The organism is Kitasatospora sp. NPDC089509 (assembly GCF_044749365.1).
Taxonomy (GTDB): Bacteria; Actinomycetota; Actinomycetes; order Streptomycetales; family Streptomycetaceae; genus Kitasatospora.
On the sequence record NZ_JBIVHS010000002.1, the window covers coordinates 677839 to 734652 of the forward strand.

The 56814-nt window shown below is 75.0% G+C and carries 47 protein-coding genes (1 of these 47 only partly in view); 23 read left to right on the plus strand and 24 right to left on the minus strand.

From position 1 onward, the window contains the following. Positions 1-243 precede the first annotated feature (243 nt). Positions 244-903 carry a zinc ribbon domain-containing protein gene (locus tag ACIP4P_RS06135; protein ID WP_400915240.1) on the plus strand — a complete coding sequence of 220 codons (660 nt, stop codon included), beginning with the start codon at positions 244-246 and terminating at the stop codon, positions 901-903. Between the two features lie 86 nt (positions 904-989). Here the strand turns inward: ACIP4P_RS06135 and ACIP4P_RS06140 are convergent, their stop codons facing one another. Next, a complete protein-coding gene (locus tag ACIP4P_RS06140; RefSeq protein WP_400915355.1) occupies positions 990-2537 on the minus strand; it encodes an LCP family protein in 1548 nt (515 codons plus the stop codon). 361 nt (positions 2538-2898) lie between these two features. On the opposite strand from ACIP4P_RS06140, the gene ACIP4P_RS06145 reads away from it, so the two are divergent. Both ACIP4P_RS06145 and ACIP4P_RS06150 read left to right on the plus strand, forming a co-directional pair. After that, a complete protein-coding gene (locus ACIP4P_RS06145; protein ID WP_400915242.1) occupies positions 2899-3258 on the plus strand; it encodes a hypothetical protein in 360 nt (119 codons plus the stop codon). Between the two features lie 109 nt (positions 3259-3367). Continuing rightward, the gene (locus ACIP4P_RS06150) at positions 3368-4603 is read left to right on the plus strand and encodes a trans-sulfuration enzyme family protein (RefSeq protein WP_400915243.1); all 1236 of its coding nucleotides are present in this window, start codon (positions 3368-3370) and stop codon (positions 4601-4603) included. Positions 4604-4644: 41 nt separating this feature from the next. Here the strand turns inward: ACIP4P_RS06150 and ACIP4P_RS06155 are convergent, their stop codons facing one another. Continuing rightward, a complete protein-coding gene (locus ACIP4P_RS06155; protein WP_400915244.1) occupies positions 4645-6444 on the minus strand; it encodes a SpoIIE family protein phosphatase in 1800 nt (599 codons plus the stop codon). Between the two features lie 184 nt (positions 6445-6628). Between ACIP4P_RS06155 and ACIP4P_RS06160 the strand changes: the two genes are divergently transcribed. Together ACIP4P_RS06160 and ACIP4P_RS06165 are read left to right on the plus strand one after the other, a co-directional pair. Next, positions 6629-7501 carry an SDR family NAD(P)-dependent oxidoreductase gene (locus ACIP4P_RS06160; RefSeq protein WP_350513619.1) on the plus strand — a complete coding sequence of 291 codons (873 nt, stop codon included), beginning with the start codon at positions 6629-6631 and terminating at the stop codon, positions 7499-7501. Between the two features lie 176 nt (positions 7502-7677). Further along, the gene (locus ACIP4P_RS06165; RefSeq protein WP_400915247.1) at positions 7678-8928 is read left to right on the plus strand and encodes an ROK family protein; all 1251 of its coding nucleotides are present in this window, start codon (positions 7678-7680) and stop codon (positions 8926-8928) included. Between the two features lie 77 nt (positions 8929-9005). Here the strand turns inward: ACIP4P_RS06165 and ACIP4P_RS06170 are convergent, their stop codons facing one another. Continuing rightward, positions 9006-10178, minus strand: coding sequence for a S1 family peptidase (locus ACIP4P_RS06170; protein WP_400915248.1), 1173 nt, complete (start codon positions 10176-10178; stop codon positions 9006-9008). Between the two features lie 248 nt (positions 10179-10426). Here ACIP4P_RS06170 and ACIP4P_RS06175 point away from each other — a divergent pair, with 248 nt between their 5' ends. Further along, a complete protein-coding gene (locus ACIP4P_RS06175; RefSeq protein ID WP_400915250.1) occupies positions 10427-10942 on the plus strand; it encodes a hypothetical protein in 516 nt (171 codons plus the stop codon). 209 nt (positions 10943-11151) lie between these two features. Beyond that, positions 11152-12543, plus strand: a complete 1392-nt coding sequence (locus tag ACIP4P_RS06180; RefSeq protein WP_400915252.1) for a serine hydrolase domain-containing protein — start codon at positions 11152-11154, stop codon at positions 12541-12543. A gap of 97 nt (positions 12544-12640) precedes the next feature. On the opposite strand, the gene ACIP4P_RS06185 is transcribed toward ACIP4P_RS06180, so the two are convergent. From ACIP4P_RS06185 to ACIP4P_RS06235, 11 genes are all read right to left on the minus strand, one after another. Continuing rightward, entirely contained in the window at positions 12641-14287 is a 1647-nt protein-coding gene (locus ACIP4P_RS06185; protein WP_400915254.1) for a PucR family transcriptional regulator, read from the minus strand. Between the two features lie 89 nt (positions 14288-14376). Then, positions 14377-15483: an o-succinylbenzoate synthase gene (gene menC / locus ACIP4P_RS06190; RefSeq protein WP_400915256.1), complete on the minus strand. Its 1107-nt coding sequence runs from the start codon at positions 15481-15483 to the stop codon at positions 14377-14379. Continuing rightward, complete coding sequence (locus ACIP4P_RS06195) at positions 15480-16373, minus strand: GNAT family N-acetyltransferase (RefSeq protein ID WP_400915258.1); 894 nt, start codon at positions 16371-16373, stop codon at positions 15480-15482. The genes menC and ACIP4P_RS06195 overlap by 4 nt, the downstream gene beginning before the upstream one ends. Further along, on the minus strand, positions 16370-17563 hold the full coding sequence (locus ACIP4P_RS06200) for a M20 family metallopeptidase (protein ID WP_400915260.1): 1194 nt from the start codon (positions 17561-17563) through the stop codon (positions 16370-16372). Before ACIP4P_RS06200 ends, ACIP4P_RS06195 begins: the two co-directional genes overlap by 4 nt. Then, a complete protein-coding gene (locus ACIP4P_RS06205; RefSeq protein ID WP_400915262.1) occupies positions 17560-19137 on the minus strand; it encodes an amidohydrolase family protein in 1578 nt (525 codons plus the stop codon). The genes ACIP4P_RS06200 and ACIP4P_RS06205 overlap by 4 nt, the downstream gene beginning before the upstream one ends. 180 nt (positions 19138-19317) lie before the next feature. Continuing rightward, positions 19318-20004, minus strand: coding sequence for a transcriptional regulator (locus ACIP4P_RS06210; RefSeq protein WP_400915264.1), 687 nt, complete (start codon positions 20002-20004; stop codon positions 19318-19320). 111 nt (positions 20005-20115) lie between these two features. Further along, positions 20116-20514, minus strand: coding sequence for a hypothetical protein (locus ACIP4P_RS06215; protein WP_400915266.1), 399 nt, complete (start codon positions 20512-20514; stop codon positions 20116-20118). A 109-nt stretch (positions 20515-20623) separates the two neighbouring features. Further along, positions 20624-21235 carry a DUF6817 domain-containing protein gene (locus tag ACIP4P_RS06220; protein ID WP_400915268.1) on the minus strand — a complete coding sequence of 204 codons (612 nt, stop codon included), beginning with the start codon at positions 21233-21235 and terminating at the stop codon, positions 20624-20626. 139 nt (positions 21236-21374) lie between these two features. Continuing rightward, a complete protein-coding gene (locus ACIP4P_RS06225) occupies positions 21375-22253 on the minus strand; it encodes a ketopantoate reductase family protein (protein WP_400915270.1) in 879 nt (292 codons plus the stop codon). Between the two features lie 73 nt (positions 22254-22326). Further along, on the minus strand, positions 22327-23103 hold the full coding sequence (locus ACIP4P_RS06230; RefSeq protein WP_400915272.1) for a hypothetical protein: 777 nt from the start codon (positions 23101-23103) through the stop codon (positions 22327-22329). Beyond that, positions 23100-23621, minus strand: a complete 522-nt coding sequence (locus ACIP4P_RS06235) for a hypothetical protein (protein ID WP_400915274.1) — start codon at positions 23619-23621, stop codon at positions 23100-23102. The genes ACIP4P_RS06230 and ACIP4P_RS06235 overlap by 4 nt, the downstream gene beginning before the upstream one ends. A gap of 320 nt (positions 23622-23941) precedes the next feature. Between ACIP4P_RS06235 and ACIP4P_RS06240 the strand changes: the two genes are divergently transcribed. The 3 genes from ACIP4P_RS06240 (at position 23942) to ACIP4P_RS06250 (ending at position 27527) form a co-directional block, all read left to right on the plus strand. Next, on the plus strand, positions 23942-24706 hold the full coding sequence (locus ACIP4P_RS06240) for an ABC transporter ATP-binding protein (protein WP_400915356.1): 765 nt from the start codon (positions 23942-23944) through the stop codon (positions 24704-24706). 5 nt (positions 24707-24711) lie between these two features. Beyond that, on the plus strand, positions 24712-26100 hold the full coding sequence (locus ACIP4P_RS06245; protein ID WP_400915275.1) for an FtsX-like permease family protein: 1389 nt from the start codon (positions 24712-24714) through the stop codon (positions 26098-26100). A 191-nt stretch (positions 26101-26291) separates the two neighbouring features. After that, positions 26292-27527, plus strand: coding sequence for a sensor histidine kinase (locus tag ACIP4P_RS06250; protein ID WP_400915277.1), 1236 nt, complete (start codon positions 26292-26294; stop codon positions 27525-27527). Between the two features lie 88 nt (positions 27528-27615). Here the strand turns inward: ACIP4P_RS06250 and ACIP4P_RS06255 are convergent, their stop codons facing one another. Then, positions 27616-28281: a response regulator transcription factor gene (locus tag ACIP4P_RS06255; protein WP_400915279.1), complete on the minus strand. Its 666-nt coding sequence runs from the start codon at positions 28279-28281 to the stop codon at positions 27616-27618. A 186-nt stretch (positions 28282-28467) separates the two neighbouring features. Here ACIP4P_RS06255 and ACIP4P_RS06260 point away from each other — a divergent pair, with 186 nt between their 5' ends. Together ACIP4P_RS06260 and ACIP4P_RS06265 are read left to right on the plus strand one after the other, a co-directional pair. Continuing rightward, positions 28468-28908, plus strand: a complete 441-nt coding sequence (locus ACIP4P_RS06260) for a MarR family winged helix-turn-helix transcriptional regulator (RefSeq protein ID WP_400915281.1) — start codon at positions 28468-28470, stop codon at positions 28906-28908. A 176-nt stretch (positions 28909-29084) separates the two neighbouring features. Further along, positions 29085-30410 carry an MFS transporter gene (locus tag ACIP4P_RS06265; protein ID WP_400915357.1) on the plus strand — a complete coding sequence of 442 codons (1326 nt, stop codon included), beginning with the start codon at positions 29085-29087 and terminating at the stop codon, positions 30408-30410. A 3-nt stretch (positions 30411-30413) separates the two neighbouring features. On the opposite strand, the gene ACIP4P_RS06270 is transcribed toward ACIP4P_RS06265, so the two are convergent. Both ACIP4P_RS06270 and ACIP4P_RS06275 read right to left on the minus strand, forming a co-directional pair. Further along, positions 30414-30923 carry a DUF5959 family protein gene (locus ACIP4P_RS06270; protein WP_400915283.1) on the minus strand — a complete coding sequence of 170 codons (510 nt, stop codon included), beginning with the start codon at positions 30921-30923 and terminating at the stop codon, positions 30414-30416. A gap of 271 nt (positions 30924-31194) precedes the next feature. Beyond that, positions 31195-32190, minus strand: a complete 996-nt coding sequence (locus tag ACIP4P_RS06275; protein ID WP_400915285.1) for a ScbA/BarX family gamma-butyrolactone biosynthesis protein — start codon at positions 32188-32190, stop codon at positions 31195-31197. Between the two features lie 461 nt (positions 32191-32651). On the opposite strand from ACIP4P_RS06275, the gene ACIP4P_RS06280 reads away from it, so the two are divergent. Both ACIP4P_RS06280 and ACIP4P_RS06285 read left to right on the plus strand, forming a co-directional pair. After that, positions 32652-33350, plus strand: coding sequence for a ScbR family autoregulator-binding transcription factor (locus ACIP4P_RS06280; RefSeq protein WP_400915287.1), 699 nt, complete (start codon positions 32652-32654; stop codon positions 33348-33350). Between the two features lie 217 nt (positions 33351-33567). Then, on the plus strand, positions 33568-34473 hold the full coding sequence (locus tag ACIP4P_RS06285; RefSeq protein WP_400915289.1) for a BTAD domain-containing putative transcriptional regulator: 906 nt from the start codon (positions 33568-33570) through the stop codon (positions 34471-34473). Positions 34474-34529: 56 nt separating this feature from the next. Here the strand turns inward: ACIP4P_RS06285 and ACIP4P_RS06290 are convergent, their stop codons facing one another. Next, positions 34530-35300 (minus strand): TioE family transcriptional regulator, encoded by a 771-nt coding sequence (locus ACIP4P_RS06290; RefSeq protein ID WP_400915290.1) that lies wholly within the window; start codon positions 35298-35300, stop codon positions 34530-34532. 93 nt (positions 35301-35393) lie between these two features. Here ACIP4P_RS06290 and ACIP4P_RS06295 point away from each other — a divergent pair, with 93 nt between their 5' ends. Then, positions 35394-36545, plus strand: coding sequence for an erythromycin esterase family protein (locus ACIP4P_RS06295; RefSeq protein WP_400915292.1), 1152 nt, complete (start codon positions 35394-35396; stop codon positions 36543-36545). A 70-nt stretch (positions 36546-36615) separates the two neighbouring features. On the opposite strand, the gene ACIP4P_RS06300 is transcribed toward ACIP4P_RS06295, so the two are convergent. Then, positions 36616-37557: a LysR family transcriptional regulator gene (locus tag ACIP4P_RS06300; RefSeq protein ID WP_400915294.1), complete on the minus strand. Its 942-nt coding sequence runs from the start codon at positions 37555-37557 to the stop codon at positions 36616-36618. A gap of 71 nt (positions 37558-37628) precedes the next feature. On the opposite strand from ACIP4P_RS06300, the gene ACIP4P_RS06305 reads away from it, so the two are divergent. Beyond that, positions 37629-38291, plus strand: a complete 663-nt coding sequence (locus ACIP4P_RS06305; RefSeq protein ID WP_400915296.1) for a maleylpyruvate isomerase family mycothiol-dependent enzyme — start codon at positions 37629-37631, stop codon at positions 38289-38291. Positions 38292-38504: 213 nt separating this feature from the next. Here ACIP4P_RS06305 and ACIP4P_RS06310 read toward each other — a convergent pair whose 3' ends face one another. Together ACIP4P_RS06310 and ACIP4P_RS06315 are read right to left on the minus strand one after the other, a co-directional pair. Next, entirely contained in the window at positions 38505-39116 is a 612-nt protein-coding gene (locus tag ACIP4P_RS06310; protein WP_400915298.1) for a GNAT family N-acetyltransferase, read from the minus strand. Between the two features lie 118 nt (positions 39117-39234). Continuing rightward, positions 39235-40077: an SDR family NAD(P)-dependent oxidoreductase gene (locus tag ACIP4P_RS06315; protein ID WP_400915301.1), complete on the minus strand. Its 843-nt coding sequence runs from the start codon at positions 40075-40077 to the stop codon at positions 39235-39237. Between the two features lie 353 nt (positions 40078-40430). Here ACIP4P_RS06315 and ACIP4P_RS06320 point away from each other — a divergent pair, with 353 nt between their 5' ends. From ACIP4P_RS06320 to ACIP4P_RS06350, 7 genes are all read left to right on the plus strand, one after another. Beyond that, positions 40431-41555: a PP2C family protein-serine/threonine phosphatase gene (locus ACIP4P_RS06320; protein WP_400915303.1), complete on the plus strand. Its 1125-nt coding sequence runs from the start codon at positions 40431-40433 to the stop codon at positions 41553-41555. Between the two features lie 372 nt (positions 41556-41927). Continuing rightward, positions 41928-43283, plus strand: a complete 1356-nt coding sequence (locus tag ACIP4P_RS06325) for an MFS transporter (protein ID WP_400915305.1) — start codon at positions 41928-41930, stop codon at positions 43281-43283. A gap of 165 nt (positions 43284-43448) precedes the next feature. After that, a complete protein-coding gene (locus tag ACIP4P_RS06330) occupies positions 43449-44705 on the plus strand; it encodes a non-ribosomal peptide synthetase (RefSeq protein WP_400915306.1) in 1257 nt (418 codons plus the stop codon). Positions 44706-44883: 178 nt separating this feature from the next. Continuing rightward, entirely contained in the window at positions 44884-47979 is a 3096-nt protein-coding gene (locus tag ACIP4P_RS06335; RefSeq protein WP_400915307.1) for an amino acid adenylation domain-containing protein, read from the plus strand. A gap of 148 nt (positions 47980-48127) precedes the next feature. Continuing rightward, positions 48128-49906 (plus strand): AMP-binding protein, encoded by a 1779-nt coding sequence (locus ACIP4P_RS06340; RefSeq protein ID WP_400915309.1) that lies wholly within the window; start codon positions 48128-48130, stop codon positions 49904-49906. 59 nt (positions 49907-49965) lie between these two features. Next, positions 49966-51747: a non-ribosomal peptide synthetase gene (locus tag ACIP4P_RS06345; protein ID WP_400915311.1), complete on the plus strand. Its 1782-nt coding sequence runs from the start codon at positions 49966-49968 to the stop codon at positions 51745-51747. Further along, a complete protein-coding gene (locus ACIP4P_RS06350; protein ID WP_400915312.1) occupies positions 51744-54566 on the plus strand; it encodes a condensation domain-containing protein in 2823 nt (940 codons plus the stop codon). The genes ACIP4P_RS06345 and ACIP4P_RS06350 overlap by 4 nt, the downstream gene beginning before the upstream one ends. 46 nt (positions 54567-54612) lie before the next feature. Here ACIP4P_RS06350 and ACIP4P_RS06355 read toward each other — a convergent pair whose 3' ends face one another. The 3 genes in view from ACIP4P_RS06355 to ACIP4P_RS06365 are tightly spaced (at most 40 nt apart) and all read right to left on the minus strand, a layout consistent with a single transcriptional unit that may run on beyond the window. Further along, on the minus strand, positions 54613-55116 hold the full coding sequence (locus tag ACIP4P_RS06355; protein ID WP_400915313.1) for a hypothetical protein: 504 nt from the start codon (positions 55114-55116) through the stop codon (positions 54613-54615). A 40-nt stretch (positions 55117-55156) separates the two neighbouring features. Then, positions 55157-56500, minus strand: a complete 1344-nt coding sequence (locus ACIP4P_RS06360) for a VWA-like domain-containing protein (protein WP_400915315.1) — start codon at positions 56498-56500, stop codon at positions 55157-55159. Next, a protein-coding gene (locus ACIP4P_RS06365; RefSeq protein WP_400915360.1) for an AAA family ATPase crosses the window boundary here: on the minus strand, positions 56500-56814 show its end. Its footprint extends 936 nt past the window's final position; the window shows 315 of its 1251 coding nt (coding positions 937-1251); its start codon lies off the right edge, out of view — the gene reads right to left on this strand; the stop codon is at positions 56500-56502. The genes ACIP4P_RS06360 and ACIP4P_RS06365 overlap by 1 nt, the downstream gene beginning before the upstream one ends.

Below are 56814 nucleotides of genomic sequence, written 5' to 3' on the forward strand. Positions count from 1 at the left end.
CCGGGGGGCGCGGGGCGGGGGCGGGGGGGGGGGGGGCGCCCCGCGCCCGGGGGGGCCCGGGCCCCGGGCCCGGGGCCCCGGGGCCCCTCGGGGCTGGGCGGGCCGGCCCGCGGGGGGGGCCGGCGCGCCCCGGCCCGGGGTTGTGAAGAGAGTGTCAGAAGTTCTTGGCGGAACCGTTCGCGGCGCCCTATCGTCCCTGGGAGCGAACGCCGACGAGGCCACTTTTCAGCAACCGGGGACGATGTGAGTTCCGAGATCAACTTCAGCAACAACTACCGCGACCTGTGCGAACAGCACGGCACCGGCGCGGGGTTCCAGTTCGAGTTCTCCTGCTACCGCTGCTTCGACACCTGGCGCTCGCCCTTCGAGCGCTTCACCACGGGTCAGGTGGCGGGCTGGATAGGCAAGGGCGTCAGCGCGGCCTGGAACCTGATCGGCGGCAACGCCAACACCATCAGCAACGCCGCGGACGGTCTGGCCGGCCAGACCTGGGGCACCGCCCGGGACGCCGCGTTCCGGCGCGCGATCGACAACGCCCAGTCCCACTTCAACCGTTGCGCCCGGTGCACCCACCCCGTCTGCGGCCGCTGCTTCAACCCGGAGCAGGGCCTGTGCTTCACCTGCGCCCCGGACACCGCGGCCGAGGCGGCGGCGGCCCAGCGGCGCGGCCTCAACGACATGGTGACGGACCGGGCCTACCAGGTCGGCCAGCAGTCCGGCGCGGAGTTCGACGTCCAGACCCCGCGCCAACTGGTCTGCCCGCAGTGCCGGACGGAGACCCACGGCACGCCGTTCTGCCCGGGCTGCGGGTTCAGGCTGGCGCAGCCGGTCCAGTGCGCGCAGTGCCACAAGGACGTGCCGGAGGGCTCGGCGTTCTGTCCGTCCTGCGGGACGAGGCGCTGAGCCCTCCGGCACGTCGGCCGGCCGAACGGGGCGGGGCGCCCGCGGACCCGAAGTCCGCAGGCGCCCCGCCCCGTTGTCGCTCCGGGTCAGCCGTACGACACGTTGGCGCACGGGTCGTCGTCCGCCGAGCGGGCGGTGCCGCTGACGCTGCTCGGCAGCGGGGCCGGGGTGCCGGGGGTACCGCCGGGTGCCGAGGAGGCCGCGGCGCTGCCCGGGTCGGCGGCGGCGAAGTCGCGGCCGACCACCACGCTCAGCCCCCGGACGCCGGGCTCGACGGTGGCCCCCGGGAAGAGCTTGGCGACCTCCTCGGCGGCGCTGCGCTCGCCGGTGCCGTACTCGACCACGGTGGTGCTGCGGGGCTTTCCCGTCGCGTTGCCGACCGTGGTGACGGTGTAGCCGGCGCCCTTGAGGGTGTCGGCCGCCTTGCCGCCGACGCCGTTCTCGCCGGTGCCGTTGAGCACGGCGACCTTGGTCCCGGTGCTCTTGGCGGCCGCGGTGGGGGAGGGCGTGGCCTCGGCGGGCGGGGTGCTGGGGGCGGGCGAGTCGGTGGCGGCCGGGCTCGCGGCGCTGGCGTCCTGGCCGTCGATGGTGCGGTCGGCCTTGAGCGCGGCCCAGAGCTGGTCCACGTCGGGGTGGACCAGGGCGACCCGGGGGCCGTCGTAACGCCAGGGCGCGGTCAGGAACTTGATGTTGTGGAGGTCGACGTCCTTGACCGACATGGCGAAGGACATCAGCTTGGCGGCCGAGCCGAGGCCGGGGTCGACGGTCAGCGACTTGGTGGCGGCGTCGGCGAGCGGCAGCAGGGTGGTCGGGTCCATGCCCTTGGACTTGACCGACTTGATGAGGGAGGACAGGAAGGCCTGCTGGCGCTTGGTGCGGCCGATGTCGGAGCCGTCGCCGATGCCGTGCCGGACCCGGACGTAGTCCAGCGCGGACTGGCCCTGGACCGTCTGCTTGCCCTTGGCGAAGATCAGCTTGCCCTTGTGGCCGAGGTTGGGGTTGAGGTCCCCCTCGTAGACGTTGTTCGGCAGGCAGACCTCGACGCCGCCGACCGCCGAGGTCATCGACGCGAAACCGCCGAAGTCCACCACGATGGTGTGGTCGACCCGCAGGTTGGTGAGCTTCTCGACGGCGTTCTGGGTGCAGGCCGGGTTGCCCTGCTCGGTGTTGCCCACGGCGAAGGCGCTGTTGAACATCACCTTGGTCTGCGCCTTGGTCCACTTGCCGTCGGGGAGCTTGCACGGCGGGATGTCGACCAGGGAGTCGCGGGGGATCGAGATGCCGACCGCGTGCTTGTGGTCGGCGTAGATGTGCAACAGGATCGCGGTGTCCGAGCGGGCGCCGTCGTCCCCGCCACCGCCCAGGTCGCTGTTGCCGTTGCCGCGGCTGTCCGAGCCGATCATCAGGACGTTCACCGGGGTGCGGCCCTGGGCGTCCGGCGCGGCCGCCTCCGGGCGGTCCTTGCTGAGGGCGTCGCCGTCGAAGGTGGTGATGTTGCTGTTCAGGCGGTAGTAGACGCCGCCGCCGGCGAGCACCAGCAGGGCGGTGCAACCGGCCGTCGCCCAGAGGACCTTCTGCTTGGTGCTGCGCTTGGGCTTCGGCTTGGCCCGGCCGGCGGTGCGGGCGCCGGATATCTCCTGGCCCGAACCTTCCCTGCTCGAACCGTCTTTGCCCGAACCGTCCTTGTCCGTTACGGACTTGCGGTTGGCGGCTCTGCGACCGCCGCCCGCCTGCGCCGAATTCCCGCTCTCGGTGGAACCCCTGCGACCCGACACGGCGTCATCCTCCACAGTTGCCACGGAACCCCCGTCGAAGCGGTGGCTTGCGTGGTCCTGGGTCGGATCCGGTCCGGGTCGGCCTATCGCTAAACTTTTACACCGCTGTAAAACTTTCAGAGGAGCATACTAAGCGTAGATGAGAAAAATACTGGTCAGACCATGAGAGAAGGTCAGCCGGGTCTCATCTCCGTCGCTCCGTACCCGCACGAGGAGCACGATGACTCACCGGATCGCACGTTCGATAGCCGGCGCCCTGGTGGCACTGCTGGCCGCCGTCGGCCTCAGCGCCGCGGCGTCGAGCGCGACGGCGGTGGCCGCACCCCGGACCGTCGCAGCCGCCCCCGCTGCCGCCGCCCCCGCCGCCCCGGCCGCCGACGCGCCCACCCGGGTGCGGCAGGCCGGGACCGCTGACACCGCCGTCCAGCAGCTCGCGAGCAAGCCGGAGAAGAAGAAGTCCGGCTTCTTCGCCAAGCTCGGCAAGTTCCTGCTGGTGGTGGTCATCCTGATCATCCTCTTCATCATCCTGGTGATCTGGGGCATCGTGCACCTGGTGCGGAAGCTGTTCCGCCGCCGCTGAGGCGTTGGGCCCGTCCCGGGTGCTTCGGTGTCGAACCACCGCCCGGGACGGGCCACTTGATCGCGATTGGCCCTGGCCGGGGCGCGCGGGCCCGGCCGAGCATGGGGACATGAGCGACCACCCCGAGCACCCCGCCGTCCCCGCCGAGCCCGTCCTCCCCGCGGACCCCGCTGCGCTGCGCCCCGAGAGCCGGCTCGTCCACCCGACCCCGGTCGACCCCGGCGGCCGCCCGATGGGCATCCCGCTGCACCAGAGCCACCTGTTCGCCTTCGAGAGCAGCGAGGCGCTCACGGCGGCCTTCGCCGGACCGGACGGGGCGTTCTTCTACAACCGCTTCGGCAACCCCACCGTCCGTGCGCTGGAGGACGCCGTCGCCGACCTGGAGGGCGGCGCCGCCGCGCTCGCCACCGCCTCCGGCATGGGGGCGATCAACACCGTACTGCTCGCCCTGCTGCGCTCCGGCGACCACGTGATCGCCCAACGGAGCCTGTACGGCGGGACGTTCGCGATGCTGGCCGACCTCGCCGAGCGGTGGGGCGTGGAGCTGACGCACGTCGGCGGGGACGACCCGGACGAGGTGGCGGCCGCGCTGCGGCCCAACACCCGGCTGCTGCACCTGGAGACGGTCTCCAACCCGACCACCCGGGTCACCGACCTGCCCGGGCTGATCGCCGTCGCGAAGCGGGCCGGGGTGCTCAGCGTGGTCGACAACACCTTCGCCACCCCGCTGCTGTGCCGGCCGATCGAGCACGGCGCGGACGTCGTGGTCCATTCGGCCACCAAGTACCTGGGCGGGCACTCCGACGTCCTCGCCGGGATCGCCGTCTTCGCCGACGCCGAACTGCACCGGACGGTGTGGCACTACGCGACCGAACTCGGCGCCAGCGCCGACCCCTTCGCCGCCTGGCTGACCCTGCGCGGCCTCCAGACCCTCGCCCTGCGGGTCCGCCGCCACTGCGACACCGCCCTCGACCTGGCCACCCGGCTGTCCGCCCACCCGGCCGTCACCGCCGTCCACTACCCGGGCCTGCCCTCCCACCCCGACCACGAGCTCGCCCGCCGCCTCCTGCCCGCGGGCCACGGCGGCGTGCTCGCCTTCGACCTGGCCGGCGGCCGCGAAGCGGCCCGGGCCTTCACCGGCGCCGTCCGCCTCGCCTCGCTGGCCCCCTCCCTCGGCGGCGTCCACACCCTGGTGCTCCACCCGGCCAGCACCTCCCACCGGCAGCTCTCCGACGAGGAGTTGGCGGCGGCGGGCATCGGCCCCGGAACGGTCCGGGTCTCGGTGGGCATCGAACACCCCGAGGACCTCTGGGTCGACCTGGAACAGGCCTTGGCGAAGCCGTGACCGCCGGCTCCCGGCAGTGCCGCGTCCCGCCGGAGGGCCCGTCAACGGGCCCGGGGGCGGGCGGCGAGCAGGGCGATGTCGTCCTCGGCGGCGGGGGCCGGGGGCGGCGCGAGGGAGTGCAGGACGGCGTCGAGGAGGTCGTCGAGGTCGCCGGTGGCGGGGAGCCGGAGCGCGGCGAGGCGGGCCAGGGAGGCGTCGATGTCCTCGTGGCGGCGTTCGACCAGGCCGTCGGTGTAGAGGAGCAGGGTCTGCCCCGGGCCGAGCGGGTGGGTGGTCTGCTCGTAGCCGCCGAGGCCGGTGCCGAGCGGTGGGCCGGTGGGGACGCGCAGCAGCTCGGTGGGGCGGTCCGGGGTGATCAGGGCGGGCGGCAGGTGGCCCGCGCTGGAGAGGGTCCAGCGGCCGCGGCCGGGGTCGGCGACGACCAGCAGACAGGTCGCCGGGCGGGCGGTGTCGTCGGCGGAGATGACGTGGTCGAGCTGGCGCAGGATGCGGTGCGGGGGCAGGTCGGTGGCGGCGATGTCGCGCAGCGCCGAGCGGTAGTGGCTCATGTCGACGGCGGCCTCGACGCCGTGCCCCATCACGTCGCCCATCACCAGCAGGGTGCGGCCGAACGGCAGCCGGACCGTCTCGTACCAGTCGCCGCCGACCACCGAGCTGCTGCCGGAGGGCAGGTAGCGGGAGGCGAGGGCGAGGTTCTGGTGCGGGTTGCCGGGTTCGCTCAGCAGGGCCCGCTGGAGTTCCAGGGCGATGCCCTGGGAGCGGGTGTAGCGGCGGGCGTTGTCGATGCCGGTGGCGGCGCGGGCGGCGAGGTCGCCGAACAGGGCGGCCTCGTCGGGGGTGAAGGCCGGGGTGGCGGCGGTGCGCCCGAGGGTGAGCAGGCCGACCAGCCGGTCGCGGGCGGCGAGCGGCAGGACGAGCAGCGAGGCGGCGCCGGGCGGGCAGGCGTCGGCGGGGCCGGGTTCGGCGAGCACGGCCACGCCGGTGGCCAGGCTGCGGTCGGCGGCCGAGCCCTCGCGGTGGCGGACGGTCTCGCCGGGGTGGGCCAGTTCGGCCAGGGCGGCGTCGAGTTCGGGCCCGGCCCGGACGGCGGTGCGGTGCAGCCGTTGGCCGCCGGCCCGGCCGGGGCGGGTGGGTTCGGCCTCCGGCGGCAGCACGTCGACGATGGCGAGGTCGGCGAGGCCGGGGACGGCGAAGGCGGCGAGCTCGGCGCAGGTGGTGCCGATGTCGAGGGTGGTGCCGATCCGTTCGGCGGCGGCGTCGAGCAGGGCGAGCCGGGCGCGGGCCTGGTGGAGTTCGCGCAGCTGTTCCCGGGCCGGGTCGGGGTCGTCCAGGAGGACCACGATCACGCCGGTGGTCCGTCCGGCGTGCCGGAGCGGCCGGTAGCGCACCCGCAGGCCGGGCGGGACGGGGGAGCCGGGGGCTTCGGGGCCGCCGGTCACGTGTTCGCGGTCGTGTCCGTCGGCGAGGACCCGGCGCAGGACGGTGAGCGCCCCGGCGAAGGGGGTGGTGTCGGCGGCGCGGCCGAGCAGGTCGGCGCGGCGCAGTCCGCTGACGGCGGCGAAGGCGGGGTTGAGGTAGCTCCAGCGGAGGTGCTCGTCGAGTACGGCGACGCCGACCGGGACGGCGGCGAGCAGGTCGCGGAGCAGGTCCGGGTCACTGTCGGGGCGGTCGCTACCGGGGCGGTCCTCGCCGGGACGGTCGTCCTCGGGTCGGTCACTGCCGGGACGATCACTGCCGGTGGAGGCGCCGAGTCGTGCGGCGAGGGCCGCCGCGGTCGCCGCCAGGGAGCGGGCGTCCGGGGGCGGGCCGTCCGCTGCTCGGTTGCCGTGCCGGAAGTGCATAGGCCCATGATCACGCGCCCGGGTGCGGCACGCCCACAAGTGGGTGAAACCTTGACTGGGCGGAGACGTTGTCGTAAGGAAGCGGCGGCTGGTTGCGTGTGCGCGCACGCACTTGTAGAGTGCGTGCACACGCACACAGTCATCGGCCTCCGGCGACCGACCGGAGGCCGCGAGGAGGGCCCGCATGGCAGTCACCCCTTACCCCGGCACCCGGATCGTCCTGATCACCGGCACCTCCTCCGGGATCGGCCTCGCCGCCGCGGTGGCCGCCGCCCGGGCCGGCCACCGCGTGATCGCCACCATGCGCGACACCGGACGGGCCGGCGACCTGTTGCGCGCGGCCGAGCGGGCGGACGTCGCCGGGTGGATCGAGGTCGAGCGCCTCGACGTCACCGACCCGGCCTCGGTCGCGGAGTGCCTGGCCGTCGTGCTGGAGCGGCACGGGCGGCTGGACGCCGTGGTCAACAACGCGGGCGCGGGCTTCGTGGGCACCGTCGAGCAGGACGGGCTGGCGCCGGTGCGCGCCGCCATGGAGGTCAACTACTTCGGCGTGGTCGAGGTGACCCGGGCCGCGCTGCCGCACCTGCGGGCCAGCGGCGGCCGGGTGATCACCGTGACCAGCGTCGGCGGCGTGGTCGGCCAGCCCTTCAACGAGGCCTACTGCGCGGCCAAGTTCGCCGTCGAGGGCTTCATGGAGTCGCTGGCGCCGGTCGCGGCCACCGTCGGCGTCGCCGTCACCGTGGTCGAACCGGGCGCGGTGGCCAGCGAGTTCATCGGCAACCAGGGCCTCGACGTGCCCGCGCTGGTCGCCGCCGCCGGACCGTACGGCCCGGCCCTGCAGGCGTACGTCGACCGGACGCTGAAGGCCTTCGGCAACGCCCAGACCCCCGAGGAGGCGGCCGCGCCGATCATCGAGGTGCTGGCCGCCGAGCGGCCGCCGCTGCGGGTGCAGACCTCGGAAGCGGCCCGTGCCTTCGCCGGGACCAAGCTGGCCGACCTCGACGGGTCGGCGGTGCAGGCGATGACCGGCGGTTGGGTGGCCGCCGCGGGCCTCTGACACCGGAGAGGGGTCGGGGCGGACCGGGCGGGTCCGCGCGGCGGGCGGTGGGTGATCACCGGTCATACTTGGGCGGCGGCGCCCGACACCGGGCGCCGCGGGTGATGCCAGGGCGTGGTCCGCACCGTGCGGACCCGCCCCGAGCAGCCCGTCAGCAGCCCAGACCGGAGGAACCGATGAGCCCCCACCAGCCGACCCGTCGCCCGGTGGCCGGGGTCCCCGGGGTGCCGTGGAACCGGCAGCGGCTGCGCAGCAACAACGAGTGGCTGCTGCTGGAGCTGCTGCGCACCGGCGGTGGCACCTCGCGGGCCCAACTGGCCCGGGACACCGGGCTGTCCAAGCCCACCGTCTCCGCCGCACTGGCCGAGCTGGAGCAGGCCGGCCTGGTCCGCGAGGCCGGCCGGGTGGCCCCCGAGCGGGGCCGTACGGCGGTGCTCTACGAGGTCGACCCGACGGCCGGGCACGTGCTCGGCGTGGACATCGGCCGGGCCCGGCTGCGGGTCGCCGTGGCGGACCTGGCCGGCACCGTCGTCGCCCGGCGGGACGTGGCCAACCGGGGGCGGACCGCGGACGCCGTCGCGGACGCGGTGGTCGCCGCGGCGCACGAGGCGATCGCCGAGGCGGGCCTGGCGTCCGCCGACATCGTGCACGCGGTGATCGGCACGCCCGGGGTGTGGGACGAGGAGCGGCGCGGGGTCCGGTACGCCACCAGCCTGCCCGACTGGGGCCGACCGGGGCTGTTCGACCGGATCGCCGAGGGGCTCGGCACGGCCGTGACGGTGGCCAACGACGCCAACCTCGCCGCGCTCGGCGAGTACACCCTCGGCGCCGGGCGGGGCAGCCGGATGTTCGCCTACCTGTTGGTCGGCACCGGGCTCGGGGTGGGCGTGGTCAAGGACGGCGAGCTGCTGCTCGGCGCGCACGGTGCGCTGGGCGAGATCGGCCTGGTGCCGCTGCCCGCGGTGCCTCCCGCCGCCGCGCCGCTCGCCGCGGGTCAGGACGTGCCGGACGCGACCACGCTGGAGCAGGAGGCCGCGGCGGACGCGGTGGTGCGGGCCGCCCGGGACTTCGGGCTGACGGGGACGGGCGGACGACGGCTGACCGCCAAGCAGGTCTTCGCCCGGGCCCGGGCCGGGGACGAGGCGGCGCTGCGGGCGGTGCGCTGGGAGGCGGACCGGCTGGCGTACGCCGTCGCCGTGCTGTCCGCGGTGCTCGACCCGGACCTGCTGGTGCTCGGCGGCGGGATCGGCAACAGCGCGGACCTGCTCCTGGAACCGCTGGAGCAGGCCCTGCGCCGCTTCGCCCCGAGGTGTCCGACGCTCGCACCGAGCCTGCTGGGGGAGGAGGCGGTGCTCCTCGGCGCGGTGTCCACGGCGCTGGAGGCCGCCCGCCCCGCGGTGTTCGAGCGCCGGACGGCGGGGTTGTGAGGACGGGGCTGTGAGGACGGGTCTGTGCGGACGAGGCCCGGGGGGTCGGGTGGGGCCGTCCCCCCGGGCCGGCCGGGTCAGCCGGTGGCCAGGGTCAGGCCGTAGGTGCTGAGGATCGGGTTGACCGGCTGGAAGTAGGTCTCGCCGCCCGAGGTGCAGTCGCCGGAGCCGCCCGAGGTGACGCCCTGGGCCTGGTTGCCGGAGATGAAGGAGCCGCCGGAGTCGCCGGGTTCGGCGCACACGTTGGTGCGGGTGACGCCGTAGACGCTGCCCTCCTGGTAGTTGACGGTGGCGTTCTGCTCCTCGACGCTGCCGCAGTGCCAGCCGGTGGTGGAGCCGGAGCGGCAGACCGCGCCGCCGACCGGCGTCTCGGTGGAGCCGCCCACCGTCACCGCGCCGCCCTGGTAGTCGTTCACCTGGGGCTGGGCGGTCCAGCCCGCGCCGGCCGCCACCCAGGACCAGTCGTTGCCGGGGAAGGTCGAGCCCTGGAAGGTGCCGATCGAACTGCCGTCGGAGGTCGTGGCGTTGGAGCCGGGCTGACCGCAGTGGCCGGCGCTGACGAAGCCGGGCTGGCCGTTCTGGGTGACCGGGAAGCCGATCGAGCAGCGGGCGGCGTTGTCGATGTAGTACGCGTCCCCGCCGTGCAGGTCGGCGAGCGGCCGGGGCGCGGCGGTGGCCGGCTGGACCCGGACCAGCGAGCGGTCCACCCCGGAGGCGTCCAGGAAGGCCGCGGTGCGGGCGTCGTCGGCGGACTGCACCACGACGGTGTTGGACCGGACGTCCACGTACCAGAGCGGGGTGGCGTCCGGTGCGGCGGTGCCGGAGGCCCGGTCGAGCGCGTCCTTGACCCGGTCCAGGACGGTCAGCGGGTGCTGGACGACGGTCGCCCGGCCGCCGTGCGCGGTGATGGTCCGGGCGGCGGACGGGTCCGTGGTGGCGACCGTCAGTTCGGACTGCGGCCCGTCGATCCAGGCGCCCGCCCAGCGGTCGCCGAGCGCCCGGGTGAGGGCGCTCTGCACGGCGGCGGCCCGGCCCTCCCGGGCGATCCGGTCGGCGGCGGCCCGCGGGGCGAGCCCGAGGTCGCGCTGCATCGCGTGCAGCAGGGCGGTCGGTACCGCGGCGGTGCGGATGGGGGCGGCCAGTGCGGCGGTTATGGACGGATCGTCAGCGGGGGCGCTGACGGCGGGTGCTGCGGTGAGCGCGACGGTCGCCAGGGCAGCGGCGACCGCGAGCGAACGGAACCGGAGCATGGGGGTCTCCTCGTTCGGCGTGGGGGTTGCCGGAACCGTAGCGATCCGTTTGTGGTGTCCGGAACATGTCATAGAGCCCCGCGTGTCAGGGCTATACCCCCGGCCGGCGCCGCGCCGTCGCGTTCGGTGGTCGGAAGGTCTCGATCTGCCAACAAGTGACGGAACGGTGGTCGGTGCGTGTGCGAAGTCTGCTTGAATCACACGTCCCAGACACCGATCACCCACGCGGAACGGAGCGTTCCCCCTTCATGCCCTCCCTGATACCCGGGCGCCGCAGGACGGCCGGCCTGGCCGGATTCGCCGGACTCGTCCTCACCGTCGGCCTGGCGCTGACCGGTTGCGACCCCTCGGCGGCGGATGCCAAGCCCTCGGCCACGCCGAGCGTCGCGGCCAGCCCGACCGTCGCGCCCGCACCGAGCGCCCCGGCCGCCACCGAGCCCGGCCCGGCCACCCCGGCCCCGCCCTCGGTGTCGGCCCCGCCGGTCGTCCCGCCGCCGTCCGCCCCGCCCGCCGCGCACCCGCCGACCCCGACCGTCAAGCCGCAGCCCAAGGTGACCACGGCGCAGCCGCCGAAGGACCCGGAGCCGCAGCACACCCAGGCGGCGGCCGGCGGTGCGGAGTGCGAGATCCGCTCCAACGCGGGCAACTGCTACGCGGCCGGGCAGTTCTGCCGCAACGACGACGTGGGCCGGAGCACCCACGACGCCAACGGGCGGATGATCACCTGCCGGATGGTCAGCGGCAAGCCGCACTGGCAGGCCTGAGCCGGTCGGTGAGGGTGCTCCGGCACAACTGCTCGTAGGCGCCGGACGCGCCCGCTCCGTCGTGCGGCGGAACCTCCGTGTACTGCCTGATTCGTCCGGGCGGAGGAACTTTCCCCGAGCTCTCCTCGGCCCGGACGAACACGTGACGCAGGCCACCGACCTAGCATTCCGGAAACGTCGGACCAGCCTCACGCAGACGGAAGGTGCACATGTCGAAGATCCATGAAGTCCGGACCTGGCTCCAGGAGAACTTCGCCGCGCTGTTGGCCGAGCACCAGGTTCCCGGCGCCGCGATAGCGGTGCTCGTCGAGGGCGAGGTGATCGATCACGCGGCGGGCGTCCTGAACAAGGCCACCGGCGTGGAGTCCACCGTGGACTCGCTGTTCCAGATCGGGTCGATCACCAAGGTGTGGACGACCACCCTGATCATGCAACTGGTCGACGAGGGCCGCCTCGACCTCGACCGGCCGGTGCGCGACTACCTGCCGGAGTTCGCGCTCGGCGACGACACGGCTGCGGCCGCGATCACCGTCCGGCAACTGACCTGCCACACGGCCGGCTTCGAGGGCGACTTCTTCACCGACACCGGGCGCGGCAGCGACGCGGTGGAGAAGCTCATCCCGACGCTGTCCGACGTGCCGCAGCTGTTCCCGCCGGGCGAGCGGTTCTCGTACAACAACGCCGGCTACTGCGTGCTGGGCCGCATCATCGAGGTGCTGCGCGGCAAGTGCTGGGACGACTGCGTGCGCGACCACCTCTTCGTGCCGCTCGGCCTGACCCACGCCGCGGTCGGTCCCTACGACGCGATCCGCTACCGCGCCGCGGTCGGCCACATCGTCCCGAAGCCGGGCGAGGAGCCGGTGCCCGCGCCGGTCTGGGCACTCGCCAGCTCGAACGCCCCGGCCGGTTCGATGCTCGCGATGCGCCCGCGGGACCTGCTGACCTTCGTCCGCATGCACCTGAACGACGGCACGGTCGACGACGGCGGCCGGGTGCTGTCGCCGGAGTCGTCGGCCGCGATGCGCGAGCCGCAGGTGGAGGTGCCCACGCTCGGAATCATGGGCGACCGCTGGGGTCTCGGCTGGATGCTCTTCGGCTGGGAGGGCGGCCAGGTGATCGGCCACGACGGCGGCACGATCGGCCAGTCGGCCTTCCTGCGGGTGGTGCCGGAGCGCAAGGTCGCGGTCGCGTTGCTGACCAATGGCGGGCGGCCGGTGCACGTCTACCACCAGGTGCTCGGAAAGCTGCTCGACGAACTCGCCGACGTGACACTCCCGCCACTGCCGCAGCCGAACCCCGCGGCCGCCCAAGCCGATCTGTCCCGGTACGTGGGCGCGTACTCGTCGATGGTCGCCGACAACGTCGTCACGGCGGAGGACGGCAGGCTGTGGATCGAGCGCACCCCGAAGGGGATCTTCGCCGAGCTCAGCGCCGCGCCCCCGGCGAAGCAGGAACTGCTGCCCTACCTCCACGACACCTTCGTCGCCGTCCTCCCGGAGGTCCCGGGCCTCCACCTGGCGCACGCGTTCGTCGGCGACGACGGCACCGGCCGCGCCCAGTTCCTCCACACCGGGCGCGCCGACCGACGGGTGCCCCGATGAGCGACGACGCCCTGGGCCCGACCGTCCGCTCGGAACCCGTCGAAGCCGCGTGACGCCGACCGCCCGAAGCTCGAAGGGTCGGAGCCACCGGTCCTCGTCAAGTCTCTTCAACCGGAAGGGCTTTCCCCTTCCGAGCCAGCAGATGCAGTTGCACCATCGCCGCGAACCGGTCTCCCGGGGCGTCGAGATCGATCCCGCCGACCTCCGCGACCCGGCGCAACCGGTACCGGAACGTGCTCGGATGCACGTACGCGGCGGTCGACGCGAGGCCGATGTCGCCGAAGGAGTCGAGCCAGCACCGCAGCGTGTGCACGAGCTGCGAATGGTGTTTGGTGTCGTAGGCCAGCAGCCGCGCGATCGGCCCGGTCGCGACGTCCCCGCGGGCCGCGGAGAGGTCCGCCAACTCCAGCAGCAGCGCTTCGACATGCGCGTCCTCGGCGGTGATCGTCCGCCGTGCGCCGCCGTCGGTGAGCAACACGCGCAACGCCCGGTCGGCCCCGTCGCGGGAGGCGCGCAGGCCCGAGCCGTCGAGCGCGAGCGGTCCGACGCCGATGGCGGCGGCGGCCCCGCGGCCGGTGCGTTCCAGGAAGGCCGACGCGACGCGTACCGAGCGTTCTCGCCGATCGCCGTGGCTCCCGGGCATCGGGACGATGCCGTACGCGACATCGCCGACCAGCGCCACGGCCGACCGGGGCTGGACGGCGCTGAGGTGCATGGCGAACGCGTCGGCGAGGCGCTGGCGCTCCGCGACGAGCCGGAGGTCGTCGTCGGGGACGTCGAGGAGTCCCATGGCGAGCACGACGGTCGGCTGCCCCAGCAGGCCGAGGCGTGCGATGGCCTCCGGCGCGCCGGAGCCCCCTTCGAGCGCGGTGCTCACCAGATCGGCCCGCAACCGGCGCCCGACATCGGCACCCGCGCGCAGCCGGAGCATGTGCAGCGCGACGATCTTCGAGGCGTCGACCAAGGCGGAGGTGCGTTCTTCGCTGAGCTCGTGGTCGACTGCGGCCCAGATCGAGCCGAGGATCTCGTCGCCGGCTCGGACCGCGACCGCGACCCTGGGCATCGCGATCTTCTCGTCGTAGCCGTCCGGGTGGACGTAGACCGGCCGCTGGTCCCGGTAGAGGCGTTCGAAGACGCCGTCCTTCTCCAGCTGGCGGGTGAAGCGTTCGGGCACCTGGCGGCCGAGAACCGTTTCGATGCGGGAAGGATCGGCCTCGTCCTGGCGGCCGGAGAACGCGAGCACGCGCGAGTCGCGGTCCTCGATGGTGACCGGCGCGTCCAGCAGCGCGGCGACCGCGTTGGCGAGTGCGAACAGGTCGCCGGACGGTATCCCGCCGAGCGACTGCGGGGAGACATCGCCGATGTCGCCCTCGGCGAGCAACGTGCGGAGCATCGCGGCGAGTTGTGCCCACGACGCCCCGCCGGCCAGCCCGAGCAGCGCGACCCCGGTGGAGTCGGCCGCCCGGACCAGCTCCGTCGACGCGGAGACCGGCGACCGCACGACCAGCGCGGCGCCCCCGCGTTCGCCGACGGTGTGCAGCAGCTCCGCGATCTCGTCGGTGTCGCGCAGACCGACCCCGAGGACGACCGCCTCGGCCGGGAACTCGGCGTCGTCGTGCGGATCGTGGATCACCACGCCGCCTAGCTGCCGCCGGGTGTCCCGGCCGACGGCGACCGGTTCGAGGAGCACGTCCCCGAGGGCTTCGAGGACGCGCCCCATACTCGCGTGCGGCCTGTTCGGCACGGGTATCAGTACTCCCCGGGGGTAGCTCCGGCCACGGTCCGACCGAATTGGTTCGATCGGGTCAACCTATCCGCGGAACCCGTGCCGGGCTACGAAGCGATCCACGCCTTCGCGGTGGTCACCTCGTCGAGCAGCTCCGGAATCGGCGCCACGCCGAGGCCCGGACCGGTCGGCACCGGCAGGTGCCCGTCGGACAGCACGAACGGCTCGGTGATGTCGCTCCGGTAGAACCGGTCGGACGCCGAGGTGTCCCCGGGAAGCGTGAAGCCCGGCAGCGAGGCCAGTGCGACGTTCGCCGCCCGGCCGAGGCCGGTCTCGATCATTCCGCCGCACCACACCGGAACCGCGTGTGCCGCGCACACGTCGTGCACCCGCCGCGCTTCGAGGTAGCCGCCGACCCTCCCGGGCTTGATGTTCACGATCTGGACCGCGCCCAGCTTGATCGCGTCCGCCGCCGCGCGCGCCGACACGATCGATTCGTCCAGGCATATGGGCGTCTTGATCCGGCGCGCCAGTTCGGCGTGGCCGAGGACGTCCTCCTCCTCCAGCGGCTGCTCGATCAGCAACAGGCCGAACGGGTCGAGCCGGGCCAGCTGCCGCGAATCACCCAGGGTGTAGGCGGTGTTGGCGTCCACCTGCAGCAGCACGTCGTCGCCGAAGCGCTCGCGGACCGCGCGCACCGGTTCGACGTCCCAGCCCGGTTCGATCTTCAGCTTGATCCGTACGTAGCCGTCGTCCAGGTACCCGCCCACCACGTCGAGCAACTGCGGGATCGTGTCCATGATCCCGACCGAGACACCGCACGGCACGGTGTCCCGCACCGACCCCAGCTCGGCCGCGAAGGAGCGCTCACTCGCGCGGAGTTCGGCGTCGAGCACCGCCATCTCCAGCGCGCCCTTCGCCATCCGGTGGCCCTTGAACCTGGCCAGCAGCGGCGTCACCTTCGCCGCCGTGACGTCCGCCGCGGCCAGCAGCGCCGGGATGAGGTACCGGCGCAGCACGTGCTCGGCGCCGTCGTTGTACTCGGGCGAGTACAACGGGCCGGCCATCGCCACGCACTCGCCCCAGCCCTCGCCCGTCGGCGTCACCGCCCGCAGCAGCAGGAGCTCGCGCACGGACTGTGCGCCGAACGACGTCCGGAACGGGGCGACGAGTGGCATCCGCACCCGGCGCAGTTCCACACCGCTGAGTTTCACTGCTCCTCCCTGGAGACCACGTAGTGACCGGCCCGGTCGAAGCCGGTCACCCGGCCCCCGGAGTCCATCAGTCCGCCGAGCGTCTCGCGCAGCGCGGCCCGCCACGCAGCCGCCTTGCCGGGGTCGGTGCCGCGCAGGCCTTCGATGTCGGCAGGGACGGCGACCGTCACCACCGGGGCGTCCGCCGAGCCCGCCGCCGGGCCGCCGTCGGCGTCCACCGAGAGCGCAACGGCGGCGCCGCGGTCGAGCAGGGTCTTCGTGTCGGTCCGGACGGGCTCACCGAACGCGGCGGCCCGCACCGCGGCGCCGGCCAGGTCCCAGGACACCATCAGCCGATCGGTGTCGCCCGAACCGTTGATGCCGTCCGTCATCGGCCCGTAGAAGTCGCGAAGGTACCGCACGGGCCGCGCGCCGAGTTTGCCGAGGTTGAAATGGGCGTTGCGGCGGACCAGTGGATCGAACGTCCACTTGACGGCCTGAACGTCCTGCGTCAGTGCCCAGCCGCGCTGGTGCATCTTCAGCGCGTACCCGATTCCACGCCCTGCGCCGGCCTTGGCGACTCCTGCGATATGACTGTGCAGGCTGCCGGTTCCGGGACTCTCGAAGAACCCGACGCAGGCGCCGAGCAGCTCGCCGCCGGAAAACGCGCCGGCCACGTAGTTCCCCGTCGCCGACAGCGCGCGCAGCAGCTCCGTGGTCACCGGCCGAGTGCCCGGCGCCGACCGCCAGATCTTCTCGAAGAGCACTCCGACCGCGGCCAGTTCGGCGATCTCGTCGATCTCCCGCACCTCGACCCCTGCCGCGGTGGCCGCCGCCCGCGCGGCTGTGATCGCCTCGGCACGGGCATCCGACGTGACCGGCTGTCGTGAATCCATCGAAAGACTCGTCACGGGGTACTCCTTTCTCGGTTGCCCCGGAGGGGCGCCGTCGGGTTCGACTGGAAAGAGTCCACCGCATCCTCCGGAATCGATGGACCTCCCTTCGTCAACACGTGTTCCAGCAGCGCGAACAGCAATGTCGTCCGCCGCGGCAACTCCTCGATCAGGACGTGTTCGTGATCCGCGTGCGCCCCGCCGCCGACCGCTCCGAGGCCGTCGAGGGTCGGAACTCCCAGCCCTGCGGTGTAGTTGCCGTCCGAAGCACCGCCGACGGTCGCCTCGGTCAAGGTCGGCAGCCCCAGCTCCGCGGCCAACTCCCGTGCCAGCCCGAACAGGGCGGCCGAGGAAGCGGCATTCAGCGGCGGACGGTTGACCCCGCCGCTGATCCGCACCCGGGTGCCGGCCAGCACCGGCCGCAACGCCCGCACCGCCCGGTCGACGCGGAGCTGTTCGTCCTCGTCCCATACCCGCACGTCGACCTCGACCACGGCCGTCGCCGGCACGGTGTTGGCCGTCGTGCCGGCCGCCAGCAGTGTCGGCACCACGCTGGTCCCGCGCTCCGGATCGGCGAGCGCGGCGACCGCGAGCGTCTGGTGGGCGATCTCGATCCCGGCGTTGATCCCCTTGTCCGGTTCGAGACCGGCGTGCGCGGCGCGGCCGGTCACGTCGATCCGGTACTGGGAGACGCCTTTTCGTCGGGTCTTGAGCGCGCCGCCGTCCGCCGAAGCCTCCAGCACCAACGCCGCCTCGCAGCCGCGGGCCGCTGCCTCGATCAGGCCCCGTGACGACGGCGAGCCCAGCTCCTCGTCGCCGGTGATCAGAATGGACAGTCCGGCCCGGCTCGGCAGTGCGGCGGCCGCGTGAAGCGCCATCACGAGGCCCGCCTTCATGTCGAAGCAGCCCGGTCCCCGCAGGACCCCGTCGGCCACGGAGAAAGGGTGGGTCGCCAGGGAACCCATCGGCCAGACCGTGTCGTGGTGGCCGAGCAGGAGCACGCGCGCCGGGCCGTCGCCGAACCGCCAGCGCAGATGCGTCCGGCCGTCGAGGACGATCCGCTCCGGCTCCACGCCGAGCACCTTCCTGCCGAGCTCCGAGAGCACCTCGGCGCTGCGCGCCACCGCGTCCAGGTCGAACGACGGGGACTCGCAGCGCACCAGTGCCTCGATGTCGGCGAGCAGGGCCGCCACGCCGAATTCCGTCATCGTGGTTCCCCCCGCAGCGGCCGGCCGGGGTACGCGTCGGTGAGCAGCCGCCCGTCGCGGACCACCTGGGTACCCGCGACGAACAGGTGCCGGACGCCGAGCGCGGGCCGGGTCGAATCGAGGTACGTGGCCGTGTCGGTGACGGTGGCGGGGTCGAGGACGACGATGTCCGCGTCCGCGCCGACGTTCAGCCTGCCCTTGGTCCGCGCGCCGGGTGCGACCTGGTCGAGCACCCGCGCGGGCAGGTAGGAGCAGCGCCGGAACGCCTCCAGCCACGTCCAGACCCCGGCCTCGCGCACCATCAACCGCAGCGACTTGGAGAAGGTGCCCGCCGTGCGCGGGTGCGTCACACCGCCGGGCGGCAGCGGCCATTGGGTGGATTCGTTGCCGGCGCCGTGCCAGAACACCGGCATGGCGTCGCTCGCGACGATCGAATCCGGGAAGGCGAGCGTCCGGTGCAGCAGGTCCCGGTCCTTCGGGTCCTCCTCGTCGAGGAACTCGAGGATGCACGGCGCACCCGGGTCCTCGGCGCGGACCTGTAGCAGCCGGGCCTCGTCGGCGATCCGCTCGCCGGTCTCCAGCATCAGCACGCGCGTCGGGCCGAGACCCTTCATCCTGAGCCGCTCGGGCGAGAGGAACGCCGCGCCGATGCCGGTGCTGCCCGCACCGTAGGGGTAGGCCTCGACCGTCACCCGCGAGCCGGCCGAACGAGCCGACTCCAGTGTGGCGAGCACCCGGTCGACGTGCCGTCCGGACGTGCTGTTGACGTGACAGTGATGCATCGCGGCACCGGTCTCGGCCGCGACGATCGCGATCTCCCGCGTCCCGTCGACCGGCGTGGCCGGGTCCACCTCGACCAGCTCGCGAACGTGGGTGTACACGGGCGCTCCGGCCCGCTCGGCCAGCTTCGCCAACGCCAGGAACTCGGCCGGATCACTGGCCGGGGCGTACCCGAGCAGGACGCCGACGCCGAGCGCGCCCGCCGCCAGCTCGGCCTCCACCAGGGACAGCCAGGCGGCCAGTTCGGCCTTCGACGAGGAGCGCTGCCAGGCCGGATCGCCGAGCACGGCAAGCCCGGTGTTGATGTTGGCGTCCGGCTCGACACCGGCGAGCACCTTGGCCCGCGCCGAGCCCCAGGACGCCGAGAAGCCGTAGTGCAGCGGGCGTCCCGCCGCGGCCGCCTCGGCATAGGCCCGTTCGACGGGCAGCAGCCCGGCTTCCAGATCGAGCGCCGTCGTGACACCGTCCATCGCCTGCAGCCGCTGGCCCGCGATGGAGTGCACATGGCTGTGCAGATCGATGAACCCGGGTCCGACGATGTACCCGCCGACATCGATGTCGACCTGGTCGTCGGATGCCGGCAGCCCTGGTCCGACGGCAATGACCTTGCCGTCGGAGACCAGCACGTCAGCCGTGCCGTCAAAGCCGGTAGCCGGGTCGATGACGCGACCGCCCCGCAACAGTGTCCGCATGGTTCGCCTCCTGGCTTCGCTGGTGGCGACCCTATGAGGTTTGCCGTACGGTCCGTTCGTCCAGCGCGACGAATCCGGTGCGCCGGATCCACCCGCGTGCACGAACTCTGCTCGGCCGGGGCCCCGAGCCGGTGAGGCCCGGTCCGCCGAGGCCCCGATCCGCTGGGGCCCCGGTTCGCCGAGGCCCTGCTCCGCCGGAGCCGTCATCGGCTCGTAAGGGCCGCACCGGCAGGCCTGAGTGGGTCGCGACCCGGATGCCACCCGGTCGCGACCCGGTCCGACTCAGTCGGTGAGGGTGCGCCAGAACAGCTGCTCGTAGGCCTGGAGCAGCAGACCGTACTCCCGGGCGGCGGCCAGGGTGGGTTCGTCCAGCGGCTCCGGCCCGAGGGCGTCGGCGGCCTGCTGCTCCAGCCCGGACGACGGCTGGGCGAAGAAGTCGAAGAACGCGCAGGCCTCGTCGGAGAAGCCGTGGCGCCGGCGCAGCGCCCGGCCGATGGTGGCGCAATAGCCGCCCCAGGCCGCGAAGTTGGCCACCATGGCGACGGCCGCGGCGGGCGGCCGGCCGTTCAGCGCGAGCCAGGCGAGGTAGGCCGGATAGGCCTGGCAGCCCGGCAGCGGCGCCCGGGCGGCCACCGCCCGGTCGTCCAGGCCGCAGGCGGCGGCCAGGGCGGGCAGGGTGCGCAGCGCGGCGCTCTCGCCCTCGGCGAGGGTGGCGAACCAGGCGCCGAGCGGGCGGTCGGCGCAGCGGGTGGCGAGCAGCAGCAGGCTGCGCCGGTCGGAGGAGATGATCCGGTGCTGCTGGGCGGCGAGTTCGGCCACCGCGGAGAGCGGGGCGGTGCCGTCGGCGAGCGCCGTGACCAGTGCGGGGGTGGTGTCGCCGGGCGCCAACTCGGCGCGCAGCTGCTGGATCCGGTCGAGGGTCGGGTGGGTCACCGGTGCCTCCGGGGTGGGGTTCGGTCCGGTGCCCATTCCTATCGCCTCGGGGGCGTCCGGGGGGTGCCGACAGGCCGGGGCGCCTCGGGTGTACCGGGTGCCGCCGGGAGCGCCGGTGGTCGGCGCTCCCGGCGGGTCCGCGCTGGATCAGGACCCGGCGCAGGCCTTGGTCAGCTCGCCGGCGGCTTCGCTGATCGGCCCGAAGTCGGGCTCCTTGCCCTTGGAGACGGCGTTCTGGGCGTTGTCGACGGCCTTGGACAGCTTGTCGGCGGCCGCGTCGACCTTGCCGTCGCCGTCCTTGCGGATCTTCTTGATGTCGTCGACGATCTTCTTCAGGGCGTCGACGGTGTGTGTGCGCCGACTCTTGTCGGTGATCTGCCCGACGTTGAGCGCGGAGTCGGTGAGATCCTGGACATCGCCGGTGAGGCTGATCGCCCGCTTTCCGCAGTCGAGGGCCTGGTCGGCGTTCTTGCACGCGGTGAACAAGGGCGCCGCCACGAACAGGGCGATCGTGGCGGCGGCCAGGCGGTACGGCTTCTTTGTCATGTCTGTATCCCTCCCGCTGTCGAGAACGCGCGGTCCTCGTGCGGTGGTTCCGGCATGACAAATGAACGGTCGGCAAAGGTTCTTTTTACGACAGGCAATTGACCGGTCGTCAGATTCCTTTTGCGGAGACCTGTCCGGGTTCCGGCCGGACTTCCGGGCGGAGCTCCGGCCGGGCCTGCCACGCCAGCCAGGCGGCGGGCGGCAGCAGGTCGCGGGTGCGGGAGAGGAGTCGGTACAGGCCGGGCCCGTAGCGGGCGGCCAGTTCGGCGTTGTGGGTGAGCACGTCCAGCTCGTTGGCGGCCGTGATGGCGAGGAAGGCGCGCAGGTCCTCCTCCGGCGGGGTGTGGTCCCGCCCGGTGAACCGGTCGTGGAACAGCGGCTCCCCGTCCCGGCCCAGGCGAGGGTAGACGGCGGCGCGGCCGCAGCTCGCGTACAGGTAGACGAGCGCCTCCGCGCGCTCGCCGACGAGTTCGGCCAGGGCGTCCCGCTCGTCCAGGCCCAGCAGGGCGCCGTCGAACCCGTCGGTCCCGTAGGCCGCGTGGCACAGCCCGGCCGCCTGGACGGCGGAGTCGGTGCCCCAGTCGGCCAGCAGGGCCGCCACCCGGGCCAGGTGCTCCAGCAGGGTGCCGCCCGGGTGCGGGATCCGGTCGGCCTCGTGGGTGCGCAGGAACTCCTCGACATGGCTCCAGGCGGGAGCGCTGCGGTGGTCGGCTGACGTCACCCGAGGAGTTCTACTCCTGTGGCGGACCGTCCCGCAAGCGTACTCGCCCGGTCCGCCGGACCGGATCCTCGAACGCCCGTCGCCCACTCACGTGGCAGTTCGGCGGCGGGCGTTCGAGGCGGTCCAGCGGCGGTGCGGGCTAGGACAGTTCGCGCACCAGCCGGGTCAGGGTCGGGGTGGGGACGGAGTGTGCGGCGGCGGCCCGCAGCACCGCGCCGCCGATGGCGTCGAGCTCGGTCGGCCGGCCCGCCTCGACGTCGCGCTGCATCGAGGACTTCATCGCCCCGGGGAGCCGGTCGAAGGCGTCGAGCAGCGCCCGTGCGTCGGCCGGGGCACCGACCGCGCCGGTCACGGCGCCGATCTCGTCCAGGGCGGCGACGAGTTCGGCGCGGTGCTCGGTGCGCACCACACCGATCCCGTCGGCGTACCGGGTGGTCAGCAGGGCGAAGGGGGCGAGGAAGGAGAGCTTGCTCCAGAGCATCGCGGTCTCGTCCTCGCGCAGGGTGACGTCCGGCCCGGCGTGCCGCAGCTGCTCGGCGAACTCCTCGACCGGGGCGGCGAGTTCGATCGCCGCGAACGGACTGCTGTGCTCGATCCGGCCCGGGGCGGTCCGGGCGACCTCGATCCGGATCGTCCCGGCCACCACCCGGGCGGCGGGGAGGCGCTCGCGCACCAGCGCCATGTGGTCCAGGCCGTTGAGCAGCGGCACCACGAGGGCGGCGCCGAGGGCCCGCGGCTCCACCCGGTCGAGCGCGTCGGCCAGCGCGGTCTCCTTGACGGTCACGAAGAGGACGTCGACCGGCTCGCGCAACTCGCCGACGGCCTCGACCCGGGCGGTGAACTCGCCGAACCGGCCACTGCGCACCTGCAGTCCGTCCCGGTTGAGGACGGCGGCGGTGCGCTCGCCGGCCACGCAGACGACACGGTGGCCGTCCCGCGCGAGCAGCCCGGCGAGCAGCCCGCCGACGCCGCCCGGGCCCAGGACGGCGACGGTGAGGGGGTTGGGGGTGGTGGTCATGGTGAACTCCGATCGGGTGGGGGTGGGGTTCGTTGTCGGGGATTCTCAGGGATTCTCGGGGTTGTCGGGGGCGCTACCCGGCGGCCCAGCAGAAGCGGCCCTCCAGGCCGTCCGGACTGAGGAAGCCGGTGCCGACGCCGTAGCCGAAGTTCAGGAAGTACGGATCGCCGTCGTCCGGGGCGTCCCGGAGCGAGAAGAGGTACTGCCAGGGCGCGGGGACCTTGGCCCGGTCGTTCGGGAAGGACGGGAGGCCGCCGAGGTGGTCGGGCCCGCGGTCGCCGTCCGGGAACGGGGCCTCCGGGCTCCCGTCGCGCCGGTACCGCTGGTGGGCGGCCCGTTCGTCCATCGACCGGTCGAGCTCGGCCGACAGCGGCAGCAGGTCGAGGTGGAACTCGACCGGGACGGTGTCGTCGCTGCGGGGTGCGCAGCGCCAGAGCGTGCGACCCCGGGTGCCGGGCGGGCCGATGACGGCGGCCGCCGGGATCCGGCCGCCGGGCTGGACCAGCAGCACGCCGTCCCCGGCCTCCGGATCGAGGCCGCCCATGATCTGGTCGTCCTCCTCCAGGAAGAGGTAGGCCAGCCGCAACTCCGCGCCGGGGACGGGGAACTGGCCGATGAACACCAGGGGCTCGCCGGTGTCGGGGGAGAGCGGCCAGGCGGGTTCGGCCAGCCAGCAGGGCTCGCCGCCGAGCTTGGGCACCGGCTCGCTGATCGGCCGTTCGGCCGGGCGTGGGGAGAGCTCCAGCCGGGGGAGGAAGGCGGCGTCGTACGGGCCGGTGGCGGTGCCGGTCGGCTGCGCCGTGCCGGTGTGCGCGGGCGCGGGGTGCGCGGAGTGCGGCTGCGGGGTCATCGGGTGGCCTCGGGGTCGGTGCGGTGGTGGAGGGAGGCGAAGTCGAAGTGGTAGGGCACCGGGTGGCGTGGCTTCCGGCCGGGGGCCGGGCGCGGGGGGCGGCCGGCGCTCGCGTGGAGGTGGAGCGGCCCGTGCCGCAGGGTGCCGTGGTCCGGGTCGGGCACCGGCGGGCCCAGGGCGCGCAGCGCCTCGGCCAGCTCGTGGGCGGGCCATCCGAACACGTCGATCCCGAGGTAGCCGACCGGGCCGGGCGGCCGGTCGTCGTTCCGGTTCCGGCCCACCGAGACCCCCTCCAGGCCGCCGTCGTCGCCGCCGGAGAGCGTGACGCCGACCCCGGGGAGCGCGAAGCCCAGGGCCCAGCTGGTGCCGCAGACGAAGACCGGGCGCACCCCGTCCGGCAGCAGGTCGCCGTGCGGGGCCAGCAGCGCGCGCACCGTGCCCTCGTCGAGACCGAAGCGCAGTTCGGGCAGCGGGGCGGGCAGCCGGACTCCGTGGCCGGGCAGTAGGTCGATGGTCACCTGATCATGATTCCGCACTCCGGCCCCCGGGCGGGAGGGGATTGCCGACTCCCGGGGGTGGGGCGTGTCTGACGATTCGCGTCGGATCAGCGCGCGGCGTCGGGGTGCGTGCATCGCAAGGCGGAGGAGGGAGTCCATGCGGAGCATTGGCGACCGACGACAACGCGGCGAGGTGCGTGCCCCGGCGTCGCGCGCCCGGCGGGAATCGTCAGACACGCCCTAGTACCACCTGCGGGGTTCGGTTTTCCGAACCCCGGATTGGGGGGCCAGCACAATCGCGCCGCCTGCCCCGGATGCCCAGGATTGAGGGCATGAACGGGATGACGACAGCCGCCGCTCGGGCGGCGCACGACGGGGTGGCGGGCGCCGTGCTCGCCGCCGAGGGGCTGTACCGCGAGTACGGGCGGGGCGCGGCCGCGGTGCGGGCTCTGCGCGGGGTCTCGGCGGCCTTCGCGCCGGGCACCTTCACGGCGGTGATGGGGCCCTCGGGCTCGGGCAAGACCACCCTGCTGCACTGCCTGGCCGGGATGGACCGCCCCAGCCGGGGCACCGTCCGCTGGGGCGACACCGAGGTGTCCGGCCTGCCCGAGCGGCGGCTGGCGGAGCTGCGGCGCACCAGGGTCGGGTTCGTCTTCCAGGCCTTCAACCTGATGCCCGCGATGACGGTCGCGCAGAACGTCGAACTGCCCGGCCGGCTGGCCGGGGCCCCGCCGGAGCGGGCCCTGGTGCGGGAGGCGCTCGCCCGGGTCGGCCTGGCCGGGCGGGAGCACGACCGGCCCGGCCGGCTCTCCGGCGGGCAGCAGCAGCGGGTGGCGATCGCCCGCGCGCTGGCCGCCCGGCCCGAGGTGCTGTTCGCCGACGAGCCCACCGGCGCGCTGGACCGCGCGACCGGGCACGACATCCTCGCCCTGCTGCGCGCGGGGGTGGACGAGGACGGGCGGACGTGCGTGATGGTCACCCACGATCCGGTCGCCGCGGGCTACGCGGACCGGGTGCTGCTGCTGGCCGACGGCCTGCTGGTCGACGAGCTGGTCCGGCCGACGGCGGCGCAGGTGGGCGAGCGCCTCAGCCGGTTGGGCGGGTGAGGGCGATGCGTGGTTCCGTGGCGACCCTGGCGGTCGGTCAGATCCGGCGCCGACCGGCAGCCTTCGCCGGGCTCGCGGTGGCGCTGTTCCTGGCGGTGGCGGCGGTGACGCTGTTCGGCTCCCTGATCGCCGCGCAGCTGACGGCCCCGGCGGCCGAACGGCGCGCGGCGGCCGGGCCCGGCCTGGCGGTGATCGGGGGAGCGTTCGGTGAGATCGCCGTCCTGGTCGCGCTGTTCGTGGTGGTGAACGCGCTCGGCTTCACGCTGCGCCAGCAGCACCGGGACTTGGCCATGCTGCGCACCGTCGCGGCGACGCCCCGCCAGATCCGGCGGCTGGTGCGGCTCCAGGTCCTGGCGACCGTCCTGGCGGCGGCCGTCCCCGGTGGCGCGGCGGGCCTGCTCGCCGCCCGGGCCTTCCTGTCCGCGCTGCAGGCGCGCGGGATGGCCGGGCCCGGGCTGCGGATACCCCTGGCGCCGCTGCCGGTGCTGATCGCCCTCGGGGTGGCGCTGCTGGTCGGCCTGGCGGCCAGCGCGCTCACCGTCCGGCGGATCACCCGGCCGGCCCCGGCCGCCGCGCTGACCGACAGCGCGGCCGGGCAGAGCCGGGCGGGCGTGGTCCGGCTGCTGGCCGGCCTGGTGGTGCTCGGCGGCGGGGGTCTGCTGCTGCGGCTGGCCGCCGGTCAGTCGGCGGGGGAGCTGGACAAGGCGGGGCAGGCGGCCCTGCTCGGCGCGGTGGTGCTGCTGGTCGCGGTCGCGCTGCTCGGGCCGGTGGCGGCCCGGCTGCTGGCGGCCGTGCTCGGCGCCCCGCTGCGGGTGCTGCTGCCCCGGATCGGCTGGCTGGCGGACGCCAACCTGCGCGGCTACGCGGTCCGGCTCTCCTCGGCGGTGGTCCCGGTCGCGCTGCTGGTCGGCCTGGCGGCGACCCTGCTGACCATGACCGGCACCGCCGAGCAGGCGGCCCGGGCCACCGGGGCCGCGACCAGCGTCACCAAGGCCAGCGACGTCTGGCTGCGGCAGGCTGAACTCGGCCTGCTGGTCTGCTTCGCGGCGGTCTCCACGGTCAACACCCTGATCGCGCTGACCGCCGAGCGGCGCCGGGAGTTCGCCCTGCTGCGGCTGGTCGGGGCGACCCGACGGCAGCTGCTGCGGATGCTCTCCGTCGAGGCGGCCCTGACCACGGCCGTGGGCGTGCTGCTCGGCGCGGCGGTGGCGGGTGCGGCGGGCGGGGCGTTCAGCCGGGCGGTCACGGGCTCGGTGCTGCCGGTGGTGCCGGGAGCGGCCTGCGGCTGGGTGGTGGCGGGCGCGGCGGTGCTCACGGTGCCGGGGATCGTGGGCACGGGGCTCTGGGCGATCGGCGGGCGCGCGGTGGAGGAGGTGGGCGGGGAGCGGGGGTGACGCGACGGGACGGGACGGTCGAGCCGGGTGGAAGAGGTGGGGGATGAGAGGTGGCGGGATGAGCTGACGGAGGGTCCGGGCGTGCGGCGGTCCGGTGCCGACTGGGGGATGCTGGTGGGCCGGTTGATCAGTGAATGGTGAGGCGTGTGGTGACTCGGTGGCGACGGGGGCTGTCGGTTCGGGGCGGTGAGGTGGCGTTCGCCGTCCTCGGCCTCCCGCTCGGAGTGCTGGGCGGGGTGTATGCCGTGGCGGCGCTCTACGCGGGGGCGCTGCTCTCGCTGACCGTCCTGGGGCTGCCGTTCGTGGTGGCCGCCCTGGTCGGGGCCCGGCGGCTCGGAGGCCTGCACCGGTGGCTGGTCGGGCGGCTGCTGGGCGAACGGGTCACCGCACCCCCGGCGTTGGCGCGCCCCTCGGGAGTGCTGGCCCGGGGGCGGGCGGTGCTCACCGATCCGGTGGGCTGGCGGGCACTGGTCTACCTCCTGCTGCGGCTGCCGCTCGGGGCACTCGGCTTCCTGACCGCGGTCGGGCTGCCGCTCAGCGCCGTGTGGCTGGCCGGATTCCCGCTCTGGGTACGGCTCTTGGAGCCGGGCCCGCGTCCGGTCGACTGGCTGGACGTCGCCGGGGTGCCGGCCGGCCTCGCCGTGCTGGCCCTCGCGCCGGCCGTGCTGCGGGGCCTGAGCCGCGCCAACCGCGCGCTGGCCCGGGCACTGCTCGGCCCGGTGCGCTCACAGCAGCGGGTGCGCGAACTGGAGCTCGCCCGCGCCACCTTGCTGGCCGAGAGCACGGACCGGCTGCGGCAGCTCGAACGCGACCTGCACGACGGCACCCAGGCACAACTGGTCGCGCTGGCCATCACGCTGTCGCTGGCGGACGACGCGCTCGGGGAGCTGGACGCCCCCGGATCGGACGCCCCCGGATCGGACGCCGCGGCGGCTGGGGCTGCGCCGGGGCCCGAGGTCCGGCGGCTGCGCACCCTGGTCGACCGGGCGCGCGGGCAGACCGACGACACCATCACCGGGCTGCGCCGGCTCACCCGGGGCATCCACCCGGTGGCACTGGACGGTGGTCTGGCCGAGGCGCTGCCCGGGCTGACCGCCACCGCACCCGTGCCGGTGACGTTGCGGCTGGACCTGCGGGAGCGGCCGACGGAGGTGATCGAGCGCGCGGTCTACTTCTGCGCCGCCGAGCTGCTCACCAACCTGGCCAAGCACAGCGGCGCGCGCACGGCCGAGTTGACCGCCCGTGCGGTCGACGGGCGGGTCCGGCTGACGGTCCGGGACGACGGCCGCGGCGGCGCCGTGATCGGCGCGGGCACCGGGCTGGCGGGGCTGGCCGAGCGGCTGGCTGCGGTGGACGGAGTGCTGCGGGTGGACAGCCCGCCCGGTGGTCCGACGGTGGTCACCGCGGAGCTGCCGAGCCGACTCTGACGCCGGTCGGCCCACGGCCCACGGCCCACGCTCCACGGGCCGCGCGGCGGTGGGCCGTGGGCCCGTCTGCCCCTCGCTCCTCCGCCGCTCAGGCCCCGGTGTCCGCGAGGTAGGCCAGTACGGCCTTGACCCGTCGGTTGTCGGCGTCCGTCGCGGGCAGGTCGAACTTGGTGAACACGGCCGCCACGTGCTTCTCCACCGCCCGCTCCGACACCACCAGCAGCCCGGCGATCGAGCGGTTGGAGTGGCCCTGGGCCATCAGCTCCAGCACCTCGCGCTCGCGGGCGGTGAGCGAGTCCACCCGGTTGCGCCGTCCGCCGTGCATCAGCCCGTTGACGATCTCCGGGTCGAGCGCCGTGCCGCCGTCGGCGACCCGGTGCAGCGCGTCCACGAACTCGGAGGTGCGGGCCACCCGCTCCTTGAGCAGGTAGCCGATGCCGGCCGCGCCGCCGGCCAGCAGCCGGGCCGCCCAGGCGGTTTCCAGGTGCTGGGAGAACACCAGGATGCCGACCCCGGGCGTGGCGGTCCGGATCTCGACGGCGGCCCGGATGCCCTCGTCGGTGTGGGTGGGCGGCATCCGGATGTCCACCACGGCCACGTCGGGCCGGTGCTCGGCCACGGCGGCGACCAGTTCGGGTGCCGTACCGGCGGTGGCGACCACGGCGCAGCCGCGGGCGGTGAGGAGCTCGACCATTCCGTCACGGAGGATCACCGAGTCCTCGGCGAGGACGACGCGGAGCTGCTTGTCGATCATGGCGCCATTATTCCGGGCCGTCCGGGCGGGTGGAGGCGATGGGTGTACCGGTCCAGATGTACAGCAAGACTGGACAGTTTGGACTGATGAAATTACCGTGGAACGGTGACCGAGAAGCGAACCACCCCGGCCAGGCCGGAAGCACCCGGCCCCATCGGCCCCATAGATTCCGCCGGCTTGGCCGACGTGGCTGACACTGCCGACTCCGCCGCGCTCGCCGCCCGGGAGCTGCGCGCCGTCTTTAGTCGGCTGCGCCGGACCCTCCAGGAGAAGGGGCAGGGCACCAGTGGCCTCACTCCCTCGCAGACCGCCGTGCTCAACCGCCTGATCACGGACGGCGCCGCCTCCGCGAGCGCGCTGGCCGCCGCGGAGCGGGTCCGGCCGCAGTCGATGGCGGCCACGCTGGCCGGGCTGGAGGAGCACGGGTTGGTCGCGCGTCGGCCCGATCCCGAGGACGGGCGCCGCCAGTTGGTCGACCTGAGCGAGGCCGGGGTGGCCTGGATCGCGGACAGCCGACGGGCCCGCGAGGAGTGGTTGGCCCGGGCGCTGCAGGAGGACCTGACCGAGGCCGAGCGCGCCACCGTGCTGGCGGCGCTGCCCCTGATCGACCGGCTGAACCGGCGGTGAGCGGCGTGTCGACAGCCGTCCCGTCGGCGCTGCTGGCGGGGCTCCGCCCCCGTCGCCGGGAAGCCACCGGAGCGCCGGGGCCGACCGCCGTGCCAGGGGCGACCGCCGCGCCGGGGTCGGAGGGCGTGCCAGGGCCGGACGGCGGAGGCGGGTTCAACCGGCGGCTGCTCGCCCCGATGGTGCTGGGCTCGGTGCTCAACCCGATCAACTCCTCGATGATCGCGGTGGCCCTGGTGCCCATCGGCGCCGCCTTCGGCGCCCCACCCGCCGAGACGGCCTGGCTGGTGAGCGCGCTCTACCTCGCCACCGCCGTCGGCCAGCCGGTGATCGGGCGCCTGGTGGACGGCTACGGCCCGCGCCGGCTGTACCTGGCCGGGACGGCGCTGGTCGGTCTGGCCGGGTTGGTCGGTGTACTGGCGCCGAGCCTGGGGCTGCTGATCGTCGCCCGGGTGCTGCTCGGGATCGGCACCTCGGCCGCGTACCCGGCCGCGATGCACCTGACCCGCAGCGAGGCCGAGCGGACCGGGCGGAGCAGTCCGACCGGGGTGCTCACCGTGCTCGCGGTCGCGAACCAGACCATCGCCGTGGTCGGGCCGACGCTCGGCGGGGTGCTGATCGGGCTGGGCGGTTGGCGGGCGATCTTCGCCGTCAACATCCCGCTGTCGCTGGCCTGTGTGGTGCTCGGGGCGGCCCGGCTGCCCGCCGCGGCGCCGCGCCGCGAGGGCGGGGAACGGCTGGACCGGGCCGGGATCGTCCTGTTCGCGGTCCTGTTGCTGGCGCTGATGCTGTTCGTGATGGAGCCGAGCGCCGCGCACTGGTACCTGTTGGCGCTCGCCGTGCCCGCCGGGGTCGGCTTCGCGGTCCGGGAGAGCAGGGCCCGCAGTCCGTTCATCGACCTGCGCTCGCTCGCCCGCAACCGGCCGCTCGTCGCCACCTATCTGCGCCAGGTGCTCGGCTACACGGCGACCTACGCCTTCCTCTACGGCTACACCCAGTGGCTGGAGGAGGGGCGCGGCCTGAGTGCCGCCTCCGCCGGGCTGGTCCTGCTCCCGCTGTCGCTCAGCGCCCTGACGGTCTCCGCCCTGACCGGGCGCCGCCCGGCGGTGCGCGGCAAGCTGCTGGTCGGCGCGGTGGTCCAAATGGCGGCCTGCGCGGCCCTGTTGGCGGCGGGGCCGACCAGTCCGCCGGTGCTGCTGATCGTGCTCGGGGTGCTGGCGGGCGTGCCGCAGGGGCTGATCGGTCTCGCCAACCAGACCGCGCTCTACCACCAGGCCGACCCGGCCGCCATCGCCGCCGCGGCCGGGCTGTTGCGGACCTTCATGTACCTCGGGGCGATGGCGGCCTCGGCCGCGAACGCGGCCTTCTTCCCGCACGGGGCCACCACGGGCGGGTTGCACCACCTCGCGCTGTTCATGCTCGGCGGTGCGGCGCTGCTGTTCCTGCTCGTCCTCCCCGACCGCTCGCTCGGCCGGACGGAATCCCTTGCAGTGAAAGAGAGTTGACGATCATTCGGGCAACTGGTCGACGGCCGGTCGGTCGCGCCAGGCGTGGACGCCGGGGGCGATCTCGACCACCTCGGACGGGTAGGCGTCCCGGACGAGCTTGAGCAGGGTGCGCTGCTGGTCCAGCCAGTCGGCCGCGGGGGAGAGCACGACCCGGAGGGTGACTCCGGACTCCTCGGCGTCGGAGACGGTCACCCAGAGCCCGCCGGGCCGTCCGGGTTCGATCCGTAGCTCCGGTCCGTGCTCCTCGTCCAGCCAGCGGACCGCGAATCCGAGCGCGAGCCGTTCCAAGGCGTCCTGCCAGTTGCGGAGTTGGCGTTCGGTGACCAGCGTGACGAACTGCCCGCGCACCGAGTCGGCGGTGACGGTGATCTCGCAGTCCAGCCAGTCGTGGCCGAGCAGGGAACCCGGCGCGTGCCGTCCGAGGACCCGTACCCGGACGCTGCGTCCGCCGTTGCGTCCGTCCCGGCCGGGGGCGTCGTCGGTGCCCGGACGGTCGGTCAGTCTGATCAATTCATGCTGGTGCGAAGCGACTTCACTCACTGTTTACTCCCGGTAACAGCGGATCCAAGGGCTGACATCCTCGCGCAGGTGTTCGCCCGGTGCCAGTCCCGGGGAGGTGTCGGCTGGTGGGCGGTGAAGCCGACGGCCCGTCGACCGGGAAGGTCGGACGGGCCGTGCGGGTCGGTCGGGCCGGGTGGGGTGGCCGGGTGGGCGGACGAGCGGGTGGGTCGTGCGGGGGCGGGCCGGCGGGAACGGGTGGGGGCGGGCCGGCTCGGCGGGGTCAGCGCTGATCGGGGAGGCCGGTGAGGACGGTGGTGAAGATCGGCTCGCCGTGCTGGTGTCCGGTCACGGTGGTGGTCAGGCTGTCCGGCTCCTCGCCGGGGGTGTGCCGGGCGGTGATGGTGGTGGGCGCGTCGTGCTCGGCGTAGCGGTGGAAGGTGGTGGCGGCGGCGGTCGGGGTGACGGTGACCGGGGCGCTGAGCGCGTTGGCGGCCTGGCGGGCCGCCTCCAGCAGGACCATCCCGGGGACGTGGTCGCCGGCGTGGTCGAACAGGATCGGGTGCCGGAGGTCGGGGGTGAGGTGCCAGCTGTCGGCCGTGCCGGTCGGGCTCAGGACGACGTCGCAGGGGCGGAGTCGGCCGACCCGGGCCGGCGGCAGCGGCTCGCCGGTCACGGGGGCGGACGGTGCCGAACCGTTCCCGGGGCGCGCGCCGCGCAGTCGGCGGTAGGTGGAGTCCGGGACGGTGGTGAAGCGGGCCTTGCCGGTGGCCGCCAGGTAGGGGCCGCGGCGGACGGTGGCGCTGAAGGTGAAGTCGACGGTGCTGCGGGTGCGGCGTGGCTGGGGGACGAGTCTGGCCTCGATGGTGAGGTCGGTGGGCGTGGCGCCGATGAACAGCTGGCGGTCGCGGGTGGCGTAGTCGAGGCTCCACATCATGAACTTGTGGTCGAGCGGGACCCCGAACCGGGTGTGGGCGAGGTAGAGCCCGGCCTGCCGGATCGTCTCGGCGGCCTGCATCGGGTCGTGCCGGGTGCCGTCCGGGGTGCTGAAGAAGGTGTGGGCCCGCGGCCATTGGGCGGTGACGGCGAAGACGGTGTCGCCGAGCGGCTCGCTACCGGTGATGAAGACCTCGGCGTGGCAGGCCCGGTGGACGTACTCCTTGGCAACGGTGCTGGTCAGCCGGGGTGCCAGGGCGAGCGGCCGGAGCGGCTCGGGGGCCGTTCCGAAGGTCGTCGCGACCGGGGTCAGGGCAGGGGTGCGGTCGGCAAGCAGAGTCATGGGGAGCGCTCCAAAGGGCCGGTACGGGCGGGGTGGGCTGCTCAGGGCTCGTAAGATACGTACCTACCGGTTTGGTTTTCAAGGAGCCAGGACGAAGGTTCGTCGGCGGCCTAGCGTGGCCGCGTCAACGTCCGTGGCGCTCGTCCGTGCCCGATTGATTGGCCTTCTTGGCCAATCCATTGCCTTTCACCTGCGGGGATGCCGCGGATCGTGATTGACGCGTGCATTATCACAAGCGGACCGCCGGTGGGCGGCCTGAGGCGAAGTCGGAGGGCGGGTTCCGCTCCCGGGGGCTCCGGTCCGGGCAATGGTTACCGGACGGCCGCGTACCGTCCACGCGGTTTTCCACGCTCGAAGGCGGCTCCATGAGGCCTGGGAAGACAGGGTCGTTCGGCTGGCCGGCGGGTAAGATACGGGGTGTTTGGTTTTGTTTGCCGAGCGTTTCGGGTGGGGTGGTTGCGATGGCACGGCAGGAGCGGGCGGTCCGGACGCGGCGGCTGATCCTGGAGGCGGCGGCCTCGGTCTTCGACGAGTACGGGTACGAGGGTGCGACGATCGGCGAGGTGGTGGCGCGTGCCGGGGTGACCCGCGGCGCGGTGTACTTCCACTTCGCGTCCAAGCGGGAGCTCGCCCAGGGCGTGGTGGAGGAGCAGTTCGGCCAGGACGACCTGCCCGAACGACACTGCAAGCTCCAGGAGTTCGTGGACATGGGCATGGTGGTCGCCCATCTCATGCCGCGTGACCCGCTGTTGAGCGCGGGCGCGCGGCTCTCCCTGGGGCAGGACGTGTTCGGCGACCTCAGCGGAGGCGCCGCCCCCGGCTGGATCCAGCGGGCCGAGGCGGTGCTGACGGCGGCCGGAGCTCGCGGCGAACTGCTGCCGCACGTGGTGCCGGCCGAGACGGCCTGGCTGGTCACCGGGGCTTGGACGGGCGTGCAGATCCAGTCCCAGAAGATGTCCGGCCGGGCCGACCTGGAGCGCCGGGTCGCGGTGCTCTACCAGCACCTGATGCCGAGCATCGCCGTCCCCGGCGTGCTGGCCACCCTGGACCTGGGCGTGGACCGGGGCGGCCGGGTGGTCGCCGAGCTGGCGGCCCGTCAGGAGGCGGAGTCGGCCGCGGTGCCCGAGCCAGCGTCGGCCTCGGCCGCCAGGTCGACCTGAGGTCGGGTGGTTCGGTGCGCCGATCCGAGGCCGATCGCTCCGTCTAAAAACAAACAGCGCGTTCGGTTTTGTATTGACAAACCGTCTGTCCTGTTTTTGGATGGGTGTTGGGTGCCCGGCGGACTCCACAGCGGACCTGCCGACCGTGAACAGGGGGGCGCCCGCCCGGCCGGTGGCCGTCTGGGTCGCCGATCCCGTCTGGATTGGGGTGGTCGTCATGGAGATCCGGGTGTTGGGGTCCTTGGGGGTCCAGATCTGCGGGGTGTCGGTGGTACCGACCGCCCCGAAACCGCGGCAGGTGCTCGCCCTGCTCGCCCTACGCGCCGACCAGGTGGTCCCGGCCGGGGCACTGGCCGAGGAACTGTGGTCCGGCCGCCCGCCGCGCAGCGCACGCACTACCGTGCAGACCTATGTGTTGCAACTGCGCGACCTGATCGACCGGGCGCTCGCCCACGACCCGGATGCGGACACGGATACGGAAACGGATACGGATGGGGCGGCGGTGCCGGGGCGGTCGACGGCTCGGAAGGAGTGCCCCGGTGCCAAGGAGGTCCTGGTCACCTCGGCCGGCGGCTACCGGCTGAACACCGGTGACGGCCAGGTCGACCTGCGGGACTTCGAACGGCTCGCGGGCCTCGGCTACCGCGCCATGGACGGCGGCGACTTCCCGCTCGCCGCCCGTCAGTTGGGCGAGGCGCTGGCGCTCTGGCGCGGCCCGGCCCTCGCCGACGTGCCGCTCGGCGGTCAACTCGCCGTGGAGGCCAAGCGGTTGGAGGAGACCCGGCTCTGCGCGCTGGACCAGCGGATCGAGGCGGACCTGCGGCTGGGCCGGCACCGGGTGCTGCTGGCCGAACTGACCGTGCTGGTCGACCGCTACCGCACCCATGAGAGCCTGCACGGCCAGTACATGATCGCCCTGCACCGCTCCGGCCGCCGGGGCGAGGCACTGGAGGCCTACCAGCGCCTGCGCAACACCCTGGTACGGGAGTTGGGCATGGAACCGTCTGCCGGACTGCGCCGGCTGCAGCGCTCCATCCTGCTGGCCGGCCCCGAGCGGCCCGAGCAGGAACTGCCGGGTGCGGCTCCGCTCCCCACCGACTCCCGACTGAGCCGGGTCGGCTGACGTGCGCCGACCCCGCGAGGGGCGGTCCGAGTCCGGGGCCGCTGGGGGCCTGCGGGTCAGGACCGTCTGACGGTCGGTCGACCGGCGGTCGGTCGACCGACAGTCGCCGGAGCGCCGTCCGGCGGCGGGGGCGACAGGTAGGCGTCGAGCCGGGCGGCCGCGGTGAGCATCGCCCGGCCCCGGGCGGTGAGCCGCCGCTGCCAGCCGTCCAGGGCCTCGGCCAGACCGGCCGTCCCGCCCGCCGTACGGACCTGGCGGACCACGGCCGCGATCTGCTCCAGCGGGTAGCCGCCGCGCCGCAGCAGATGGGCGAGTTCGGCGTCCCGGATGTCCTCCGGGCCGTAGCAGCGGTGGCCGCCGGGGCGCTCGCGGGCCGGGGCGAGGATGCCCGCGGCCTCCCAGGCGCGCAGGGTGGCGGGGGTGACGGCGAGCCGGTGGGCGAGATCGCCGATGCCGAGCGGGCCGGGCGGGGTCGGCAGGACGGCGGCCGACTCGCCGGGCCGCTCCGCCGTGAGGTGGTCGACGGCCCGGCGGACGGCGGCGAGCGTCTCCCGGTCGCGCAGCAACTGGGCGTGGCCCCGGTCGAGGGCGGTGAACGCCTCGTCCGGGCGGTCGGCGTGGACGGCGGTCATCACCAGGCCCGCGGTGGCGTGCCCGAACGCCGCCACCAGGGCGAGGAAGGCCCGCAGGGCGGCGGCGTGCGGCTCGGCGTAGATCCGGTAGCCGGTGGGGGTGCGCTCGGCCGGCGGGAGGAAGCCGTCCCGCTCGTAGTTGCGCACGGCCTGGGTCGAGATGCCGTGCTCGCGGGCGAGGTCGGCGGGTCGCACGACGGTGACCTCCGGTTTGAGACTCTTTGCAAGATTCCTCGGGCTGAGAGGGAAAAAGTCTCAACCGGTCTTTCAAGGATACGCTTGAGGTCCATGAGTCAGGACATCCGAGACTTCCGTACCCCCTCCTGCGAACTGCTGGCGCTCGGCGAGCCGACGCACCAGGAACCGGCCTTCGGGCTGGTCCGCAACCGGCTGTTCGCCCAACTCGTCGAGCAGGGCTTCCGTTCGATCGCCCTGGAGACCGACCGGGTGGCCGCGCTCGCCGTGGACGACTACGTCCGGCACGGCGCGGGCACCCTCGACGCGGCCCTGGACGAGGGCTTCTCGCACGGCTTCGGCGCGCACCCCGCCAACCGCCGACTCCTCGACTGGATGCGCGCGTACAACCGCGACCGCGCCCCCGGGCAGCAACTCGCCTTCCACGGATTCGACGCCCAGACCGAGAACACCACCGCCCCCAGCCCGCGCCGCTACCTCGAACACGCCCGCGACTACCTGCAACTCGACCTCGACATCGCCGACTTGACCGGCGCGGACGAGCGCTGGGAGCGCGAGGAGGCGATCCTGGACCCGGCGGAGTCCCCCGGGGCCACCCCCGAGGCCGAGCGGCTGCGCCGCATCGCCGACGACCTGCACAACCAACTCTACGTACGGGCACCGGACTTGATCGCGGCCGGTGCACAGGCCGAGTGGCACCGGGCCGGCGTCCACCTCCAGGCCGGGATCGGACTGCTGCGCTACCACGCCCAGTCGGCGGTCCGGGGCCTGGGCGCGAGCGCCCGGATCTCCGGCCTGATCCGGATGCGGGACGCCCTGATGGCGCAGAACCTGCTCGCCGTCCGGGCGGTCGAGGAGCGGCGCGGGCCGACCCTGGTGTTCGCCCACAACCGGCACCTCCAGCGCAACCCGAGCGCCTGGGCCCAGGGCGAGCTGGACTGCGGCTGGAACGGCGCCGGCCACATCGTCGGCTCCCTGCTGGGCGAGCGCTACGCCTTCGTGGCGGGCAGCCTCGGGCGCAGCGAAGCGCTCGGACTCGCCGAACCCGCGCCGGGCACCTATGAGGCGCTGCTGCAACCCGGCGTCCGGGACTGGACGTTGGTGGCGCCACCGGTCCCGGGTGCGGCCCGCACCCGCACCGACACCACCCCGCGGCAGGGCTACTTCCCGCTCGACCCGGAGACCCTCGACGGCGCGGCCGCGCTGCTCCACCTCGCCGACGGCCGGGCGGCCGCCGTCGGGTAGCCGTCGTCGAGTAGCCCCTGTCGAGCAGCCGCTGTCGAGCCGGCCGCCTCCGGGCGGCGCGACGGGTGGGTCAGGGCCCCGGGTAGGCGGCGCGCAGGTGCTCCAGCAGGGCGGCCGTCGGCGGCTCCGGCGGCCGCTCGGCCGACCAGACCAGCGCGATCCGCACCCGGGGGACGGGTTCGACCAGCCGTCGGACCAGCAGCCCGGGCGCGGCCCCGGGGTCCGGTAGCACCGCCACGCCCAGTCCGTGTGCGGCGAGTTCGGCCAGCTGCGGCGGCGCGGCGGCCTCGACGGCCACCGTCGGGGTCGCCCCCGCCTCGTCGAGGGCTCGCTCCAGTGCCGTCCGCAGCCCGGTGCCGGGTGGCGTGCTCACCAGTGCGTGACCGGCCAGCGCGGCGACGGGCAGCGGGCCGTCCGTGGCGGCCAGTGGATGGTCCGCCGGGCAGAGCGCGACCAGCGGCACCTCCAGAACGGGGTGCAGGGCCAGCCCGGCCAGCGCCGTCCAGCCGTCGTCGCTCTCCCGGCCGGTGGCGGCGGCGGGCAGACCGATCACGGCGAGGTCCAGCCGCCCCTCGCGCAGGTCGCCGAGCATCCTGGCCGTGCTGTCCTCGGCCAGCGCGAAGTCGATCCCGGGGTACTCCTGGCGGAAGGCGGCCAAGGCGGTGGCCAGTCCGGGGAAGACGCCCAGCGCGGGCGGCGGGGTGAGTGCCGCGCCCGCCACCGTGCCGAGCCGCACCCGGCCGTGCCGCAGGCCGTCGAACTCCTGCGCCGCACGCCGGGCGGCCGCAGCCGCGGCCAGCGCGGCCCGGGCGTGCGGCAGCACCGCCTCGCCGACCCTGGTCGGCCGCACCGTGCGGCCGGAGCGGTCCAGCAGCTGGTGCCCCAACTCCCGCTCCAGCTGCCGGATCTGGGCGCTCACTCCGGGCTGGCTCAGGTGCAGCAGCTCCGCCGCGCGGGTGAAGCTGCCGTGCCGGGCGACGGTGACGAAGTACTGGAGCTGCCGGAGTTCCATAACTGATGATCATAGGCGCCAGAACATCCCGGTCTTGGACGGGCGGAGGACCCCGGCCGCAGGCTGGGGGCATGAACAGCACACAGCGCGACCAGCGGGAACACGGCGTCGAGTGGCTCCGCGGGCAGATCGCGGCCGAACGCCGGGAACTCGCCGAGGTGTTCGCCGGCCTCACCCCGGAGCAGTGGAACTCGCCCTCGCTGTGCGAGGGGTGGCGGGTCCGCGAGGTGGTCGCGCACATGGGCACCGGCTTCCGGTACTCCACCGCGCGGACCCTCTGGGAGCTGGTCCGCTCCGGGGGCAGGGTCCACCGGATGGCCGACCGGCTCGCCCGCCGCGAGGCCGCCGCCCGTACCGAGCCCCAACTCGCCGCCGCCCTGGCCGAGAACGCCGATCACCCCTGGCGGCCCCCGGTCGGCGGCCGCATCGCGGCCCTCGCCCACGACGCCGTCCACGGCCTCGACGTCACCGTGGCCCTCGGCCTGCCGCCGCGCCTGCCGCTGCAGCGGGCCGCCGCCCTGCTGGGCGCGGTCTCCGCCCGCAGCCTGCGCTTCTTCGGCGCCCGACTGGACGGTGTGTGCCTGCGGGCGACGGACACGGGCTGGTCGTACGGGCAGGGCCCGCTGCCGGTGGAGGGGCAGGCGCAGCACCTGCTGCTGGTGACGTACGGGCGGCGGGTTCCCGAAGGCCTGCTGGCCGGGGCGGGCGCGGAGCGGTTCACGCGACGGGCCTGAAGCGGGGAGGCGCCGGGCGGCCGGTCGGGACCCGTACGGGTCGGAAGGTGCGCCGCCGTCCGGGGAGTCGTGCTTCACCCGGGTCGGCGCGGGCCGCTGGGAGGGGAGGGCGCGACGACCTGGCACGAGGTCGTCGGCGGTGTTCGGGGGACGCCGCACCGGGCACGCGGTGCGGGTCGGTTCACCGTCCGGACGGGTCCGGACTGCCGCCCGTCAGCTCAGGCCGGCGGGACCGGCGGGGTCGGCGGGGACGGGCATGGCGCGCCAGGTGTCCGCCAGGACCTCCATGGTCACCAGGCGCATGGTGGTGTCGGCCTCGGGGAAGTACTGCTCGGTCTCGCCGGTGGGGGTGAACCCGAAGCGGGTGATGGCGCGGACGGCGTCGGTGTTGGCCACCGAGGTCATGCTGCGCACCCGGTCGAGGCCGAGCTCGGCGAAGGCGAGCTTGAGCATGAGCCAGCCGATGTCGGGGGCGCAGCCGGATCCGCGTAGGTTCCGGGCCATGGTGAAGACGCCGGCGTAACCGGTGGTGGCGTCCTCGACGGTGAGTCGGATGCCGCCGACGGGGCGGTCGTCGCCCCGGAGGCAGGCGGCGAGCTGGTAGTGGCGGCGCGGCAGTTCGGCGGCGGTCGCCATCGCCTCGTCGAGCTTGCGGCGGATCCGGGTGTCGTCCATGACGCCGGTCGAGAGGTGGCGCATGCCCTCGGTGTCGCCCCAGACCAGGCGCATGGCGTCGAGGTCGTCGGGGCGGTGGTCGCGCAGTCGGACGCGGCCGGTCTCCAGGACCGGCAGCGTCGGGGACGGCTGTTCAAGTGTGCGATTCATGATCGAATGCTAACGAAACGGTGTGCACCGCCGATCGGCCGGGGCCGGGGGAGGGGGGCGCCGGAGGGGCCGCCGGAGGGGCGGGCGGAACAGGCCGTGGCAACCCGCCGTCAGTGGGTCACAGCGAGTCCACCAGGCCGCCGTCCACGACGAAGTCGGCGCCCGTGATGTTGGCCGCCCCGGGTCCGGCGAGGAAGACCGCCAGATCCGCGACCTCCGCGGGGCGGGTGAACCGGCCGGTGACCGACCCGGCCTCGGCGGCCCGGGCCACGTCGTCGGCGTCGACGCCCCGGGACTGCCCGACCGTGGCGGCGAAGCCTCCGGCGCCCCGCCACAGGGCGGTCTCCACCGGGCCGGGACCGATCGTGTTCACCCGCACACCGCGCGGCCCCACCTCCTTGGACAGCGCCTTGCAGAAGTTGGTCAGCGCGGCCTTGGCGGCGCCGTAGTCGATCACCAAGGGGTCCGGCAGACGGGAGTTGACCGAGGAGACGGCGATGATCCGTCCGTCGCCGGAGGCGAGCAGGTGCGGCAGCGCGGCCCGGGTGGCGCGGACGGCGCTCATCAGGTTGACGGTCAGCGTCCAGTCCCAGTCCCGGTCCGTCACGCTCAGGAAGCCGTCCACCCGCGGGCGCACCGCGCCGACGTTGTTGATCAGCACGTCGACGCCGCCGTGGCGAGCGACGGCCTCGGCGATCAGTGCGGCCGGGCCCTCGGGCGTGGCGAGGTCGACCTCCGTGACCGTGAGCTTCGCGCCCCGTGCCACGTGGGCGTCGAGGGCCTCGGTCCGGGTCCGCGAGCCTGCCACGACCTGGCAGCCCGCGGCGAGGAACGCCTCGGTGATCGCCAGCCCGATGCCGCGGCCGGCGCCGGTGACCACGACGGTCCGTCCGGCCAGGCCCGGGGCGGCGTCGCCGGATCCGGTTCCCGAGGGTGCAGGTGCAGGTGCGGGTGAAGTCATCGCCGGGTCTCCAGGTCTGTGGCCGCCCGGGCGGGCGGCGGGTGGGCCGCGTCCGTTTCCGCCAGTATCGGCCGCCGTCGGCGCGCGGGTGCCTCCGTCGTCGGCGGCGCCCGGGGGAACCGTCCTCCCCGGGGGTCGGGGCGGCCCTCCCGCGCGGGCGCAGTCCCGGCCGGGGCGGCCCTGCCCGGGACCGCCGCCGAACGGGTGAGGCGGCCGCCGAGCCCGGACGCCGTGCAGCCCGCCGCGGGCCACCCCGCCGTCGCCCTGCGCCGGGCCGTCGGCCGTGCCTACGATCGGAAACGACCTCCGGCCGCGTGCACGGGTGCGGAGGCGAGACGGAAGCCAGGTCGCCGATGGCCGCGAGGACCGTGCAGTGGCCGCCGTACGTGCGGGCCGCGCCGTGGTTGCTGATCGTCGGCGGGCTGGTGTGGAACTCGCTGGATCCGGCCGACTACTGGGGCGACCCGATGCTGGCGGCCGCCGCCGTGCTGTCCGGGGCGCTGCTGGGCCTGCGGGACACCCTGGCGGTCGCGCTGGCGAACGTGGTCGGCATCGTGGTGCTGTCCGTGCGGGACGGGTCGATCGGCACCCAGGACGGCTTCCTGGAGCTGGTGAACACCGCCTTCGCCGCCCTGCTCGGCATCGCCGTGAACCGGGTGGTGGCCCGGCACGGGCGGCACCTGGCGCGGGTGCGCTCGGTGGCCGAGGCGGCGCAGCGGGCGGTGCTGCCGGAGCCGCCGGGGCAGGTGGCGGGGCTGGAGGTGGCCGCCTGTTACCGGGCGGCCCAGGACGAGGCGCTGATCGGCGGGGACGCGTACGCGCTGCAGTCGACGCCGTACGGCGTGCGGGTGCTGATCGCCGACGTGCGGGGCAAGGGGCTGCACGCGGTGGGCGCGGTGTCGGTGCTGCTGGGGGCGTTCCGGGAGGACGCGCACCGGGAGCCGGACCTGGGCGCGCTCGCGGACGCCCTGGAGCGCACCCTGGTCCGGGAGGCCGCCCAACTGAGCGAGGAACTGCGGCTGGAGGGGTTCATCACCGCGCTGCTGGTGGAGTTCCCGCCGGGTGAGGCGGTGGCCCGGACCCTGGACTGCGGTCACCCCGGGCCGTACCTGCTGGGCGGCGGCGGGCCGGGGGTGAGCCGGTGGGACGCCGGGGACCCGGGGCTGCCGCTGGGGATGGGCGTGCTGGGGGTGGCGCGTCCCGGCGTGGAGAGCAGGCCGTTCCCGCCGGGGAGCACGCTGCTGCTGGTGACCGACGGGGTGACCGAGGCCAGGGACGCGGCGGGGGAGTTCTACGACCCGGTGCGCGGGCTGGCCCCGCTCGGGCCGTTCGCGGGGGCGCGGGAGGCGGTGGAGGCGCTGGTGGCGGACGTGGTCCGGTGGACGGGAGGGCCGCGGGACGACGACATGGCGGTGCTCGCGGTGACCCGGCGGGCCGGCGACGGGGAGCGGCCGGGGAACGGGAGCAATCGGGCATAGCGCCCGCATGTGATTCCGAAGGGTCACGCTGATATCACGGTGGGGTTACGCAAAGTGCCTGCTCCATGGATTCCGGCCAAGTTGGGCACGGTGCCCCGGTGGCCGGAAAGCGGGTGTCCGGATATCGGACGACGAAATGGACTGCCTGGTCAACGTGCCGGGTTGGAGGGGGTGTTGGGCGGCGGTTCCTCGTCCGACGGGCAGCGACGGGCATGTGATGCGTGTGCGTCGGATCCGGGTCCGGGAGGTGACGCCGGGTCAGAAAGGCGCGGGGTCGGTCACGGCAGTGGCGGGATCCGGTCGACCCTTCGTTCGTCCGGAAACGCACCCGGTGCTTGCCCGGTGTCGAATGGGTGACCGAGAGTCGCACCGATGAACGAGAAGCCGCACCCCCGTCCGTCCCGTCTGTCCGGCCACCGCGACTTCCGGCTCCTGCTGACCGGAGCCGCGGCGGCCCAGACGGGCAGTCAGGTGACCCTGGTGGCGCTGCCATTGGTGGCGGTGGTGGTGCTCGACGCCACCCCGTTCGAGGTCGGCCTGCTCACCGCCGCCGAGACCGCCGCCTTCCTGCTGGTCGGCCTGCCGGCCGGCGCCTGGCTGGACCGGATGCGCAAGCTCCCGGTGCTGATCCGCGCGGACGTGGTGCGCTGCCTCGCGGTGGCCTCGATCCCGCCGGCGGCGGCCTTCGGGGTGCTCACCATGCCCCAGCTCTACCTGGTCGCGCTGGTCACCGGGGTGGCCACGGTCTTCTTCGACGTGGCCCACCAGTCCTTCCTGCCCGCCGTCCTGCCGCGCGAGCAACTGGTGGCCGGCAACGGAGCGTTGGAGACCGTCCGGTCCTCGGCGCAGATCGCCGGGCCGGGCCTGGGCGGCGGACTGGTCCAGCTGCTCGGCGCCCCGCTCGCCATCGTCGCGGACGCCTGCGGCTACCTCGCTTCCGCGCTGCTGCTCGCCCGGATCCGGGTCGACGAACCGAAGCCGGAAGCGGCGCCCGGGAGTTCGCTGCGCGCCGAGGTGGCCGAGGGCGTGCGCTTCGTGCTCGGCCACCCGCTGCTGCGGGCGATCGCCACCGCCACCGCCACCTCCAACCTGTTCTCCGCCGTGCTGATGGCCGTTCAGACGGTCTTCTGGGTCCGCGTCCTGGACCTCTCGCCCGGGGCGATCGGCGCCCTGCTGTCCGCCTCCGCGGTCGGCGGGCTGGCGGGTGCGCTGTGCGCCGGGAAGCTGTCCCGCTGGGTCGGCCAGGCCCGGCTGATCTGGCTGGCCACCGTGGTGACCGCGCCGTTCGCGCTGCTGTGGCCGCTGTCCGGCGGCGGCGCGGGCGCCCTGCTGTTCGGCCTCGCCTCGGGCGTGGTGCTGTTCGGCGCGGTCGCCTACAACGTCGCCCAGGTGAGCTTCCGGCAGAGCGTCTGCCCGCCCGAGCTGCTCGGCCGGATGAACGCCACCATGCGCTTCCTGGTGTGGGGCACGATGCCGATCGGCGCGCTCGGCGGCGGGCTGGTCGCCGACTGGGCCGGCCCGCGCGCCGCGCTGTGGGTGTGCGCGGTGGGGTTCCTGCTGGTGCCGGTGCCGTTGCTGCTGTCGCCGCTGCGGGGGATGCGCGAGCTGCCCACGGCCGCCGAGGCCGGCGCGGAGGAGCCCCGGGCGGACGAAGACCGGGCCGAGGACGCCGAGCATCCGGCCGCGAGCCCGACCGCGAGTCCGACCGCGAGTCCGACCGCCCCCTGATTGCCACCTGACTGCTCCTCGAACCGAAGTCGTACCGAACCGAAGCCTCAACGAACAGAGCCAGAACCGAAGCCGTACCAAACCGAACCGAAGCCGCATCGAACCGAGCCGAACCGAGCTGAACCGAACCGAACCGAGCCGACACCGGAAACCGGAGACCGTTCCGTGCACGCCAGCATCACCGCCGCCTACCTCGCCCGGTACCGCTCCGCAGCCGCCGACTCCCCGGTGGAGCTGCTCCCGCTGACCGGCGCCCAGCGGCGCTTCCTGATCACCCGGCGGCTCGCGCCGCAGACCCGCTCCGACCTCGCCCCGCTGTTCTTCGCCTACCCGGCCGGCACCCTCGACCTGCCCCGACTGGACCGCGCCGCGACCGCCGTCGCGGCCGGCCACCCGGCGCTGTGCGGGGCCTTCGCGACCGTCCGCGGCACACCCGTGCTGCGCACCGGCGGCCCCTCCGTCGAGGTCGCCCGGATCGCGGTGGCCCCCGGCACCGGCGCCGAGGCGGCGCTGCGCGCGGCACTCCTGGACTGGCCGCTGGACGGCCCGGCGCTGCGCCTGCTGGTGGCCCGGGAGCCGGACGGCGACGAGGAGTTGCTCGCCCTGGCCCTCGACCACGCGGCCTGCGACGAGCAGTCCATCGGGGCGCTGGTCGGCGAGCTCACCGAGGCGTACCGGCTCGACCGGTCGCCCGCGCCGGGCCCCGACCCGCAGGCGGTCGCCGACTTCCGACAGGCCGTCGAACTCCAGCTGGCCGCCGAGGAGGCCGCCGCCGGGCCCGCCGCCGAGGCCCACTGGGGACGCCGGCTCGGCGGCCTGACCGGGACCGGCGGCGCCGCCGCCCGGACCACCGGCATGCTCACCGAGCGGCTGCCCGCCGTCGAGGGCGCCGCCCGCAGCGCCGTCTTCCCCGCCCTGCTGGACGCCGTCGGCGCCGCGGCCCGGCGGCTGCACCGCGCCGACGACGGGCTGGCGCTCGGCTACCCGTGGGGCGGCCGCCCGCCCGGTGCGCCCGACGTGCTCGGCTGCTTCCTGAACACCCTGGTGCACGCCGTCCCCAGCCGGCCCGCCGCCGACCTGGAGGCGCTCTGCGACGACTGGTGGGACGACCTGGAGCACGCCGGCACCCCCTTCGACGAGGTGGTCCGGGCCGCCCGCGCCGCCGGATCGCCGTGGTCCGGCGGGCTGGACGCGATGCTCACCTTCGAGAACCTGCAGCGCCGCCCCGAGCTGGTGCTCGGCGGCGTCGCCGGTCGGGAGGTCCACATCGACGGCCGCCCGCTGGCCGCCCCGACGGCGGTCGCCGCCGCGTACGGCGAGGACCTGCTGGTGCGCTTCGTCTGGGACTCCGAGCGCTTCCCGGCGGCGGAGGCCGAGGCGGCCTTCGCGGACCTGCTCGCCGTGCTGCGCGGCCACCTCTAAGGATCCGGCCGCCCACCCCGCCCGCATCCCGGGCCCACCGACCTCACCCTCCCCGAGGACCCCGGGCCGCACCCCCACCCCGGTGCGGCCCGGCCCCCACCGGCCGCCACCGGGACCACCCCACTTCCGCGCCCGGCCACCGCAGTGCCGACACGCCCACCACACAAGGGAATCCTTCATGTTCGCACTCTCTCCCTCGCAGGAGATCGTCTGGCTGCACGAGCAGATGCAGCCCGGCAGCCGCGCCTACAACTTCACCGGCGTGCTCGACCTGTGGGGCACCCTCGACCGCGCGGCCCTGCACACCGGCCTCGCCGCCGTCCTGGCCCAGCACCCGGGCCTGCGCCTGGAGTTGGTCGCCCGACCGGAGGGCCTCCCGGGCCAGCGGGTCGCCGAGGACTGCCAATCCGAGCTCCGGCACAGCGATTTCACCGCCGAGGCGGACCCGGAGACGGTGTTCCGCACCTTACTCGCCGCCGAGGCCGAGGAGCCGCTGGACACCGAGCGGGCGCCGCTGCTGCGCTGGCACCTGGTCAAGCTCGCCGAGGACCACCACCGGCTGATCCACGTCGAGCACCACCTCGTCCACGACGGCCACTCCTTCGCGATCTTCCTGCGCGACCTGTTCACCGTCTACCGCGCCCGGGTCCTCGACCAGCCGTACGAGCTGGCCACCGCCCCCTCGTACGAGCAGCACGCCCGCACCGAGGCCGACCCGCGGGCCCGCGAGCGCGCCCTCGCCTTCTGGACCAGGGAGTTGGCAGACGCCCCGCGCGAGGTCACCCTGCCCGGGCTGGCCCGGCCGGGCGTCGAGCGCCGCCACCGCGGCGGCCAGCTGCGCCAGTCGATCGGCGCCGACCTCGCCGAGCGGCTGCGCGAGCGCAGCAAGTCCGACGGCCACACCCCGTTCTCCACCCTGCTCGCCCTGTTCACCGAACTGCTGCGCCGGCACAGCGGCCACCGCGAGATCACCGTCGGCACCGCCGTCGGCAACCGCCCGGAGGGCTACGAGGGCACCGTCGGCATGTTCGTCAACACCGTGCCGCTGCGCCTGCGGATCGACCCGGCCGCCTCCGGCACCGAGGCCGTCGACGAGGTCACCGACGTCCTGATGCGCGCCCTGCCGCACCAGCACCTGCCGGTCCAGGAGCTTACCCACAGCCTCGGGCTGCACACCGGCGGCGCCGACAACCCGCTGTTCAACGTGATGTTCAGCGCCCACGACGCCGCGCTGCCCGACGTCCAGGCCCCCGGCCTCGACGTCTCGCTGTACGAGGGCTTCAACACCGGCACCACCCGCTTCGACCTCGACCTGGTGCTGCTGCCGGACGACCGCCGGGTGGTCGGCGAGAAGCACGGCGTCGCCGGGATGACCCTGATCTGGGACTACGACGCCGACCTGTTCGGCGAGGCCAGGGCCGTGCTGCTCTCCGAGCGCCTGCTGGAGCTGCTGCGCTGCTACCTCGACGACCCCGAGGCGGTGCTCGCCGAACTGTCCCCCGCCCCCGCCGCCGAGCCCGCCGCCCCGCTCACCCCGGCCGGCCTCGACCCGGCCGCCGCCCACGACCCGACCGCGCTCGCCGTGCTGGCCGGCACCGAGCGCCTCACCTACGGCGAACTCGACCGCCGGGTCGGCGACCTGGTCGACCGGATGCGCGCCGCCGGGGTCACCGCCGGCCAGCCGGTGGCCGCCGTGCTGCCGCGCGGCACCGACAGCGTGGTCGCCCTGCTGGCCTGCCTGCGGCTCGGCGCCGTGCACGCGCCGCTGTCCACCGAGGACCCGACCGCCCGGCTCGGCCTGCTGCTGGAACGGCTCGCCCCCGCCCTGGTCCTGGCCACCCGGCAGAGCGCCCTGGCGCTGCCCGCCGAGGGCTTCACCCCGGCCCTGCTGGACGGCCCCGCCTTCCCGAAGGCCGAGCCCGCCGCCGTCCTGGCGGGCGGCGCGTACCTCATCCACACCTCCGGCTCCACCGGCGTGCCCAAGCCCGTCCTGGTCGGCCGCGAGGCGCTCGCCGGGTACGTCGCCGCGATCGCCGCCCGCTACGAACTCACCGCCGCCGACCGGGTGCTGCTGTTCGCCCGGCCGTCCTTCGACGTCTCCCTGGAGGAGGTGCTGCCCGCCCTCGCGGTCGGCGCCGCCCTGGTGGTGCCGCAGCGCGAGGTGCCCACCGGGCCCGAGCTGGTCGCCGTGCTCGCCGCCCGCGCCGTCACCGTCGCCAACCTGCCCACCAGCTACCTGCTCGCCGTCCGCGAGGACCTGCGCGAGGCGCTGCGGGACGGCCGCTGGACGCCCAGGCTGCTCGTCCTCGGCGGCGAACGGCTGCCCGCCCGGGCACTGGCCGGGCTGACCGGGGCCACCACGGTGCTCAACGCCTACGGCGTCACCGAGGCCACCGTCACCTCCACCGTCCACCAGGTCGGCGCGGCCGACGTCGAGGCGGACGGCGAGATCCCGCTCGGCACCGAACTCGACGGCGTGCGGCTGCACGTCCTGGACGAGACGCTGCGCCCGCTGCCGTACGGCTGCGTCGGCGAACTCGCCGTCAGCGGCGACCTGTTGGCCGAGGGCTACGTCGGCCTGCCGGAGCCCACCGCGGCCCGGTTCGTCACCGTCCCCGCCCTCGGCGGCGCCCGGGTCTACCGCACCGGCGACCGCGGCTACCGCGACACCGAGGGCCGGCTGTGTTTCCTCGGCCGCGCCGACAACCAGGTCAAGCTGCGCGGCCACCGGATCGAGCTGGAGGAGATCGAGGCCGCCGCCTCGGCCGAACTCGGCGGCCGCTCCTGCGCCGTGGTGCTGCACACCGACCCGCGGACCGGCCCCCGCCTGGTCGGCTTCCTCGAAGGCGCCGAGCGCCCCGACCAGGCCGCCCTGCACACCGCGCTGGCCCGCCGGCTGCCCGGCGGACTCGTTCCGGCCACCTGGACGGCCGTCGAGACCATGCCCACGGTGGCCGGCGGCAAGCCCGACCGTGCCGCCCTCGCCCGGCTGGTCGAGGAGACGCCGCAGGAGCAGCAGCAGGAGGAGCACGCGCCCAGCGCCTTCACCGACCCCGGCCAGCAGCTGATCGCCGCCGCCTGGCGCGAGGTGCTCGGCCACGACCGCTTCGGCGCGGACTCGCACTTCTTCGAGGTCGGCGGCCACTCGCTGCTCGCCGCCCAGCTCGCCGCCCACCTGGAGCCGCACCTGGGCAGCCGCCCGCCGCTGCGCACCCTGTTCCGGCACGCCGTACTGGCCGACCAGGCCCGCGTCCTCGCCGGGGACGTCAAGTGAGCGCGCCCTCGGCGGTGACGGGCCAGGGGGCCGACGGGACCGTCGGGCGCCCGCGCCACCGCGAAGGGGCCGCCGCGCCCCGGAAGGCGTTCACCGCCCGCCCCACGAGCCACAACTGACGGTTCGACGTGCGTACTTGGAGACGATGATGGAATCCCTGAGCATCGGATACGGCCGCCCGCACCAGGACGGCGCGGTCCTCGACCTGTTCACCAGCTGGGCACACCGCACCCCGCAGGCGCCCGCCCTGATCGACGGCGAGCACACCCACAGCTACGCCGAACTCGACCGCCTCGCCGACACCGTGGCCGAGGCGCTGCGCGGCAAGGTCGGCCCGGGCGACCTGGTCGGCGTCTGCCTCGGCCAGTCGACGGCGCTGGCCGCCGTCACCCTGGCGACGGCCAAGCTCGGCGCCGTCCACCTGCCGCTCGGCCCGCGCCCCGGCGAGAAGCGCCTCCAGGCCGTCGCCGAACAGCTGCGCCCGGTCTGCCTGGTCGGCGAGGCCGCCGTACTGCCGCCCGGCGGCGAACGGCTGGACCTGGACCTGCCCACCGAGGGCGTGGTCGCCGCACTGACGCCCGGCGGGCAGGCCGGCGTGCCGGTCGGCACCCACTACGCCGTCCTCACCTCCGGCTCCACCGGCACCCCCAAGGCCGTCGCCGTCACCGAGCCGGCCCTCGGCGCGCTGCTGCAGTGGTACCGCGAGCTGACCGGCCTCGGCCCCGGCGAGCGGCACAGCCTGCTGATCGGGGTCGCCTTCGACCCGCACGTCCTGGAGCTGTGGGCCGGCCTCACCTCCGGCGCCGCGCTGGTCGTCGCCCCCGAGGCCGTCCGCTGGGACTCCGGCGCGCTCGCCGACTGGTGGCGCGAAGCCGGCATCACGGTCTCCGTGCTGCCCACCCCGCTGGCCGAGCCGATCCTCAACCGGCCCTGGCCCACCGGACTGGCGCTTCGCCACGTGACGGTCGGCGGCGACCGGCTGCGCCGCGCGCCCGGGCCGGAGGTCACCGCGACCGTCCACAACGCCTACGGTCCCGCCGAGGCGACCGTCGCCACCACCGTGCACACCATGGCGCCGGGCGGCGACCACGGCGCCGACGCGCCGCCGATCGGCCTGCCGATCCCCGGCGCCGTCCTGCTGGTCACCGACGAGCAGGGCACCCCGGTGCCCAGGGGCACGGCCGGGGAGTTGAGGATCGGTGGCCGGGGGCTGGCCGCCGGTTACCTCGACCCCGAGCTGACCGCCCGCCGCTTCGTCGAGGTGCCGCCCGGCGTCGACGGCATCGACCGGGTCTACCGCACCGGCGACCGAGTGGTGATGCGCGCCGACGGCGTGCTGGAGTTCCACGGCCGCCTGGACGACCAGGTCAAGGTCAGCGGCGTGCGGATCGAGCCGGCCGAGGTCGAGGCCGCCTTCGAACGCGACCCCCGGGTGCGCCGGGCCGTGGTCGCCGCCGAACCGTCCCCGGCCGGCGGGGTGCGGCTGCTCGCCTTCGTCCAGGCCGAGGACGACGCCGAGCCCGCGAGCCTGCTGGACGCCGTCCGGCCCTGGCTGCCCGAGCAGGCCGTGCCCTCGGCCGTCCGGCTGGTCGAGCGCTACCCGCTGGACGCCAACGGCAAGGTGGACCGCGCGGCGCTGCTCGCCGCCGCCCCGCCGGCCCCGGCGGCCGTCGGCGAGGACGGCGACACCCCGGTCGAGCGGACCGTGCTGAAGCTCTGCCGGGAGCTGATCGGCAACGCCGAGCTCGGCCCGGACGACAACTTCCTCGCCTCGGGCGGCAATTCGCTCGCCGCCGCCCGACTGCTGGAGTCCCTGGAGGAGGAGTACGGCGTGCGGCTGCGCGCCCCCCTGCTGCTGCGCCAGCCCGACCTGCGGGCCGTCGCACGGCTGGTGGAGGAGCGGCTGCCGAGCGAGTCCGTCCTCTGACCTCACCGTGACCAGCGGCGCCCCGGCCCCGGGCCGGGGCGCCCGGAAGGGACCCAGCCATGACCTCCACCCCCGGTACCCTGCCCGCGCTGATCGCCCGGCAGGCCGAGCAGCACCCCACCGCCCTCGCCGTCACCGACGGAAACGGCTACCTCACCTACCGCGAACTCCACGACGCCTCCGGCCGGTTGGCCGCCGTCCTGGCCGCCCGCGGGATCGGCCCCGGCAGCGCCGTCGGCCTGCTCTGCGCCCGCTCGGCCCGGTTCGCCGTCGCCCAACTCGCCGCCTGGCGGGCCGGCGCCCTCGTCGTCCCGCTCGACCCGGCCTACCCGCGCCCGCGGATCACCGAGATGACCACCGACGCCGACGTACGGCTCGTCCTCGGCGACAAGGCGCTGCTCGCCGAGGCCGGACTGCCCGCCGAGCGCACCCTGGTGCTCGCCGAGCACGGCGGCTACACCGAGGCCCCCGTCCCCGACGCCGCCGACCCGGACGCGCCCGCCCTGCTCTACTACACCTCCGGCTCCACCGGCCGACCCAAGGGCGTACTCGTCCCGCACCGCGCCGTCGCCGACCTGGTCACCGCCCCCGACGGGCTCGCCCTCGGCCCGCGCGACCGGGTGCTCTTCCACTCCACCCCCTCCTTCGACGCCGCCACCTTCGAACTGTGGGCCCCGCTCGCCCACGGCGCCGCCGTCGCCGTCTCGCCCGCCGACCGGCCCAGCGCCGAGGAACTCGTCCGCGACATCGAGCGGTTCGGCGTCACCACCGCCTTCCTCACCACCGCGCTCTTCCACCACCTGGCCGCCAAGCAGTCCCGGATCTTCGGCGTGCTGCGCACCCTGGCCGTCGGCGGCGAGGCGCTCGCCCCCGAGTACGCCGGAGCGGTGCTGCGCGCCTTCCCCTGGCTGGAGCTGTACAACGTCTACGGGCCCACCGAGGCCACCACCTTCACCACCGCGCACCGGATCACCCCGGCCGACTGCGCGGGCGGCCCGGTCCCGATCGGACGGCCCTTCGGCGGCGCCCGCGCCCTGGTCCTGGACGAGCACCTCGCCCCGGTCGAGCCCGGCGCGGTGGGCGAACTGTGGATCGGCGGCGAGCGGCTCGCCCAGGGCTACCTCGACCGGCCCGAGCTCACCGCCGAACGCTTCCCGGAACTCCCGGGCCGCGGCCGCGCCTACCGCAGCGGCGACCTGGTGCGCCAACGCCCCGACGGCACCCTGGAGTTCCACGGCCGCACCGACGACCAGGTGAAGGTCCGGGGCTTCCGGATCGAGCCCGGCGAGGTCGAGCACGCGCTGCTCCAGTTCCCCGAGGTCGCCGAGGCGGCCGTGGTGGTCCGCCGGGCCGGCCGGCCCGACGCCGCGCTCACCGCCTGCGTGGTGCTCGCCGACGGCGCCGGCGCGGCCGTCGAGACCCTGCGCACCCGGCTCGGCGAGCAACTGCCCGCCCACCTGGTGCCCACCGCCTGGAGCATCCTCGGGGAACTGCCGCTCACCGGCACCGGCAAGGTCGACCGGCGCGCGCTCGCCGCCGCCGACCCCGATGCCGCCGGCCGCGCCCGGGCCGAGGTCGAGCTCACCCCGATCCAGCAGGTCGTCGCCGAGGCCTGGAGCCGCGCCCTGGAACGCCGGATCACCGACCCGGCCGCCGACTTCCTCGCCGAGGGCGGCCACTCGCTGCTCGCCATGTGGGTCGTCGACGACCTCAGCGGCGACCTCGGCGTCGACCTCTCCCTCGCCGACTTCCTCGGCCACCCCACCGTGGCCGGACAGGCCGAACTGCTGGAGCGCGCCCTGCGGGCCGCCGACGACACCCCCGGAGCAGCACAGCGATGACCAGCGACCAGAACGACCTGCTCCGGCGGGCCCGCAACCGCCGCCCCGCCCCCGCCCCGGAGCACCCCGCCGCCGACTCCGGCCCGGCCCCGCTGTCGCACGCCCAGCAGCGGATGTGGCTGATGGACCACCTCGGCCAGGGCGGCGCCCTCTACAACGTGCCGATCGCCACCCGGCTGCGCGGACCGCTCGACCCGGAGGCCCTCGCCACCGCGCTCACCGGCCTCACCGAACGGCACGCCGCCCTGCGCACCCGCTACCCGCGCCACGGCGACCAGCCCCACCAGCACATCGACCCGGTGCGCCCGGTGCCGCTGCCCGTCCTGGACGCCCCCGGCGACTGCGTCGAGCAGTTGGTGACCGAGGCCGCCTGCCCGTTCGACCTCACCGACGGGCCGGTGCTGCGCGCGCTGCTGCTGCGGCACGCGCGCGAGGACCACACCCTGCTGCTGACGATCCATCACATCGCGGTCGACGGCGGCTCCCTGCCCGTCCTCGCCGCCGACCTCGCCGAGCTGTACACCGCCGCCCGCGACGGCGGCCGGCCCCAACTCCCGCCGCCCGGCATGCCGTACGCCGAGTACGCCCGCCAGGAACGCGCCCGCGACGCCGAACTCACCGCCGCCGCCGACGCCCGCGCCGCCCACCTGGCCGGCGCCCGCCCGCTGCCGCTGCTGCGGCCCGTCGCCCCCGGCACCCGCGACCGCAGCGCCGCGCTGCACGCCGTCCCGCTGTCCACCGCCACCGTCGAGGGCCTGCGCGCGCTCGGCGCCCGGCACGGCGCCACGCTGTTCGCCGTCGTCCTCGCCGCGGCCTTCGCCACCCTGCGCACCGCCGCCGGCCAGGACGACCTGGTGCTCGGCTGCGCCAGCGGCCAGCGGGCCCGGCCCGAGCTGCGCCGCACCGTCGGCCTGGGCGTCAACACCCTCGCGGTGCGGGCCGAACTGGCCGGGGAGGAGCCCTTCACCGAGGCGCTCGCCCTGGTGCGCGGCGCCCTCCTGGAGGCCCAGCAGCACCACCAGGTGCCCTTCGACCTGGTGGTCGAGCGGCTCGGCGCGGCCGCCCGAGGCGCCGACGGCACCCCGCTGCTCTCGGCTAGCTGCGACGTCGTCCAGCCCGCCACCGGGCTGGCGCTGCCCGGACTCGACGCCGAACACGTCGACGTCGACCTCGGGCTCGCCAAGTTCGACCTCACCCTGGTGCTGGAGGAGGGCGCCGAGCCGCGCTGCCTGGTCCAGCACGACCGGGCCGTGCTGGACCGGGCCACCGCCGCCCGGCTGGCCGAGACCTTCGCCGCGGTGCTGCGCACGGTCGCCGAGGACGCCGAACTGCCGCTCGCCGACCTGCCCGGCGAACTGCTGGTCACCGCCGTCCGGCACCCGGTGCTGGAAGCCCTGTCGGCCGATCCCGGGGTGGCCGACGCGGCCGTGCTGGAGACCCCCGACGGCCCGCCGCTCGCCTACGCGGTGGTGCGCGGAGCGGCCGCCCCCACCGGCACCGACCTGCGCTCGCGGCTGCGGCGATCCGTGCCCGCCGCCGAACTGCCGTCGGCCGTCACCCTGGTGGACCGGATCCCGCGCGGCGCGGACGGCGCCGTCGACCGCGACCGGCTGCCCGGCGCCGCCCTCCCGGCCTCGGCCTCGGCCGACCGGCCGACCGGCCCGCTCGACCTGGTCCGCGCCGCCTTCGGCGAACTGCTCGGCAGCGTCCCGCCCGCCGACGGCGACTTCTTCGCCCTCGGCGGCCACTCGCTGGTCGCCGTCCAGCTCGCCGAACGCCTGCGCACCCGGGTCGGCCTGCCGCTCACCGGCCTGGACGTCCTGGAACACCGCACCCCGCGCGCCCTCGCCGCCCTGCTCGCCGTCCGCGAGCAGGAGCGCCGGGACGTCCTCGCCCGCACCGGCACCCGGCCCAGCGGCGAGCCCCGCACCGGCACCGTGCTGCTCACCGGCGCCACCGGCGGCGTCGGGGCGGCCGTACTGCAGGAACTGATGGCCCAGGGACGGCCGGTGCGCGTCCTGGTCCGCCCGGAGTCGGCCCACCTGCCGGCCCTGCACGGCGCTGAGATCGCCGAGGGCGACCTCGCCGACCCGGACAGCCTCCGGCGCGCGGTCAAGGGCGTCGACGCCGTCATCCACGCCGCCTGCACCTTCACCGAGCACGAGGTCGACACCGCCGCCATGCGCGCCCTGCTGGACGGCTGGAGCGGCGGCCCGTTCGTCTTCGTCAGCAGCATCGACGCCTACGGACGCCCGGCCGACACCGAGGTCGCCGAGGGCGGCCCCAGCGGTGTGCCGGTCACCGCGTACGGGCAGGCCAAGCTGGACTGCGAGCGGATGCTGTTCGAGACCGCCGAGGCCACCGGCCACGGCCCGGCCACCGTGGTCCGCGCCCCGATCGTCTGGGGGCCGCACCACCGCCTGCGCGACCAGCTCCGCTGGGGCTCCACCGGCGAGCTCTACCAGGCCGCCCTCGCGGGACGGCCGATCGTGCTGCCCGCGCCGGGCGGGCAGGGGGAGTGGAACGGTGCCGCCTGGGTGCACTCCGCCGCCCTGGCCCGCGCCCTCGCCGCCTGCGCCCAGCCCGACGGCCCGGCCGCCGGGCGGATCGTCAACGCGATCACCGGGCACGTGTCCTGGGCGGAGTTCAGCACCGAGCTGATCCGGCTGCTCGGCTCGCGGAGCGAGGTCGAGCAGAGCCCCGACGCCGACGCGGAGCTGCGGCGCCCGTGGCACTACCGGGCGGAGACCCTCGCGGCCGCGCTGCGGCCGGAGCCGGGGGAGGACTGGCGCGGCGTGCTGGCGGCCATGGTCGGCTGACCGGAAGACCGGAAGACCGGAAGACCGGAAGACCGGCTGACTGCTGCTACGGCCGGGCGGAGGGGCTCGTCGCTCCTCCGCCCGGCCGTTCGGCGTTCCCGAGGCGGCCCGCGGCGAGCGTGCGGATCCGCCGGGTGCGCCCGCCCTCGGCCAGGACGGTCAGGCAGGCCGTCGCCGGGCACGTCCCGGCCGCGCGCAGCTGGAGCCAGTCGGAGGCGGTGCGCAGCCGCTCCTCCTCCCACGGCTCGCCGAGGGTCATCGCCCGCAGCAGCGCCCACTCGCCCAGGCGTCGCACGGCGAACCCGTCGGCCGCCGCAGCTGCGGTCAACTCCCGTATCCAGTCCGAGAATTCCGGTGACGTCAGCAGCTCTGCCGCCCGCCGGTCCAGGTACTCGCCGACCGCGCCGCTCGCCATCGCCGGATCGGGATCGGCGAGCACCCGCGCGACCACCGAGGCCGCGTCCTGCGGCGCGGCCCCGGCGAGGGCCCGGCGGTGATGGGCCAGTCGCACGTGCTCGTCGGGATCCGCGCACGGACCGTCCGGGTCCACCTGAGTTCCTCCTGCCCGCCTGGCCCGACTCCTGCCCGCCTCACCCGACCGGGACCACCCGGGCCCAGTCCGGCGGTGCGGTCGGCCGGTACTCGCCGTCGTCCTCGTTGTACCGGGCCGGTCGCCGGAACAGGCCCACCACCGTACGGCAGGCCGGTGCGACCTCCGGCCACGGGGTCTGCCCGTCGGTCAGCACCACCACGACGTCCGGCCGCGGCCTGGTCCGCAGCGCCGCCGCGAAGCCCGTCCGCAGGTCCGTGCCCCCGCCGCCGACCAGCGGGATGCCCTCCGCCCGGCAGAGCGCGCCGACGGACTGCAGGGCCGCGTCGCAGGACAGCACGGTCACCTGGTCGTGCCGGCCGCCGACCGCCCGGCCGATCGCCGTGACCTCCAGCAGCGCGGTGCCCAGCTCCTGGTCGGAGACCGACCCCGAGGTGTCGATCACCACCGAGACCCGGGGCGGGCGCCGCCGCAGACTCGGCAGCACCACCCCCGGCAGCCCGACCGAGCGCCGGGCCGGGCGGCCGTAGCTGTAGTCCCCGCCCGCGCCCGGCCCGGACACCGCCGAGCGCAGCGCCGCGCCCAGCAACTGCCGCCACGGCTGCGGCGGGTGGAACACCTCCTCGGCCCAGCGCCGCCAGCCCGCCGGGGCGTTGCCGGGGCGGGCCCGGATGCCCTCGGCGACCCGGAAGCGCACGGCGTCCCGCTCCTGCGGGGTCAGCCCGTGGGCGCCGTCCGGGCCGAGCTCCCAAGGGCGGTCCACGCCGTCGGCGCCGCTGCCGCAGTCCAGCCAGGACAGTCCCGCCTTGGTCAGGTCGATGCCGAAGCCGCGGACGTAGTCCTCCATCAGCCCGCCCTCCGGCAGATGGAGGCGCTTGGGCAGCACGGCGCCCGCGGGGACGACCAGTCCGTCCCCGAAGGCGTCGTCGTTGATCTCGCAGTCGGCGGCGATGTTCATCCGCACCCGGTCGGCCGGCCCGCGCAGCCCGAGGTCACGGGCCAGCCGGTCGCTGCGCGCGTGATGGTCGCGCAGCAGGTGCGACACCTCGTGCACCCACACGGAGGCGAGGTCCTCCACCGGGGTGCGGTGGACGAACTCCGGTGCGGCGTAGCAGCGCCAGTAGCGGTCCACCGCCATCGTCGGCACCTCCCGGGACTCCACCAGGTGCAGCGCGAACAGCGCGGTCGCCAGGTACGGGCGGGCCCGGACGGCCTGCAGCCGGGCGGCGTACAGCTTGTCGTGGTCCAGCGGGCGCAGTCCGGTCGGCTCTGTGCTGTGCCGGTCCGGGTCCCCGGGCTCGCGGACCGGTCGGGCGACCTTCGGCCTGATCCGCCCAGCGACGTCCAGCGGTGTCGGTCCCGGACCCGTCGGCTTCGCGCCCATCAGCGGCTCTGCGCGGTGGGTCGGCCGGCCCGCCGGGCGGCGGCCTGGTCGGCGGCGCGGTCGGCCCGGCGGGACAGCGCCACCGCGGAGGCGAGGTGTTCGATCGATTCCGGCACCTCCCAGTCCTCCCGGCGCAGCGAGGCCAGCGTGGTGGCCGGCACCACCAGCACGTCCGGCGCGCCGGTCTCCATCGCCCGGACCAGCAGCGCCCAGGCCGCGTCCCAACGGGCCCGCTCCGGGCGGTTGCGCACCGCGGCCACCACCCCGTCCAGCACCACCTGGCGCAGGTCCCCGCGCTCGGGCAGCACCGCGGC

Excerpts from the sequence above, each read along its gene's own strand:
- ACIP4P_RS06310 (WP_400915298.1), bottom strand. The coding sequence starts at position 39,116 with ATGAATCGCACACTTGAACAGCCGTCCCCGACGCTGCCGGTCCTGGAG.
- ACIP4P_RS06320 (WP_400915303.1), top strand. The coding sequence starts at position 40,431 with ATGGCCGCGAGGACCGTGCAGTGGCCGCCGTACGTGCGGGCCGCGCCG.
- ACIP4P_RS06325 (WP_400915305.1), top strand. The coding sequence starts at position 41,928 with ATGAACGAGAAGCCGCACCCCCGTCCGTCCCGTCTGTCCGGCCACCGC.
- ACIP4P_RS06255 (WP_400915279.1), bottom strand. The coding sequence starts at position 28,281 with ATGATCGACAAGCAGCTCCGCGTCGTCCTCGCCGAGGACTCGGTGATC.
- ACIP4P_RS06210 (WP_400915264.1), bottom strand. The coding sequence starts at position 20,004 with ATGGGCACCGGACCGAACCCCACCCCGGAGGCACCGGTGACCCACCCG.
- ACIP4P_RS06315 (WP_400915301.1), bottom strand. The coding sequence starts at position 40,077 with ATGACTTCACCCGCACCTGCACCTGCACCCTCGGGAACCGGATCCGGC.
- ACIP4P_RS06155 (WP_400915244.1), bottom strand. The coding sequence starts at position 6,444 with ATGCACTTCCGGCACGGCAACCGAGCAGCGGACGGCCCGCCCCCGGAC.
- ACIP4P_RS06170 (WP_400915248.1), bottom strand. The coding sequence starts at position 10,178 with ATGCTCCGGTTCCGTTCGCTCGCGGTCGCCGCTGCCCTGGCGACCGTC.
- ACIP4P_RS06145 (WP_400915242.1), top strand. The coding sequence starts at position 2,899 with ATGACTCACCGGATCGCACGTTCGATAGCCGGCGCCCTGGTGGCACTG.
- ACIP4P_RS06200 (WP_400915260.1), bottom strand. The coding sequence starts at position 17,563 with ATGACGGAATTCGGCGTGGCGGCCCTGCTCGCCGACATCGAGGCACTG.
- ACIP4P_RS06160 (WP_350513619.1), top strand. The coding sequence starts at position 6,629 with ATGGCAGTCACCCCTTACCCCGGCACCCGGATCGTCCTGATCACCGGC.
- ACIP4P_RS06335 (WP_400915307.1), top strand. The coding sequence starts at position 44,884 with ATGTTCGCACTCTCTCCCTCGCAGGAGATCGTCTGGCTGCACGAGCAG.
- ACIP4P_RS06165 (WP_400915247.1), top strand. The coding sequence starts at position 7,678 with ATGAGCCCCCACCAGCCGACCCGTCGCCCGGTGGCCGGGGTCCCCGGG.
- ACIP4P_RS06180 (WP_400915252.1), top strand. The coding sequence starts at position 11,152 with ATGTCGAAGATCCATGAAGTCCGGACCTGGCTCCAGGAGAACTTCGCC.
- ACIP4P_RS06305 (WP_400915296.1), top strand. The coding sequence starts at position 37,629 with ATGAACAGCACACAGCGCGACCAGCGGGAACACGGCGTCGAGTGGCTC.
- ACIP4P_RS06340 (WP_400915309.1), top strand. The coding sequence starts at position 48,128 with ATGGAATCCCTGAGCATCGGATACGGCCGCCCGCACCAGGACGGCGCG.
- ACIP4P_RS06240 (WP_400915356.1), top strand. The coding sequence starts at position 23,942 with ATGACGACAGCCGCCGCTCGGGCGGCGCACGACGGGGTGGCGGGCGCC.
- ACIP4P_RS06150 (WP_400915243.1), top strand. The coding sequence starts at position 3,368 with ATGAGCGACCACCCCGAGCACCCCGCCGTCCCCGCCGAGCCCGTCCTC.
- ACIP4P_RS06230 (WP_400915272.1), bottom strand. The coding sequence starts at position 23,103 with ATGACCCCGCAGCCGCACTCCGCGCACCCCGCGCCCGCGCACACCGGC.
- ACIP4P_RS06300 (WP_400915294.1), bottom strand. The coding sequence starts at position 37,557 with ATGGAACTCCGGCAGCTCCAGTACTTCGTCACCGTCGCCCGGCACGGC.
- ACIP4P_RS06275 (WP_400915285.1), bottom strand. The coding sequence starts at position 32,190 with ATGACTCTGCTTGCCGACCGCACCCCTGCCCTGACCCCGGTCGCGACG.
- ACIP4P_RS06285 (WP_400915289.1), top strand. The coding sequence starts at position 33,568 with ATGGAGATCCGGGTGTTGGGGTCCTTGGGGGTCCAGATCTGCGGGGTG.
- ACIP4P_RS06215 (WP_400915266.1), bottom strand. The coding sequence starts at position 20,514 with ATGACAAAGAAGCCGTACCGCCTGGCCGCCGCCACGATCGCCCTGTTC.
- ACIP4P_RS06225 (WP_400915270.1), bottom strand. The coding sequence starts at position 22,253 with ATGACCACCACCCCCAACCCCCTCACCGTCGCCGTCCTGGGCCCGGGC.
- ACIP4P_RS06280 (WP_400915287.1), top strand. The coding sequence starts at position 32,652 with ATGGCACGGCAGGAGCGGGCGGTCCGGACGCGGCGGCTGATCCTGGAG.
- ACIP4P_RS06265 (WP_400915357.1), top strand. The coding sequence starts at position 29,085 with ATGGTGCTGGGCTCGGTGCTCAACCCGATCAACTCCTCGATGATCGCG.
- ACIP4P_RS06350 (WP_400915312.1), top strand. The coding sequence starts at position 51,744 with ATGACCAGCGACCAGAACGACCTGCTCCGGCGGGCCCGCAACCGCCGC.
- ACIP4P_RS06345 (WP_400915311.1), top strand. The coding sequence starts at position 49,966 with ATGACCTCCACCCCCGGTACCCTGCCCGCGCTGATCGCCCGGCAGGCC.
- ACIP4P_RS06245 (WP_400915275.1), top strand. The coding sequence starts at position 24,712 with ATGCGTGGTTCCGTGGCGACCCTGGCGGTCGGTCAGATCCGGCGCCGA.
- ACIP4P_RS06360 (WP_400915315.1), bottom strand. The coding sequence starts at position 56,500 with ATGGGCGCGAAGCCGACGGGTCCGGGACCGACACCGCTGGACGTCGCT.
- ACIP4P_RS06175 (WP_400915250.1), top strand. The coding sequence starts at position 10,427 with ATGCCCTCCCTGATACCCGGGCGCCGCAGGACGGCCGGCCTGGCCGGA.
- ACIP4P_RS06295 (WP_400915292.1), top strand. The coding sequence starts at position 35,394 with ATGAGTCAGGACATCCGAGACTTCCGTACCCCCTCCTGCGAACTGCTG.